We start from the raw sequence: 57,671 nt of genomic DNA on the forward strand, positions 1-57,671 counted from the left end.
GGGGCTATCCTTATCAACCCGTGTCTTGTATATAACTGGAGGGGTCGCATTAGCTATGGTGTGGGGGGCTATATTTTTTTCCCCTCCGGCTCCTATCGGGTTTCCTTTGGAATACGTTATCACTAACCGTATTCTGTCGAGTGTGGGAATTATTGTGGTAGCCCTTACGAGTAAAACTCTTATCGTCAAAAAGCGTTCGAAGAAACGGTTAGCTAACCAATTGAAAGAAACCAGTGTTGAGGTTTCGGAGCTCATCAGAAGTCTTCCCTTAATTGTTTGGACTACTGCGAATGATAATCGCATTGAGTTCTTAAATCTCGGACGGTCAGGGAACGATCAGCCTGCGTTTGCACTTACCTATCAACTCTTTATAGATGCAGCTTGCCCTGAAGAAAGGTCAGAGGTGGAAAAAAAGTGGCAAAAGGGCATGGCTAGCCAACAACGATTTAGTTTTACTATGAAAGTCCTGGATGAGGACAAAGGTACGCGTACATATTGCATTGAAGGGGTTCCTGTAAGGCCGCTCAACGGAAATGCAATGTATTGGAACGGTACTATCTTAGAGATAACTGCTCAGGCTCAACTGCAAGAAAAAAATGTCGTCACAATGCAAAAGCTGAATGCGACGCTGGCAGGGATCACAGATGCTTTCTTCATTCTCGACCAAAATATGCGCTTTATCTACGCAAATGACAAAGCGCAAATGATCTTAGGCTGTGTGACAAATGAGGTTCAGGGAAGATACCTTCATGACATAATTTCAGTGATGGATGATTGCCCTTTAATAGAAAAATGTCACCAGGCTGTAGATACTCAGCAAGTGCTCTCTACCACCGAATATTACCCACTCCATGATATGTGGGTCATGCAAAACATCTTTCCTACTGAAGCTGGGCTAACTGTTTATATTACAGACGTTTCGGAGGCATTCAAAAAAGAACGAGAACTGGTTCTGCTCCATGCCGCTGTATCAAAGCTAAACGATATTGTATTGATAGCTGAACTGGACAACAAAAACCCGGATAACACTAGGACTATTTTTGTAAATGACGCCTTCGAGCTCAAAACTGGCTATCGCAAAGCGGATATAATCGGAAACAACCCCACGCTGCTCTGTGATGGCGCCGAGGGAAAAATAGAAACTCTGAAAATCCGAGCTCAGTTAGCGCGAGGGAAAGCTGTACGCACACAGGTACTTAATTATACAAAGCAAGGGCAGGAGCTATGGCTGGATTTGGATATTGTCCCTATTACCGACGAACAAGGCGTCTATACACACTGGGTGGCTGTAGAACGTGATATCACACATCAAAAAAAGTTAGAGGCCCAGCTTAACCGTGCTCAGAGAATGGAATCGATTGGCTTTCTTACAGGTGGAATTGCCCACGATTTTAATAACCTGCTTACCGTGTATACAGGAACTACCGAATTACTGGTAGAAGCTCTGAACGATGACCCAGAGCTAAAGAATATCGCAGAAACTGCGCTTAAAGCAGCTGAACGAGGTAAAGCTCTTACTTCCAGTTTGTTAGCATTCTCGCGTAAGCAGTCACTAAATCCCACAACATTTGATGTCGGTGAAATGCTGGATAATCTGATGCCCTTAATCAGAAGTTCAGTGGGCCAAAAAGTAAATGTCACTGTCGAAAACAAAACTCGCCTTCAGGTAACTGCAGATTTAAGTCAGTTAGAAAATAGCGTAATTAACCTGTTAGTTAATGCTCGTGACGCTATGCCTTCTGGGGGGGAGGTAACAATTACAGTCGCCGATAAAATCTTAGCAATTCCCGCCATCCCATTTGTAGGCGAACCTGAACCTGGTCATTATGTGAGTATCGTTGTAGAGGACACAGGGGTGGGTATCACCGATGAATGCAAAGAGCACATGTTCGACCCGTTTTTTACAACCAAAGCAAAAGGAAAGGGTACGGGGTTAGGGTTATCTACTGTTTATGGTTTTATAAAACAGTCCAAGGGGCATATTCAAGTAGAGTCAAAAGTGGGTGTAGGCACCTCAATAGAGCTGTGTCTACCTGTTGCGGTGGAGCCTACTATTGAAGCAAAGCAATTGATGAAGTCCACCGTGCCGGTCTGTAAAGGAAAGCATATATTGGTCGTCGAGGACGACAAAGAAGTGTTGGATTATGTCTCGGCTCGGCTTAAATCCGTTGGTTACACTGTCACCGTGGCTCAAAATGCAACCGGCGCGCTGTCTTTCCTTCAGAAAAAAGAATTTGATTTGTTGTTCTCCGATATTGTTATGCCCGGGGAGCTGGATGGAGTACAGCTTGCGGAAATTAGTCAGACACGTTGGCCAGGCATGCCAATCCTGTTGACTTCTGGCTTTAATGATTACGGCACGGGGGAGCAAACGCCGGATAAGTCACGCTTTTCAGTGTTACCCAAACCCTATTTTCGCGATGAGTTACTTCAAAAATTGTATGACACTCTCACAGGGTAACAGTGTGAATACTGCAAATACGTTATTTATACTAGATGATGATTGTTTGGTCAGCCAAACATTAGAGCGATTTGGCCGTTCTAGCGGGTTTAAGACTGCACGCTTTGAACATGCTGATCCCTTTTTTAAAGCGGTAACAGCGTCCCCACCTGACGTGATTGTGCTTGACCTGTTTCTGCCTGATACCGATGGCATTGAAGCGTTGAGACACTTATCGAGCTTACAATGCCACTCGAAAATCATTGTCGTAAGTGGAGCTGAGGACAAAATTATAGCTTCTGCTGCCCGCTTGGCTTACAGCTTAGGCTTAAATCTTCTTGGGTGTTTAGCCAAGCCATTTTCTTTGTATAAATTCCGAAAAACATTAAAGGTAGCTCCAACCACTGTCCCCAATATCTCCCGAGGTCCCACACCAAAGCCGTTGCTGACTGTTGCTTTGCTCCGTCGAGCTATAGCGGAGGATAGAATAGAAGCGCACTATCAACCTAAGATGTTTACTCAGAACGGCCAATTAGCTGGCTTTGAGTTGTTATCCAGGTGGGTAGATGACAGGTTGGGGTTCATTCCGCCAGACCGTTTTATAGCATTAGCTGAGCAAAATGATCTTATCAATGCGTTGAGTCTGAACGTCATTAAACATGGTTTAAGGTGGTTCAAGTCCGTTTCTCAAACGTTTTATCATCGCTTTCCAGATCGTAAAGAGGACAAGCGGCTTTCGCTTTCTATCAATATTTCAGCAACATCTTTGACTGATAGCTCTTTTTTCGAAGAGCTAATACAACTCTGCCTGGAAGAGGCTATCCCAAGCAGTGACATAATACTCGAATTAACCGAAACCGGGGCTATGGCTGACCCAGTGGCTTCTTTAAGTCAGTTGACAAGATTGCGGATGCAAGGGTTCATCTTGTCTATCGACGACTTTGGTACTGGCTTTTCCTCTATGCAACAACTAGTAAATATGCCATTCGGCGAATTGAAGATAGACAAAAGCTTTGTATTAAATCTTGAAAAATCAAAGGAAAAGCTTAAGGTTGTCCGAGGAATTATTAATCTAGCTCACAGTTTAGAAGTATGTGTTACTGCTGAAGGGGTGGAAACACTTGCTGTTTGGTCTATCTTAGAGAAGCTAGGTTGCGATAAAGTGCAGGGCTTTTATTTCGCAAAACCTATGCCCGCCCAGGAAATGCGGAACTGGCTAATGGATACTTTACCCTCTTTCAGAAAAAACTTATAAAAGGAGTGACATGAGTCAAGCAATAGTTTATCTGATAGATGATGATGAAGACGTATTGGCTACTTATTCATTTATTGCTAAACGTTACGGGCTGATGCCTGTATGCATTCCAGATCCTAGACGCGCTCTTCATGAAGATTTTCCTGCTGAAAATGGGTGTATAGTTTTAGATTTGAACATGCCTACTATGAATGGATTAGATTTGCTGAAGGCCTTTCAAGAGCATAACAATACATTACCCGTGATTATCGCTTCAGGTCATGTCGATGTGTCTCTTGCAGTTAAATGTATGGAGCTAGGAGCTTTTACTTTAATCGAGAAACCTATTAAAAGCAGCGTGTTAATCGATAAAATTCAAAGCGCTATTCAACATACTAACACGGTTGCTAAAACGCTTAGAAAGCGTATTGAAGCACAAACGAAAATTGAGACGTTGACTAGTCGAGAAATGGAAATTGCTTACCTGCTAGCTGATGGCTTAAAAGCTAGCCGTATAGCAGAACAGCTACACATTAGCTCTCGCACTGTAGAAAGCCACCGCGAGAATCTGCTTCGTAAACTTCATCTAAACTCCCCATCTCAAATTTCAGGTATGCTCGCAGTGAGTAATGACTCAACTATTCATAGCAATAGAGCCTCAAGTAGAAAATGACATGTATAAAGAACGGTCTGTTTTCTTTAAGAAAGACCGACTTTAATTTCAAATTACTACCAGCCTAATCTGGCTGAACATGCTATAAATACTTTGTAACCGGAATTCATATAACTAATGTGTCGTTTCCACACTAATTTAATCCACCGCTGACGTGAGATTTCTCTACACTGAAAAAAGAGGAAATGATAATGCAAAAGTCAAATTGCTGTCATTGCCAGGCAAGTCTGGTTTAAGTTCATGCCGCACCTAAAAATAGGTGTCTCGGATGGTTTGTCTATGGACTGTCTACCGAATTTATTTCACGCTACGAACACCAGTATGTTTTAGTGTTTTAAACACTTTCGGGGCAGCAAGAAACCTTGGCCGTCAAGGGGGATTTTTGAAGTCGGCTTTTAGCTTTCTGGGGTAAACCAGCTAACGAGCACGAATGAATCAAAACGGCGGACTAAAGAGGATTTTTAACTTCAATACGTTACAGGCAGGCTAGCTAAGTGTTGTCACACAAATAAAGCCAACCCATGGCCTTCACCGGTTAATCACTAACCGCCTCTGCAAGTTTGCGGATGCCAGGTCCTACCCAACGTATTGAGCTAAAAAGAGTTGTAAATGCCCACTTTAGTCTAGTGGTGCTTTCTCAAAATCTTTGTTGTAATTATTGAAAATGTTTGAAGACGGTAATACATGCAAATAGGCTGGAGGGAATACCTAAAACAGAAGCTACGGTCATCTTCACAATTCTATTCTGTGGGGATTGCGGTTAGTGCCGAAACCGTTACGTTTTGTGCATTGCGGCAACAGGGTGCAGGGTACGAAGTTGTTGCAGAAGATACGGTGGCGTTCGCTGGCTGGGGCCGCCACTTTGCTTCGTGGATTGAACTGCATGGTCTGAATAATACCCGGGCTTATCTGGCATTTTCTCTTGATCTGTATCGCCAGATACAGGTTGAGCGTCCACCGGTCAAAGATGAGGAATTACACGCTGCGTTATCCTTTTCAGTTGATGAACTATTGGGCGGAGACACGCCATGGATATTCGATTTTACCGACCTGGCCGTGCCCATGGCCGAAACTAAGAAGCTCAACATTTTTGCGATTTCCCGGGATGATGTAGCTGCCGCCAGTGAAAAATCGGTCAGAGCAGGGGTTAATCTGATAAATATCAGTGTGGCAGAACTGGCTACCTGCGAATTAGTGCCCACAACGGCTGAGCCTGTGATGTTTATTGTGCAGGAGGCCGGCGAAGAAGTGTCGCTGAATATTGTCAAAGATGGCCACCTATATGTCAGCCGCCGATTAAAAGGGTTCGAGAACCTGGGCAGTTTTTCAGAGCAGGAATTACAGATGGGCCTGGTTGACTCACTCAGCGTGCAGGTTCAGCGTTCCATGGATTATTTTGAAAGCCAGCTGAGGCAACCGCCGGTGCGGAAAATTCAGTTGCGTCTGGACACCGCGCACAGCGCTCTGGTGGCAAAGCAAATTAATCAGGTGATACCGGCTGAAGTGACTGCACTTGAGCCAGATGTGATTGTGCATGCCCCCTTATCCAGGCAGCGGTTGAATTTTACTGCACTTGGGATGGCACTTTCTCCAGTGCGTCATGCCGAGCGCACCTCAATTGAAAGCAGCGTAGCGTGATGAAACACCGTATTAATTTATATCAAAATCAGTTTCAGCCCAAATTGGCGCTGGTCACACTGCAAAGCGTGGTAGGTATATGTTCAGGGCTACTGATTGTTTTAATTCTGACTTGGAGTGGAATTCATTGGTCACTGTCTCAACGTACCGATCATCTTATGGCTATCGAGGCAGAAAACCGCCAGCTGGAAGAGAATGTGCAAATGCTGGAGTCACAGTTGGTCACTCAAGAGCCTGCCGAAGCATTACAGCACCGAGTAGAACTGCTTCGAAATATTTTGGCTAAACAAGATGTTCTGCTAGCTGAACTGGCCAGCCGCGAAGTGATAAAACAGCAGGGCTTTGCCCAGTTATTATCTGATCTGGCCGCTCAGGCATCTGCCGATCTCTGGCTGAAGTCGATTGCTGCATCAGAATCCACACTGTATCTTGAAGGTCAGGTATCGCAACCCCGGGCTCTTCCCCAATGGTTGAACCGGTTGGCCCACACCCCTACATTCAGCGGCCGCACCTTTGACTCGGCTACGGTCATTCGAGAAGAAGAGGCGCTTAATTTTGCCCTTCAGACTGATCGCCAGACAGACATCAGTGAGACGCAGCAGGGAGGCGTGCAATGAGCCAGTTAACCCATACTGAAAAGTTTGCAGCCATGTCTATGCGAGAGAAGGTGATGGTCCTGGCGGCTGGTGTAGTGGTGATTTTGTTGGTGTTGTTCACCTTTTTCATTGAGCCTGCGCTGAACGCGTTAGCGACAGCCAGTCAACAATTGCAAAATGAACAGTTACGGCAACAATCGTTGTCCCAGCAGCAAGCGGCATTCAGTAAGGCCTTACAGCAGGATCCTAATGCAGAGCTAGAACGTGAGCGGGTAGCACTGGAAGCACAATACGCCAGGTTACAGCAAACCTTTTCTCGTCAGCTCGGTGAGCTGGTATTGCCACATCAAATGCCCGCACTCATCGAACAAGTGTTTTCACAAGCAAACGGTTTACAACTTATCAGCATGCGCTCGCTACCCCCGGTGAATATTGTTGCCCATCGCAACGACATGGAAGGTATCGCGGTTTACCAGCATGGATTATCTCTTACATTCTCAGGGAGCTATTTTAATGTACGTGACTTCCTGCAATCAGCAGAGCAATTAGCCACAGCGTTCTACTGGCGTTCAATGAATTACGCCGTCGATAGCTACCCGGCTGCACAAGTCACTATCGAGGTTTATACCCTAAGTAGCGAAAAGGCATTTATCGGTGTTGAATAAAATTACTTTGACTGGCGTGGCGTTAATTGTCGGGTGGGGGGCTGCGGTTCTGGCTCAGGCCACAGCATTCGCTGCAGAGCGAGATCCTACCCGACCTGGCGCGATGTCCGGGGCACTGTCTAATAATAGTGTGATGGATACAGCAGGGCTGACGTTACAGGCCATCTTTTTTACTTCCGACAACCGTCAGGCAGTGATAAACAATCAAATCGTTACCGAAGGTGACATCCTTGCGGGCAACCTCATTGAACAAATAAATACAAACACAGTGATACTGCGCTCACGTAGCGCCAGTAAACCTGTTGTGGCCGAATTGCGTCTGTCATTACCATCGTCGGTTAAGCGTAGTATCGTTGAGGAATTTTAACATGGGTACACCAGGCAGATGGTTAATTGCCATTACTGCAGCCCTTGGGCTGGGCGCGTGTCAAACGACATCAGAAAAAGCCCCGCAACGTTCCGCAGTGGAACAAGACCTTTTATCTCAGCTGGAGCAGCATCAACAGTATAAAGCATCATCACCCTCTGGTCGTGCAGTATTAACCCAGGTACCCGATGCAGTGGCAGCGACGCTGGCGGGGCCGGCATTACCTGCAGACAGCAATAGTTTGTTTGGGCCACAAAAATTTGATGTCAACGCAAAAGATGTCAGCGTGGAGGCATTTTTCTCAGGGTTGGTGCATGACACCCCATACAGCGTTGCCATTCACCCGGCAGTGAAGGGCGAGGTGAGCCTGGCACTTAAACAGGTCACCATGGAGCAAATCATGCAGCTGGTCAGCGACCTGTATGGTTATGACATTTCCCGCTCGGATACGGTTTACCGGATACGCCCGGCAGGTATGCGTACCGAGACCTTTGCGGTCAATTATCTGATGATGAAACGGGATGGAACCACCCAGACCAGTATCACGTCCGGTGGGGTGGCGCAGCAAAACGGTAATAACAGCGGCGGTAATGCCTTTAATGATATAGCTGGTGCAGATGGGGGTAATGATTTTGGCGGGCAGCTGAATAATGTCAATGGCACCAATATCAGTACCCGGACTGAGACGAATTTCTGGGGTGACTTGAAAGTTAGCCTGGAGGGCATGATCGGTGATGAGGATGGGCGCGCCGTTTTCGTAACACCTCAGGCTGGGCTGGTGACTGTCAGGGCGTTGCCGTCTGAAATTCAGGATATTAAGCACTTTTTAAATGTCTCTGAAACTAACTTACAAAAACAAGTTATTCTCGAGGCCCGGATCCTGGAAGTGGTGCTTAGCAATGATTACCAGCAGGGCATCAACTGGAATGAAATCGTGGCCAAGGGGAGTACCCGATTCAGCCTTTCAACCAGCGCAGCCCGCTTAGGCAACAGCGTTACTACTTCGTTGGGAGGCATCACCTCGTTATCATTTATGAACGAGGATTTCTCAGGCGTGTTATCGCTGCTCTCCACTCAGGGTAACGTGCAGGTATTATCCAGCCCGCGGGTAACCGCAACTAATAACCAAAAAGCGGTTATAAAAGTTGGCGACGATGAGTATTTTGTTACCGAGGTCTCCAGCCAGAGTCTGGTGACTCCCACCGCCACAGCGGTGACACCAAATGTAGAATTAACACCGTTTTTCTCTGGCATTGCACTGGATGTGACCCCGCAAATTGACGATAAAGGCAGCGTGTTGCTGCATGTGCATCCGTCGGTGATCGAGACTCAGGAACAACAAAAAATCGTTACCGTGAATGGGGAGCGCCTAGTGCTGCCGTTGGCGCAAAGCACCATACGTGAATCAGATACCATTATCCGTGCAGCCTCAGGCGAAATTGTAGTGATTGGCGGGTTGATGCAAACCACCAGAAGTGACACCGAATCGAAAACGCCGTTCCTGGGTGATATTCCAGTGGTCGGCGAGCTGTTTACCAACAAGCGCCAACAGGAAACGAAGAAAGAACTCATCATACTGCTGAAGCCTACAGTGGTTGGGGCTGGCACCTGGGCAGCGCAAATGGAACGCAGTCGGCAGACCATGGCCGACTGGTTGTATGTGGAATAGGTATGTACCTTTATCATTTTGGCATTAATGAGCTGCCGTTCACGCTCACACCCAATACCAGTTATTTTTTTGGTCTGCCCAGTCACAACGAAGCATTGCAGGTCCTGCTGTTTGCGTTAAAAACTGGCGAGGGGTTTATCAAAGTCACCGGGGAAGTAGGTACTGGGAAAACGCTGATATGTCGCAAACTGCTCAATGAATTGCCAGACCATTTTGAGACAGCCTATATCCCCAACCCGATGTTATCCCCCGACGAGTTACGTCGTTCGGTCGCCGCGGAGCTTGGCGTGACATTGGGTATAACCAGCGATCAGCAAGTATTCACTCAAAAAATTCAGGAACGACTGATTGCTATTCATCAACAGCAAAAAAGTGCGGTGCTGATCATCGATGAGGCTCAGGCGTTACCTTCTGAAAGTATCGAGGCACTACGGTTGATGACCAACCTGGAAACTGAATCGCGTAAACTCCTACAGGTGGTGCTATTTGGCCAGCCCGAACTGGATGCAAAGCTAGCTCTTGAAGAATTACGCCAGCTTAAACAGCGTATTACCTTTAGTTACGCGCTAAGCCTGATGGATGCCGATCAGGTATACCAATATGTTCAGCACCGGATGGCGGTGGCCGGTTATCGCGGTGGTGAATTGTTTTCCGCGACGATATGTCAACTGTTGTATACCGCCAGTCGTGGTACCCCGCGTATTGTCAACATCTTATGTCATAAAGCGCTGATGCTGGCCTATGGGGAAGGAAAAAACCAGGTCGAACGCAGCCACATGCTGGCCGCCATTGCTGATACAGAAGCAGCTGAACCTGTGGCCGGACAAAGCTGGCCTCCAGCCGTATTTGTTGGCATCGCTGCCCTATGTACGGGAGTAATTATGGCAGCATGGCATCTGGGAGGCCTGCAATGAGTGTAGTCAATAAAATGCTCAAAGATCTCGAGTCACGTAAGGTCGAAACCGACGCACCCAACAATTACCGCCCTTTGCTACACAAACCACCACGATTATCACGCAGGTGGGTATATTCACTGGTCACCATGGCGGTATTGGTGGTAGCAGTTGCTTTGCTAACAATGTCAGAGCGTGTGGCCGCAACTTTGGTTCAGCAAGTCGCCAAAGCCCCTAAGGTCGAGGCAGTGCCCCCAAAGCTGTCAGCAGCGCCAGAACCTGCACCGGCCGCAACCGAAAAACAACCTCTAATCATCCGGCCTATCAATGAGCTTCTGGCAAGCCCGGCTGGCAAAAAAGAGGATCTGGTGACCAGCAATCTCCCCGAAAATGCTGCTAAAGATACAGTGAGCGAAGCCGCACCGGAAAATCAGACAGCAGATAGCGACAGCGGTATGAAAAACGGTGAACTCACGGTTACTGCCAGCACTGGCAAACAAGAATTGCATAACCTGCGCGAACGAATTCGTCTGGCCCTGGCGCGTCCCGATAAACGGGAAGCCATTACCCTTATGCATGAATTAGCTGATATTCAGCCAGACAATATTGCCGTGCGTAAAAAACTGGCGGCAGTATTGTTTGCCGATGGCAAGGTTGCTCAGGCTCGTGAACAACTGACTCTTGCATTGAGCCTCTTTCCCGCTGACCACAGCCTACGTTTGATGCTGGCTCGTTTACATCAGCAGCAAGGGCAAGCTGAGCAAGCCCTGCAAGTCTTGGCAACCGCGGATGATTACCAGCCGGTCAGCACTGACCTGATTGCTTTCAGAGCTTCGCTGGCTCGAACAGAGCAGCGCTTTGCAGATGCGCTTACCAACTACCATTTACTGGTAGCCCGGGCGCCTGATGATGCCCGCTGGTGGTTGGGGGTGGCAACGAGTGCTGACCATCTTGGGCAGGCCCGCGTTGCATTGAATGCTTACCGACGGGCTATGACTCGCGGTGAACTGAATACAGAAGTGCAGCAATTTATGCGCCAGCGAACGACTGTATTAGCCGGAGAGCGTGATGAATAAGCCCCGTTTACGATTAGGCGATCTACTGGTTCAGCAACAGCTGATAACTGAAGAGCAGTTGATGCAGGCATTGACTGAACAGCGCCAGACCGGCCGAAAACTTGGTGCAACCCTTATTGCAATGGGAATGGTTACGGAACACCAATTGCTAGAGCTGCTTTCTGCTCATTTGAACGTTCCGTTGATTAACCTGGAACAGCACCGCATCGACCCTGAGGCGGTAAAGCAATTACCGGAAATTCAGGCACGAAGATATCGGGCCCTGGTCATCGAGGAACGAGACAACGGTTTGCTGGTGGGGATGACAGATCCGGCAGATCTTAATGCAGTGGATAATTTATCCAGCCTCTTAAAAAAGCCTGTTGACTTAGCAGTGGTCAGCGAGCAGCAGCTATTTGACGCTTATGAAACCTACTACCGTAAAACCGAAGAGATAGCTTCGTTTGCGCAAGAGTTGGCGGAAGAATACACCACCGAAGATGAATTTGAACTTGCCGCGGGATTAGAAGATGAGCAGGACACCGCCGTAGCACGGTTGTTGCAATCTATTTTTGAAGACGCGGTAATGGCTAAAGCGTCAGATATCCATATTGAGCCGGACGAAACCCAACTGCGCATTCGCCAACGGGTAGACGGGATGTTACAGGAAACTCTTATTCCAGAAAAAAATATAGCCGCGGCCCTGGTGTTACGTCTCAAGCTAATGGCAGGCTTAGACATTTCTGAAAAGCGGTTGCCGCAGGATGGCCGGACTCAAATACGCGTGAAAGGTCATCGGATAGATGTGCGGCTTTCTACCATGCCGGTTCACGCCGGGGAGTCGGTCGTAATGCGATTACTGGATCAATCTGCCGGCTTGCTAACGCTCGAACAAACCGGCATGCCAGCACCGATTTTAAAGCGTTTTCGTACTTTGCTCACCCGCCCACATGGCATGATTCTGGTCACCGGGCCCACCGGTTCAGGTAAAACCACCACATTATATGGCGCATTAAGCGAGCTCAACAAAGCCGAGTCTAAAATTATTACAGTCGAAGACCCAGTGGAATACCGGCTTCCCCGTATCAACCAAGTCCAGGTTAACAATAAGATCGACTTATCATTTTCACAGATACTGCGCACCACATTACGTCAGGATCCTGACATCATTATGATGGGGGAAATGCGCGATCAGGAAACGGTTGAAATTGGCCTGCGAGGCGCCCTGACCGGCCATTTGGTGTTGTCGACACTACACACCAACGATGCCGTGTCCAGCGCTATCCGGCTTATTGATATGGGGGCGCCGGGTTATCTGGTGGCCAGCTCATTACGGGGAATTGTAGCGCAGCGATTGGTACGGCGGGTATGTGATAACTGCGTTAGCGCTTATAAGCCCACGCCAGAAGAGCTGTTTTGGCTAAGCCATATTGATGACGATATTGATAAAATTACCTTTAAGCAGGGCACGGGCTGCCAAAAGTGTAACCACTCAGGCTACCGTGGTCGCGTAGGGGTTTTTGAACTGCTAGAAATGACCGAAAGTATGATGAATGCACTGAAAGCCGGGGATACCGCCGGATTCAGTGAAGCCGCATACAAAAGCCCCCATTATCGCCCGCTTTCTTATGCCGCACTCACCTATGCGAAGATGGGGCTTACCACCGTAGAAGAGGTGTTGCGGCTGGTAGAACTGGTCGCCGAGGAACCGGTAGCCGATGAGCCTGAGCAAGCGACATTAGCCGGTGGTGATACTGATGGCTAAATTTGAATACACCGGGCGTGAATTATCGGGCAATTTAAGTAATGGCGTGGTCGAAGCGGCGGATGAAAAAAGTGCCGTTCGGCTGTTAAGGGCCCGGAATATTATTCCCTTATCTATCAAATCTCAGGATAGTGTAGCCGGCAACGAGCTGGATATCAGTAACTGGTTCACGCCTGGCGTTCGTCTGGATGAATTGGTTATTTTTTGTCGCCAGATGTATTCACTGACTAAAGCGGGCATTCCAATTCTGCGTGCCGTAGGGGGATTAGCCGAATCAAGTTCATCAAAACGTCTGCGCGCCGCGTTGGAAGATGTTATCGCGCAGCTAGAGCGGGGGCGTAATTTTTCTTCAGCCTTGAATCTACACAGCGATATTTTTGGCCACATGTTTGTAAGCGTTGTGCACGTGGGCGAAAATACCGGGCGCCTTGATGAAGCATTTGCTCAATTGGCCGAATATTTGGAGCGGGAACAGGAAACGCGTAAGCAGATTAAAGCCGCTACCCGCTATCCGATTTTTGTGGTGGTCGCGGTGAGCATTGCATTTGTCATTATGAACATATTTGTCATCCCTAAATTCAGCACTATGTTCGCAAAATTTGATGCCGAACTGCCACTGATTACCCGGGCGCTGATAGGCATGTCTACATTTATGGTCAATTACTGGTGGTTGATACTGTCAGTGCTGGGGCTTTGCCTGTTTGCGCTTCATCGGTACGTGCATTCCCCGGTAGGTCGCTACCAATGGGATAAAAATAAGTTAAAGCTGCCTGTAGTAGGCTCTATTTTTCGCCGATCGTTATTGGGGCGGTATTGTCGCAGTTTTGCCATGATGTTGCGCGGTGGGGTGCCGCTGACCACTGCGCTGAATCTTACTGCAGATGCGGTAGACAATGCTTTTATGGCGGAAAAAATTATTACGATGCGTAAAAGTATCGAGAAAGGTGAGAGCTTAGCCAGGGTGAGTGTCAATAGCGGTCTATTCACTCCTATGGTAATGCAAATGATTAGGGTCGGGGAGGAAACCGGCCAGGTCGACGAATTACTCAAAGAAGTATCCGAATTCTATGAGCGTGAAGTTGATTTCGACTTAAAAAGTCTCACAGCCAAAATTGAACCCATTCTTGTAGTGATTGTTGCCGGAATGGTGTTGATTCTGGCATTGGGCATATTTACGCCGATGTGGAATATGATGGGTGCTATTAAGGGGAGCTAGCTGGTGGCTACGAAAAACGCACTGGCCGAGCATAGTCTGCGCCGGGTATACCTCAATAATACGGTGATTGTGGTAGTTGCCCTGGCTATGGTCAGTTTGCTTTTTCACTTCAACTCCGCCGAGCCTAATATTAACGCCCGAATCTTTACTCAATATAGTAAGCAGATGCAAAGCAGTGTCACCTTTGCACACTGGCAGTGGCAGGCTGAAGGGCGGCCCGAGACGATCATGATGGTGCATTATGACAGCCAGGGCAAAACGCAGAAGCGGTATCCGATACAGATGTCGCACCAGGGCGTGCCAAAGGTGGAAGCGTCCCGTGAGGGGTGCAGCAAGCTTTGGAAAATGCTACTCAACATACCGATGCAAGCGAATGGATTTCGGGTGACCGGTAACTATTTCAGTGATGAGTTAAATGGTGGTGAGCCGTACAACGCTCGCTGTCGCTTTCGATTAGGCCAGGGTCGATATATTGATTACCACCTAGATCGCGGCGAGGTGTCACTGAATGCAACCCAATGAGTATTGGCAAGGCATACCAGATTATCGTGCAGGGTGGGGAGCTACCACCTTGCACAGTGCTATTGAGCAGGAGAAGGCTGTGAAATTTACGAAAAAAACGATGACGGGCCCGGCCGGTGTGCAAGGTTTTACTCTTATCGAACTGGTAATTGTTGTGGTATTGCTGGGGCTATTAGCCGCTGTGGCAATCCCTCGCTTTTTGGATATGACAGAAGATGCCGAAGATGCCACTGTCGAGGGTGTCGCTGGTGGTTATGCTACCGGTGTTGGGCTGGTACGAGCGCAATGGGAATTACAGGGGCGCCCGCAGAATAATCAGACAACCAACCAGACCTTTGTGGTTTTAGATGGCGTTACGGTCGGAATCGATCAGGATACGGGCTATCCCACCGGCCAACTGAATAACGACGGTAGTACTGAAGACATCAGCATAACGGTTCAGGACTGTAAGAGCATTTTCAATGTAATTCTACAAAGTGCGCCTACCATTACCTCAGATTTTTCGTTACAGCCTTTTGAAGGCTTTCGTTACTTCACCTCAGTGGGTGCCGGGGGCGGCGTGGCAGGCAACGATATATGCTATTACTACCTAAGTCAGACAATTAAAAGCCGTTCTGCAGCGCCCACGGATAACACCGTTGGCAACGGCTTTATTTACGACCCGCGAATTGGCCAGGTAGTTACATTCACACGCAACTAAGTATAAGAAAATAGACTAAAGTTGGCTTCTTCAATAACCGGTCATGTGCAACATTTGAATAAGATTGGTAGGAGTATTATAAAATGAATAACCGTGGTTTCACCTTAATCGAATTAATTGTAGTAATAGTTATCTTAGGCATTTTGGCAGTGACTGCTGCCCCCCGATTTGTTGACTTTCAAAGCGATGCCCGGGCGTCTACGCTGGGCGGGTTGAAAGCTGCAGTGCAGGGGGGGGCACAGTTAGTTTATGCAAAATCTGCATTAGCCGGTGAAAACCGCAATGCGAATGCAGGCAATTCCTCCTCTGAAGTGACATTAGATAACGGTGACGTGCCGACAGACTTTGGCTACCCAAATGCCGAGAGCATGCTGACTATGAGTTGGGTAGATAATTGGGTAGAAATTAGCAGTGACGACTGGGATGTTACAGTGGGTACAGCTGATGCTACAACCCCGTCGGTGGGCCAATTTGCTATTACTCCTAATGGAATTGCATACTCAGCTACCAGTTCTGAACAATGCCAGTTAGTCTACACAGAGCCGAGCGCTGCGGGAAGAACCCCTTCCTATGAAATTCAAGATAGAGGCTGCTAATTAAGAGCAATCGTCGCAGTGCAGCCCAACATTGGGGTTTCTCGCCAGTGTAAGTCCGGCCAGCAGACCGGGTTTACACTCATCGAGTTAGTGGTAACCCTCCTTGTCATCTCTGTCATAGCGGTGACAGCCACGGTGAGGTTTCAAGACAACACGGGTTACACCGAATATACTCTACAGCAACGCTTAATTTCCGCATTGCGTCATATCCAATACCGGGCGATGCAGGATGATAGAGCAGGATTTTGCTACCAGATAGTATTTCAACACGGTAGCAACCCGGCATTTGGTCCTTCAACCAGCAGTTACGATACTGGGCAGCAAGCCACATCCTGCACCACTGTGATTGCGGCGGGCGCGCCCGACTATCTACAAGCCTCCCCAACTGAAATCAACGGCGAAAACGTTACCATGTCTACAAGGGAAGGCCACGGTCAAATTTCTTTTATCGGGTTCTCAAACTTTGGCCGCCCATTAACTACCAGCCTTCACTGCCAAAGTGGCTGTGAGATAACCTTTACCGGTACTGAAGCTGCGTCGGTATGTGTAGAGCAGGAAGGCTTCATTTATGCGTGCTAATAAGGGCTTCACCCTCATTGAGGTAGTCGCCGGCATGGTCGTGTTCAGTATTGTTATGGTCATTGTGGTTAATCTGGTAATGGGGCAGGCAACCCGCAGCGTTGATCCCATCGTACAGTCGCGGGCCAGTCATTTAGCCCAATCCTTGCTAAACGAAATCATGCGCACGCGGTTTGATGAAAACTCAGGCGCCAGTACACCAGGTTCTCGGTGTAACGAAGCTACCCCCTGCACCACCGGTAGCGGACTGGGGCCAGACAGCGGAGAAACCAGGAATACATTTGACGATGTCGACGATTTTAATGGCCTAAATGTAAGCGGTAGCCACTTTCGGGATAGTCGCGGCCAAGTAATAACGGCAGCCGGAAGTGCGGCGTTCACTGGCTTTACGGTAGCGGTACAGGTCTTTTATGACGATAATCTTGATGGCGTCCGGGATGGCGGCGGCGCGTATACGGGCAATGTTAAACTGATAAGTGTGACTGTGACCACGCCGCTTGATGAGCCGCTCACATTTACAGCCCACATGTGGAATCACTGATGGGACGAAAACATAGCGGATTTACGCTGGTGGAGCTGGTTGCCGTAATTCTTATATTAGGGATTATCGGTGCAGGTATTGGAAGTTTTGTGGCTAGTTCGATGCAGGTTTATATCGATGTAGTGACCCGCGATAAACTGCTCACATCATCTCGGTTTGCTATTGAGAGAATGGCGCGAGAGCTGCAAACAGCTGTGCCGGGCAGTGTGCGGATAAGCGGCAATACAAGCCAGCATTGCCTTGAATTTGTTCCAACGCTGTACACAACCTATTATACCAATCTCCCACTTCAACCCAGTACTGATACCGTGATTGATGCGGTGTTTCCGGTTGATGCCCGGGGCAATATTCATGTGGTACAACCTGGCAGCGCGATTATAGTCAACCCTGAAACAAACGCTGATGTGTATAACGCATCCAATAACAAAATTCAGCAAATCACTCATTGTCAGGATGACGGTGATGGAGATTGCGCAACCCGTGATGACAGCGACGAGATAATTCAGATTACAGTGAACAATGCGTTTGCCGAGGGATCGCCTGGTGCAAAGCTTTACTTTGTAAATGGCTCAGTGAATTACTGCGTGCTTGATACCACGCTGGTTCGCTTTGAAAATGGCATAACAGCGGTACAAGCCAGTGGCACATTGGGTCATCCCAGGCTAGCTACTCACGTAGTCAATTTGTTATCGTCAAATCCCGCCCTGGGTGCATCAGCCAATGATCCATTTGTTTATATTCCGGCGACCACCGAGCGTGATGCTGCGGTGCAATTGCGTTTGCAGCTTCAGCAAGACCAGGAGACACTCAACTGGCACCGGGAGGTTCGTCTTGGCTATCGCCGCTAATTTTAACCCTCTGCACAGGCAGACAGGCAGTATGCTTGTGATGTCCCTTTTTATGATCATCGTACTGTCACTGCTTGGCATTACATTGGTCACAATGATTTCATCTGGCTCACAGTCAGTGGTCCATGATGTCATCGGCACACGTGCGCATATGGCGGCGCGCAGTGGCCTCAGTCACATTACGGCCACTGCACTGCCGATTGGCGCGTCACCTGCTTCCTGCAATAGCGCCATTAATAGCCCGGCCAGTTTAACGGCTATACCCGGCATGCGATCATGCAATTATACTGCACGATGTAGTACTACCGTGGTGGACAACGGTGGAGTGAACTATCACCTATACCGGTTTGAGAGTACCGGCCGGTGTCAGGAGGGGAACGGCTGGATGAGCCATACTGTTACTGACAGCAATTTTATTCCTCAGTAGCCGAATATTCTGCTTCTCTAGTGCAGGGGTTAGCCTGCCGCTACAAAACTACCACAAAAGCTGGCCGCCAAAACAACCTAGCGAAATAACCTTGCTGCCGAAATTTCACGGCTGAACCGGCTTTTTTCAAGCTGTAAGTAAGTGCCCCAGTGAGTTTACCAACGACATTATTGACTTGTTAAATGATTGACCACTACTTGAAATCAACATTTATTCCACCAAAAAACTTTGCAAATAAATTAAAAACTATCGCTTGAAGGATTCCCAAACCAAACCCCACGATCCAAAAAACGACAGGCATGCCCAGTAGAGCACCTAAGGCAAGGACTGTACCGAAACCTATGCCTTGCATACCCGTGGAAGTAATTATTTTGGCACTCACTAGTATATCTATAACGAGTCCGCCAAAAGAATATACGATTCCGGAAACAAATCCCAAAAGAGCTAATAAAACAGCCTGGAATTTTGCGAATGACAAAACATCTAGATTCTTACATTTAGCCAATATACGGATACCTTCTCGAACACCTATCACTAAGCTTTAGGGCGCATACCCGGGGCCATAATCGCGAAGCGGCCCCGTGTATGCGTCCCAGTGACCGAAGGGAGCGGCAACAGCGTATTGTTAGGCATGTTTTAAACACTCCTCTAGCTTTTCAATTAAAGCATTCGAACGCAATAAAATTAGCTCTGCTTCTTCAGAATTTATTTCACGTCCATGAGCTGCAGCGTTTCCCAATTTAACAATTTCAAGAAGGGCCTCTGACAAAGGGCGAGTAATAACCTCATCGTTAGCTAGGGTTTGCAGCCGTAGTGAGAGTGAGTGTTTAGTTTTTCCCATATCGGGTTGATATTTACGGATTGTTTTCTCGATTTCTACTCGCAAGGCTACAAAGGCAAGTGATGTGTCGACTCCCTGATATTCGGCGGCACTTTCTTTTACAATTGCTCCAGAGGTAACTTTTTCTACTTTCTGCAAAGCATCTTTAAGTTCAAGTTTTAAGCCGCCGGGTAACTCTAGCGACTTCAAATACGGAAAGACCCAAGGTAATGCGGCAAGCACAACCAAAAGGACGGTGATTGAATCAATTGTTACGGCATCCACAAATTGGTGTGTAAATGCTAATGCTAGAAATACAAAAGAAACAAAAAAACCGAGAACATTCAAAATTCCTCCTTGAATGCCTAACGCCCCAAGCAGGGGCAATAACACGTAGGCTATAATACTGAGCGAAGCGAAGGGAGCCTACGTATTTTTGTCCCAGCGAGCCCGCGAGCGAGTTTATGCGATTGTTAGGTTTCATTGTGATTCAACGAAGAAAGAACTGATTTCAATTGCGGAATAGCATATTGAACAGAGCCCATACCTTCTAGTGAAACCATTAACACGCCTTTATTAATACCGAGACACGCAGCAACTAAATGCCCTTCTTCATTTGGCCCTGAATAAGCAACTAATTCCCAAGGAGCACTCGTTTGAACATCTAAAGGGGCAAGTTGAGAATATAATTCCATTTTAGGAAGTTGTTCATTGAGGTTTGATAAGTAGCTTTTCATTTCAGCTAATATCTCAGCTCCCTTTTCTACGGATGGCACAATGTAAACTGAAAGAATGATTACCTGTTCTGATTCTTCATTTGCTGCAACAGTTGTAATTTTGTTTGTATTTACAACGGACCATCCATTTCCAAGAGTTAAAGAAAAGCCATTGGATTGGATTTCTTGAGACACAGAACTAAACGCTGTAACTAATAAAATCAGACCGAAAAAAATCACTTTCATTTAATCAGTTCCTTTGAAACCTAACGCCCGAATAACGGGCAATAACACGTAGGCTAAAATTGGAGCGAAGCGACTGAGCCTGCGTGTTATTGTCCCAGCGAGCTTGCGAGCGAGTTTATGCGTTTGTTAGAGCCGTTAGCTAAAGAAATCCTGCTGTGAATCTTTAAGAGCTTTCGTATGGCGATATCTAATGCCCTGTTTAGTTTTGTGCACATCATCACCTGCAATAACTTCTACTACAGTTGTAACGGCATAGCCCGTCACCTTAACCTCACCAATTTCGTCTATTTCTCTGGATTTTATCAGTACACATCTGATACATGAACCATGTTTGAATGCAATATTTTCAAGTAGAACATCTTCTTTAAAATCTGCGTCATTCATATCGAATGAAATCACAGCTTCCTCGTAGACTCCCTTCCATTTAAACCGGCCTTCTTTAAGTACTGGAGAGATAATTTCAATGACTGCATTTTCATCAACTTCTGCACGAAGTGTATCGGAGCGTATAATGAACTTAGTGAAATTTTCTCTCAATATCTGCCGCTCATCACTAAATAAATCACCGCTATCTGAATCTGAGAGTGTAAACCCCACCTTGTCGATCGTATGTTCGTTTGAAAGTAAGCTGTAAAGATTTGACCTTCTTTTCACTACTTTGAGATTTTTATCTATTACCTTTGCAGCTTTATTTATTATATTTTTATCTACTTCTGAAACTGCCTTTTCTTCGAGTTCAAGTTTAAGCTTTTCTATGTTTAACTTTTTCTCTTCAATCGTAAGTTTTTTTATCTCTTTTTCTAAAGCTTCCATCTCTGGATCTGTTGTAGGGACCCGAGAAAGAACTATCGTGGTGATTACTAGTAAGATTGTGATCTGGTTATTATTTTTACCCATGGCTTTCCAAAAGTCCCTAAATCCGCCTTCGCTGGGGATGCTAGAATATAAGGAAACATCAATGGATAAAATTGAGGCGGCTTCATTGAGGATTGCTAATATTTCACCTTCACACCTATTTCGCAATGATGCATCGATTAAGTGTGAATCGTTATTGAAGTAATAATGGAGCTCGAATAAATCTGCTGTACTACTCATTGAAATTCCTTTTTCATGATTGAAATAGCCTAAACCAAGTACAAAAACTTCTCAAGGCTCTAACTTTTGAATAAGGGGCGCAGACGTGTGGGCTAAAATCCGAACGAAGTGAGCAGCCCACACGTTTGCATCCCAGCCCGCGTAGCGGGCGTACTTAATTTTTTTGTTAGGTGACATGCTAAATACTACCTTGAATAAACATTGCTAACACACCCAACGAAAAGCAAATGATTGGCAACAAATCCCAGTGGCCGTAATTACCATAAATTTTGTAACTACGGACTGATTGCCAAACCGACAATGTAAATACTACTAAATATGATGCTGCAATAGCGACAACTTTAATGCTAGAAACTGTCGGCTCATCAGTGAAGCCAACTCCAAAAGCAAGAGACATTAAGCATATAAACAAGGTTAGCGGCAACAGGATGATGCCCCCGATTAATAAATTAAAATTCCTTGTAAGCCATGAGAACACTTTGGCACCTAACGCCCGCCAGCAGAGGCGCAGCTTAACTGCGTCCTACTACTGGCTTTGTTAGCCAAACAACTACCATTGTGGCACACGAGGCTGCTTACCTCTCGAGATGGATACTCTGTTAATTACTGATGTATACTCATCTTTGAAACTTTGAGTTTGAAGCAATGCAATAGCGTGATTCTTCATTTCTTCAAATGTATTTATTGGAATTTTTGCAATCAGCTCGATTACGTCCTTTATATAACCATAAATGGCTTCGCTGGCCGTACTAGGCTGTTCGCTCAACTCATAAAAATCCTTTCCCTCATGAACCAGCTTGTTTCTTACATCAGTATATAGTCGATCATATTCTTCTAGTTTCCGACCAAATAAATTAGCATCACCATTGGAAAGTAGTGATGCGATATAAGTTCTATGCTTCCAACCTGTCCACTCAGGGTCAGTCAATCCATCTAGCACGAAGATCAAGTTTAAGAATTGAGATTCATCGCCTATAGAGTAAAAGGATTGACGACAAGATCTTAATGCAGAAATTACAGCTTTTGCCATTTCATTTTCAATGTCATTGCTATATACAAAAGACAGATAATCAATTCCAGGCACAAAAAAATCATCAACTTGTGGGCCTAGCCAGTTATTACTAACTGAGAAAGGCTTAGATATACCTCCTAGTTCTAGAGGTTTTAGATGAGTCTTACCCAAGGGGATAATATTTACAGAATAAAATCCATTATCCATCTGCCCTGCCGGGTTTGGTGTGAACTCTCGTTTTACAAAAGAGCTGTGAGCGAATCTCACAATATCCATGGCATGTTCTGCAAGCGACAAGCACTTATTTATAACGTGGTCGTTATGGTCTATGCTCTGGTTGAGCTTTAGCAGATCTCTGTAGTTTAGGCTCACTTCAAATTGGAGATATTCTCCCTCAAAATTAGCTAACCTTTCATAGGGTTCTTCATCAAAATCTTTTCTACAGTAAAAAGTATATTTCCCCAGCACTAGAGTCTTTTGAATAAATATTTTTTCAAGAGGAATAATGACTATGCAATCTAACATTCTGTCATCATCCTCCAATTCAGCTAATTCTAGGTTGGAATCTTTTGATTTCGACTTTTCAATGTAAACCCAATCAAAGGCTGCTCGAAAGTCGTCGAGCATTTCTTTGTTGCTTTTTGTAATGGCTTCATCATAGATATTAAATGTTATACCATCCCCTTCAGGGAAGGGGCTTACCCAATAACCTATCTCTCTTAGTTTCCCTAAAGAGATTTCAATTCTCGTTTTTACATCACTAAATTCGCTTTTATTCCAAAGCAAATTGCCCGAGTAGTTCTCTCTTGGAGGCAAAAACCTTGCTTTCATTCATCATCCTCTGACGGCTAACGCAAAGCTAAGGGGCGCGAACGTGCGGCGAAAATGGCGAAGCCGCCGCGCGTTTGCGTCCCAGCGAACGAAGTGAGCGACTTGAGCGTTTTGTTAGGTGCGTGGCTTTTCATAACGAACAATCCAATTTTTAAAGCACTTGGTAGTAGGTTTCCGGAACTTGGTTTTCCAAATAGTTCGTCGAGCAACCCGTGTATAAATTCTGGAGGTTGTATCTACCGTTTCAATATTCTTAACTTCACCGCGCTCGGTAACGATGAACTTTAAAGTTACTGCTTCTGAAATATGCTCTGGCTCAAAACCACCAGAAGGTGCACCTGGCCAAAGTAACTTTAGAGGAGCCAATGGCTTTATATCTTCTGAGCATTCTTCGATACTCGTTTGAGCCTTGATTGCAAAAGTTAAACTGCTCAAGAAAATTGTTAACAGAAACCTATTCATTAAGCACCTAACAATTTACTAGATCCCACAACGGGGTAAATTCCCTGTCCGTTTCGGGGTATTTGTGTTTTTGATAAACACCAGAATACGGCATAAGTGCCCGGTGTCAAAGTGAAAAGCTGGGGTGGGGCTTTTTGCTCATGCACAAGAAGAGACAAAACGGCTTAGATTAAACGGTTTGCTAAACCAGGGGGCGCGTTACCTATTTCTTCGTATAATTATCTCATTTACGTTACCGGAATTTGCGATGTTCACAGCTCCAAAACGGCCTACATCTTTTGGTCAGCGTATTGCGCCGTATGTGCGCAAAGAGTTGGCGTGTGCCCGGCGAAATATGTTGCGTGGTAAGCCGGATGGGGCATTTGCGCATTTGGAGCGGGCACATATTCTGGGGCAGCGTTCGACCTACTGGCATGTGGTGGCCCATGTGCATATGCTGCGCTGGGCGGTGGGGTGTCATCAACTCAAAGAGCTGGCGGGTCAGCTGTTGCGCATTGTGGGCGCGGCCAGTAAAACCGCTATAGGCCTGGTACCGGAAGGCAACCCTGGGGGGAGTAATATCAGCCCGTTTGCGCGCCGGCCGGTGCCACCTGACTTACAGGCGATATTGCATCGCGTATCTTCTTGATATCTTTCCTTTCTGTCTTTGGGATCCTACCTGTTTGGCGCGTAAAAGCGCTGGGTGTTTAGTTCAGGTGCCGGTATAGTAGCTTCTATAAGTTTCTGATTTTATTGCTGAGCGGTGGATAAGCTTTGCTTGGCTTTCGTTGGTGGTGCCGGGTGTACAAGGAGTGAAAATGGTGTTGTATGTGTTTCCCAGCTTGTTGATTGTGGCGGTGTTGTTTACCGCGATTGTATTAACCAATGAGGTGGGCTTTCGGTTGGGGCGTTTTGTGCAGCGCCACACCGATGAAGAAGTAAAATCTTACACCGGGTCGATTCAGGCCAGTATATTAGGCTTATTGGCGCTATTGCTGGGTTTTACCTTTAGCATGTCGATGCAGCGCTTTGATGCGCGCAGCATGGCGCTGATTGATGAGGCCAATGCTATCGGCACAGTACAGCTGCGGGTGGTGCTATTACCCGATGCCTTGCAGTCCAAAGCCGCTGGCTTGCTAGATGAGTATATCGACCTGCGCCTGGCGGTGGCTGAACTGCCGATGAACCGGCAAGCTGAGCAGCAGGCATTATTGACCCAGACCGCCCAGTTGCAGCAGGCGTTATGGCAGTTGGTTAGCCAGGCAGCGGAGCAGGATCCGCGCCCGGTCACCACCGGGATGATGATCACCGCGCTCAATGCCATGATTGATGCACAAGGCAAACGCAATGCGATATTGCACATGCAGGTGCCGCAAATAGTACTGCTGGTGTTGTTTGCTGTATTTAGCATTGCCGGTGGCATGATGGGCTATTCAGCCGGGTTAAGCGGCCACCGGGTGTTTATGCCCATTGTGCTGGTGGCCCTGATCATCACCCTGATTGTGTTTTTAATCATTGATTTAGACCGGCCCCGTCAGGGCATCATTCAGGTAGACCAGCAGGCCATGACCGCGCTGCCAAGATTATCCGGCTAAACTGGCGTTTGTGGCAATCATCAGCTGTACTTAGCAGTGCCGGGCGTGCATGGGGCGCGCCCTTTTTTTGCTGACCGGAGCATGCCATGGAATATATCGATGGCTTTGTGGCTGCTGTACCTACTGCCAATAAAGAACAATATTTAGACCACGCCCGTAATGCCGCCGCTTGTTTTAAAGATCACGGCGCCAGCCGGCTGATTGAATGCTGGGGCGAGGATGTGCCTGATGGCGATCTCACCTCATTTATCAAAGCCGTGCAGTGCCAGGCCGATGAGACGGTGGTGTTTTCCTGGATTGTGTGGCCCTCTAAAGCAGTGCGCGATAAAGGCATGGAAGGGGCCATGAGCGATGAGCGCCTGCACCCGAACAATAATCCCATGCCGCTTGATGGCAAGCGGATGATATTTGGTGGGTTTGAAAAGCTGCTGGATGAATAGCAACCTCAACAAAAAAGCCAGTTCGAGATGAACTGGCTTATGCTGGTAAGAGCCGAGCGAATGGTTATTTGAGTACTGAGACCAGCGCCCTGGCCAGGGTATCCACATTTTGCTGGTTGATACCGGCGATGTTCACCCGGCTGGATTCTACAAAATACACACTGTGCTTATCGCGCATCTCACGAACCTGTTCTGGCGTGATACACAAAAACGAGAACATGCCTTTTTGCTGGTTAATAAAGCTGAAATCCTGCGGCGCGCCGTTTTCTTCCAGTTTGTCCACCAGCATGCTGCGCAGGCTTTGCATACGATTACGCATGCTGTTGACTTCACTCACCCATTCTTTGTTCAGGGCGGTATCAGACAAAATAATGTCGACCAGCGCGCCACCGTAGCTGGGTGGCATAGAATAAATCCCACGAGCGACAGACTGGATCTGGCCCTGTACATTGCTGCGGATTTTACTATCCGGGGTCACGATGGCGGCTAAGCCCACACGCTCACGGTACAGGCCAAAATTTTTGCTGCACGAGGCGGCGATGACCACTTCCGGCAGGTTTTCCGCCAGCAGGCGGATGCCGTAGGCATCATCTTCCAGGCCGTCGCCAAAGCCTAAGTAGGCCACATCCAAGAATGGAATAAACCCACGTTCCTGGGCCAGCTCCAGTACCGCATCCCACTGGTCGCGGGTTAGATCGGCACCGGTTGGGTTATGACAGCAGCCATGTAATAACACCACATCGCCCTTACCGGCGGTTTTTAAGGTGTCCATCATGCCATCAAAGTTGATGCCGGCTTTGTCTTTATCAAAGTACGGATAGGTTTCCAGCTGCAGGCCTGCAGAGCCAATCAGTGGAATATGGTTGGCCCAGGTAGGATCACTCACAAAAACCCGCGCTTCATCATTACTGCGGGCAATCAGCTCGGCCAGAATACGCAGTGCGCCACAGCCACCGGGCGCTTGCACAGCAGCAATCCGGTCGGCCAGCAATACTTTGCTGCCTTCGCCCAGTAGCAGCTTAAGCATGTTGTCCACATAGCCCTGGTGGCCCTGTGGGGTGATATAGCTTTTGGTGGTTTCACGCTCAAGCAGAATTTTTTGTGCTTTGGCCACCGAGGTCAGGATGGGCGTATTGCCTTTTTCATCTTTATATACACCAACACCCAGGTCGATTTTGGCGTCGTTTTTATCATCGTTATAGGCCGCAGACAGGCCCAGGATGGGATCCGGTTCAAGATGGGGTAATACTTCAAACACAATAATTCCTCACATGGCGTGACTAGTAAGCAAGCACCGCATTATGCCACCGATAAGCTAAATTACGAGTGCTGGGGCAAAATTAATTCACCGCCTCAGGAAAACTGAAAGTGAGCGTTGGTGTGGGTCATCTGTTCGCCGCTGGCGGCATAGGTGCGCTCTACCCAGGTGGCCGAGCCGTCTTTTTTAACCAGCAGCAGGGTTGAGGCGCGGGTACCGTAATCCTCTGAGCGGATAAAAATGGGGGATAAGCGTTTTTCCCACTCAAACGGCACCCCGGTTTGCGGCAAGGCTTCATCCGGTGCTTCGGTGGTGTCCTGCAACAACTCAAACAAGCCGTCTTCGGTAAGCCGGTCGGCCTGGCTGCAATAGTAGGCCAGCGCATCCACCCCGCGAGACAGCTTGGGCCAGGGCGCGTTGAGCCGGGCATTGGAGAGGCCGTGTACGCCACTGTCGACCGGGCTGACCTCGCCGGTGGCATTATTAAATACCTGCAGATTACGCCAGGTACCGTACAACAAATTAAAGCCATTGTAATCAGCCTGATGATGGCGCAGGCGGCTGGCAAACGCACTGTCATCCTGCTTCCAGGTTAAATAGTCCACCACCAGTTCGCCACGGCTTTTGGCATCTTTGCGGTCTTTGCCCGGCTGGCGAATGTTAGTCAGCGCACCGATGCGCCCGCCACGGGTGACGCCCATCCAGGTGCCGCCAGCCTGTAAATCTTTGCCGGCAAAAATAGGCGGGTGGGAACACCAGATATGCGAGGACTGGGTAGGACGCTGATGAAACTCATCGCGGTTAGCGGCAATGACAAGAGGGTAGTCTTTTCGTTGATCCCTGGCGATAAATAAAATACACATATCGGCGTTACTTCTCCTCTTAGCCACATTGCGTGGTTCTTATATATATACAAATTGGCGTTAGATCAGTTCGAAGCCCAACAAAAGTATGAGTAAAGCCACCTGGCAGCGTCCACAGGGCAATTAAAATGTGCTACCGTGCAAACCAGGCTGTTTTGATTTTATGCAGGGAGACCATTTGTGAGAAAACCAGGCTTTACCACCGCCCAGGTGCATGCCGATCGCCGGTTAAACACCCCCGAGCACGGCGCGGTCCATACCGCCTCCACCAATTCGGTGCTGTTTGAATACCAGGATGCCCAGGGCATTGTGGATGTGTTTCAGGGCAAGCAGGCCGGACATGTGTATTCACGGTCTTCATCGGCCTCGGCCACTGCACTGGCCAATCAAATCAATGCGCTGGAAGAGGGCGTGGGGGCGGTATGTTTTGCCACCGGTATGGCAGCCATCAGCGGGGTGTTTTTATCACTGTTTAAGCACGGCGATCACATCATTGTCAGCCAGTACTTGTTTGGCAATACTCGCAGCCTGATGGACACGCTGGCCGACTTTGGCATGCAGATCAGCTTTGTGGATGTGACCTGTTTAGAAAGCGTGCGCGAAGCCTACCAGCCCAACACCCGCGCGGTGTTTGCCGAAACGGTGGCCAACCCGGTTACCCAGGTTGCGGATATGGCGGCCATTGGCCGTTATTGTCAGGAGCGTAATATTCTTCTCATGGTGGATAACACCATGACCCCGCCACCGCTGTTTAGCGCCAAGGCAATCGGCGCTGGCTTAGTGGTCTGCTCGCTGACCAAATATTTAGGCGGCCATGGCAATGTACTGGGCGGTGCGGTGATTGACACCGGGGTGTATGACTGGCAGCAGTTTGAAGGTATTCGCCCGGCCTATCAAGTGGCCGATACCATGCAGTGGGGTTTAACCCAAATTCGCAAAAAAGGCCTGCGCGACATGGGTGGCACCCTGCCGCCGGATTCGGCCCACAAACTGGCAGTAGGCATGGAAACCTTAGGCCTGCGGATGCCGCGTTGCTGTGACAATGCCAAACATCTGGCTACCTTCTTAGACAACCACCCAGCTGTTAAGGCTGTGTATTACCCAGGGCTGGCCGACCACCCGCAACACTTTTTGGCCCGCGAACTGTTAACCGAAGGCTACGGCGCGGTGCTCAGCCTGGATCTGGTCGATGGCATTGACCCCATCCGCTTTTTAAATGCGCTGCAACTGGTGATCTGTGCTACCCACTTAGGCGATACCCGCACCCTGGCGTTGCCGGTAGCGCCCACCATCTTTTTTGAAGCCGGTGTGCAGGAACGGGCCCGCATGGGGATCTCGGAAACCATGATCCGGGTGTCGGTAGGCATCGAAGATATCGATGACTTGGTGGAAGATTTCAGCCAGGCGCTGGACGCCGTAGCGCCAGCGTAAAAACTCGCCACTTTACTGTTGTTAATCGGCCGCCTGTGCGGCCGTTTTCTTATCCTCGTCCGGATCATCATAGGACTTTTCGAAGCGCAGTAACCGGTGCTGCGGATCCACTTTTACCTGTGCATTTTTAGGTACCGCCAACCGATGGCTTTGCAGCATGTCAATGGTGTGCAGTTTTCCGTTAACCGTCACCTCCACCGGCATCGGGAAAGGCCGTTTTCCCGGCACCTGCCAGTTAAGCACCAAATGGGTGTCGGTACGCGTTACTTCCAATACGGGCAGCTCTGGCTGATACAGATACACATCAAAAAACCAATGCAGTGTGCGGCCGCTGTGTTTGTTCACCAGGCGAATAAAGTCGTTGGTGGTACGGTGCAGCGGTTCAATCTGGTCGGGGTTTGGCTCGGGCGTGCCGTACACAAGCTCGCGCACCGCGGCAAAAAAGGCTTTATCACCAATCAGGTGGCGCAGCGAATGCAGCATCCAGGCGCCTTTATAATACACATCCAGCCCCGGGCCCAGCTTGTCGTTGGCCACCTCGTGCTCAGCGCGGCTGTTACCCGATACCAGTGCAAAACGGTTATTCAGCTTGCTGCGCAGTTTGTCCATGTACGCACGATAAGCTGCCGGGCCATCCAAGTGGCCAGCATATAATGGCTGCATATAGGTACCCAGGCTTTCGTGCAGCCATAAATGGTCCCAGTCGGTGCCGGTCATCTGGTTGCCAAACCACTCATGGGCCAGCTCATGCTGCAATAACCAATCAAAACTGTTGTCGTCCTGTTTATAGTTGTTGCCGTAGGCATTGATGGTCTGGTGTTCCATGCCCAGATACGGGGTCTGCACCAAGCCAATCTTATCCTGGCTAAACGGGTAGGGGCCGATGGTGCGCTCCATAAAACGCAGCATGGGCGGTAGTTGTTCAAACAACAAGCGGGCCTGGCGGGTTTCCACATTGCCGGGCAGATAATAGTAGACCATGGGCACAGTCTCACCGGCGCGGCTTTGGTAGCTGCCTTCCATTGCCTCAAACGGGCCGATGTTCAGCGCAATGCCATAGGTGTTGATAGGCGTGGTGGAGCGCCAGTGATAGGTTTTGGCATTGGCCTGGCTGGTCACCCGCAGCAGGGTGCCATTGCTGGCGGCTGTCAGATGCGGCGGCACCGTGATATGAATATCGGCGCGTTGCGGTTCGGCAAACGGTTGGTCAATGCATGGCCAGAATAAATCACAGCCCTGGCCCTGCACGGCAGTGGTCACCCAGGGCAGGCCGCTGGGTGTGGTTTGCCATAGTACCCCGCCATCCCATGGCGCATCGGGCGGCTTGCGTGGCTGGCCATAGTATTGGATTTTCAGTTTGAGCGGAAATGTCACCGCCAGCGGCGGGGTGATCAGCAACTGGCCATCGGGGTTTCTCACATTGCCCGGCGGCACCTCGGTGCCATTGATCCACACTTTTTCAACCTTAAACCGGGTGTCCAGGTCCACCGACAAGGTACGCCGGGGCCGTTCGCTTTCCAGGCTTAAAGTGGTAGTGCCGTAAAGCACCTTACGGCGAAAATCAAAATTAAACCACAAGTCAGCATGGGCAACGGTGATCCCCTGTTGCAACGGGGCCACCTGGCCACCGGATTTCAGTGTGTAGGGGGTTGAAAGTTCACGCGATGGGGTGCCTTTGATCACCGGCTTGCGGGTTGCGCAGGCAGTGGTGAAAAGTAACGCCATCAGGCAAACAGCAATCAATCGCATAGGGTGTCCATAAACAACAGGTTATTGAGAATTGACCCTCGCCAGGCGGGTTTGGTTTCGGTTGCCGCACCGGTAAAACAGGCCTTTATGACGATTGGTATTTTATCTAACTGATCAGCAAAACAAAATATCCGGCTCGGCCAAGCTTACAAGGGCTGAGATAAAGCCACAGACTGTGCGCGCATATTATTAATATTCTATAAAAAAGAATGAGTGTGAATATTTAATGCAATATAAATTCGAAAATATAGGCCTATACTGATGCGCATCAATCGAACAGAAGGGGATGACCTATGAAAACTATCTTGATTATCAATTCCAGCTTACAACCTACCGGCGGCAACTCCGGGGCATTAACCGACGCCTACGCCCAGGCGGCTGCCACCAATCCGGCAGTGCGGGTGATCACACGCAATCTGACTCAAACCGGCCCGGGGCACTTAAGCGCCGAAGAAATGGTCGCCTGGATGACGCCAGCCCACGAGCGTAACACTGAACAAGCCGAACTGGCGGCGATATCCGATACGCTGGTGGAAGAAGTGAAACAAGCCGATGAGATTGTGCTGGGTGTCCCCATGTACAACTTTGGCGTGCCTTCAGTGCTTAAAGCCTGGATCGATCGTATTGCCCGAGCCGGGGTTACCTTTAAGTACACCGAGACCGGCCCGGTAGGTTTGCTGGCTGATAAAACGGTGACTGTCCTGGCCGCCCGTGGTGGCCAGTACGTCGGTACGCCCATGGATACTCAGACTGATTATCTAACCCACTTTTTTGCCTTTATTGGGTTGACCGATATCCGCTTTATTTACGCCGAAGGCCTGGCCATGGGCGAGGAAAATGCCAGTGCACAAATGACTGCTGCTAAGCAAAAAATAAATGAACTTTTGCCTCAGGCTGTGGACTAACTTAATGCAGTTAGCCAGAACGTTAGCATTTACAGCTGCTGAGCGTTTTTAAGCTAAAGTGTGTTCCAAGTTGAGTGTGCTTGATTGCCCCGCAGGATTGCGGGGCTTTTTTTTGCCTGCGGCAAAATCGCCCCAGGTTTTGGACGACCCGCCCAACATTGTCGATGAAGCTTGACCATCCTTGATTCAGCCTGCTTATAATGGGCTTACGAATAACAATCAATAAGATAAATCCATGAGCAAATTTTCTTCGCTGCTGATTGCTGCGGCTGTCACCAGTGCGTTAAGCGCCTGTAGCGCCACTTCTTCTGCGCCCGCTGAGGCCACAACCAACACCGCCGAACAGCGTGATGTGCCGGCTACAGTGACCCCGGATGTGGCGGCCCCGGTGAGCGGTGATACCATCACCTTAGAACAAATCATGGCCGATCCGCAGTGGCTGGGCCGCCAGCCGCAAAATGCCGGCTTTTCGGTGGATGGCAGCCACATTGTGTACGAGCGCGAAAAAATGGACAGTCACCTTAATCAGGTGTTTGCCGCGCCGCTGGCCAACCCGGACAATGCCAGTGAGGTGGCATTGGATAACCTGCATCATTACCAGTTTGATGAAAAGGTGGTAAGCGCGGATGGCAATACCATCGCCTACCGGTTTAAAGACAGCGTATTTGTGCGCTTTGGTGATGGCGACACCGTACAGCTGACCCGCGGCGGCGCTGCCCTTACCCAGTTAAGCTTTATGACCGACGGCCGCCTGATGGCCAAAAGCGGCAATAAAGTGATTGCCATCAACCTGCAAACCGGCCAGCGCGAACAGTTGTTGTCCTGGTTTTTTGCCGAAGAGCCGCAAGCCGTGGAAGAGCCGGTCGATCATGTGGCCCGAGAACAGATTGGCCTGATTGAGTATATCGCGCTGCAGCGCAAACAACGCCAGGATGAAGCTGACCAAGATGAGGCGCTGGCGGCGGCCAATCAGGGTGTGGCACGCAAGCCGGTGTATTTTGAACCGGGTCATCGCCTGGTCGGGGTGTCTATGTCGCCGGCCGGCGATAAAGCCATTGTGGCGACCACCGAAGATAAGCCGTGGCGCGATGACTCCGACATCATGCCACACTATATTCAGGAAGACGGCCGCATTGCCGCCAAAGAAGTGCGCCGCCGAGTAGCCGATGCCGAGCCGGAAAACCACACCCTGTGGCTGGTGGATGTGAACACCGGTGATAAGCAGGAGCTTGCCTACACCGCGCTGCCCGGCTACAACGAAGATGTGCTGGCCGAGGTGAAAGCCGAAAATGCAAAGGCGCGCGGTGAAAGCTATCAGGTCAACCGCCTACCGCGGGAAATCACCCTGCTGCAAAGCTGGTACTGGTCTGGTCCGGCGGTGCGCTGGCACAACAATGGTCAGCAGGTGGCCGTGATGCTTGAAGCCTGGGACAACAAAGACCGCTGGATTGCGACGGTGGATTTGGACAGCGCTCAGTTGAAAAGCCAGTCACGCCTGCACGACGATGCCTGGGTTAACTACCGTTTTAACCAGTTTGGCTGGCTTAACAACAGTGAAACCTTGTATTACCAGTCAGAAGAATCCGGCTATGCGCATCTGTACACCCAGGTGCCTGGTGAGGCACCACGCGCGCTGACCCAGGGCCAGTTTATCACTGACAATCCAACCCTGACCCGAGATGACAGCTACATTTATTACCAGGCTAACCAGGAGCATCCGGGTATTTATGAAATTTACCGGGTGAATGTACAAACCGGTGAATCACAGGTGATGACCGACTTAAACGGCATGACCGATTACACCTTAAGCCCGGATGAGCAAACCCTGTTGCTGACTCACAGCAAGGTAACCCGTCCGGAGGAGCTGTATATCAAACCGGTGACCAGCACCGCAACCGCACGCCAGATCACCGACACCGTGAGTGATGAATTTAAAGCCATGCCGTGGGCACGCCCGCAGGTAGTGGCCATTGAATCGTCGCACACTGCCCAGCCGATTTATGCGCGGGTGTACCTGCCAGAAAATTACGACAGCGGCGAGCCGCGCCGGGCTGTGGTGTTTAACCATGGGGCCGGGTATCTGCAAAATGCGCACTTAGGCTGGTCAGGCTATTTCCGCGAATACATGTTCCATAGCATGCTGGTGCAGCAAGGCTATGTGGTGCTGGATATGGATTATCGCGCCTCGGCCGGCTATGGCCGTGACTGGCGCACCGCCATCTATCGCAATATGGGTGAGCCGGAAGTGCAGGATCTGACCGACGGTGTTAATTGGCTGGTGGAAAATGCTAATGTGGATCGTCAGCGTATCGGAACCTATGGCGGCTCCTACGGCGGCTTTTTAACCTTTATGTCGATGTTCACCGCGCCGGAGTTGTTCCAGGCGGGGGCGGCGCTGCGCCCGGTCACCGACTGGGCCCACTACAACACCCCATACACAGCAAACATCTTAAATACGCCGGATGTGGACCCCATCGCCTATGAGCGCAGCTCGCCGATCTACTATGCTGACGGCCTGCAAAAACCGCTACTGATCAACGCGCCGATGGTGGACGACAATGTGTTTTTTGTCGACACCGTGCGCCTGGTGCAGCGTTTGATTGAGCTGGAAAAAGAAGATTTTGAAACTGCTATCTACCCGGTAGAGCCTCATGGCTTTGTGCAGCCCAGTTCCTGGCTGGACGAGTACCGCCGGATTTATAAGTTGTTTGAAGAAAATCTGTAAAGAATACAAAAGGCGCCTTAGGCGCCTTTTTTTATGGTTATTGTTTTAGGCTTACTCTGCCACGCGGCGCTGACGCCAGCTGCGCCCGGCCCACATCAGTGCGCTAAGCAGCAAGCCACTGGCCGCGCCATACAGATGGGCATCAATGGCCACATTGGCTTCAATGAGCCTGGCTACCGACGCGCTGCTGCCCGCAAACTGTTCGTAGACCACTTTTGCCGCCACCCCGGCCAGCAATAACCAGCCAGACAGCATGCGCTGGCGAATATCCAGGCACGCTCCCCACACAAACATGCCATGCAGCGCACCGGATAAGCCCACATACCAGATCAGCTGGGGCGACAACCAGTAAATGCCCAGCGTGGTGCCCACACAGCACCAGATAAACATTTTCACAAAGCGCAGCGGCTGATAATACTCGGCATGCAAAAGATAAAGCAGGGCCAGCCCGGCCAGGTTGAGCAGTAAGTGGTAGCCATTGGTGTGCAGCAGGTTGCCAGTGATTATCCGCCAGGTTTCCCAGCCCTGCAGCGCATAGCGGTCGTAGGCCAGCAATTCATTGATACCGGGGGCAAACCAGAACAGAATTACAGCAGTACTACCTACCAGCAGCGGCCCAAGACTGTGCTTAGATAAAAAAGGCAGTGATAACATCATTGTAAGTGATTTTTATTTTACGTCAGGCTGGTTATCATACCGAAAAACCCGGCCCAGTGGACGCTAGTTTACAAAAAAGCCATAGGTCGCTAGTTTACAAAAAAGGATATACCCATGAGCAATGTAATTGTTGAACAGGAAAACGGGCTGTTAACCCTGACCATGGATCGCGCCGACAAAAAAAATGCGCTGACCCGGCAAATGTATCAGCGCATGGCCGATGCGCTGGTGGAAGCCAACACTGACGAGTCTGTCAAAGTAGTCAAACTTGCGGCTCACGGCGATTGTTTTACGGCCGGTAATGACATTGCTGATTTTGCCCATCAGGACGATGGCCATCATGTCAGTGAAGTGTCGGATTTTATGCGGGCATTGATCAACTGCGCTCATCCGGTGGTGGCCCAGGTGCATGGGATGGCCGTAGGCATTGGCACCACCATGCTGTTGCATTGTGATTTGGTGTATTGTGAGCCGCAGGCGCGGTTTGTGATGCCGTTTATCAATTTAGGCCTGGTGCCGGAATTTGCCTCCAGCTACATCCTGCCGCGCATGGCCGGGCACCGAAAAGCCAGTGAATGGCTATTACTGGGTAACCCGTTCGATGCCGCCGAAGCGATGCAATTTGGCCTGGTCAATGAAGTGGTGGATGCAGACACCCTCGCAGCCAAAGTACACGAGGTCTGTACGGCGCTGGCGGCTAAACCGGCGTACGCGCTGCGCCAGTCCAAGGTGCTGCTGACCACCGATAAAGAAGCCATTGAACAGCACATGATTGAAGAGATGGATGTCTTCTTAAAAGCCATGGATACCGAGGCTGCCCAGGAAGCCTTTGAGGCCTTTTTGCACAAACGCCCGATTAATCCGGCCAAATTCAAATAAAGGAGACACGTTATTTTCACGCTCAACTTTTCCTGCCGAGCACTGTTATTGGCCGCCGGGCTGACTGTCAGTGCGGGCTGCTCGGCCCAGCAAGCTGCTAACATCGAAACCCGTGAGCCGGAAGCCGATACCGGTTTTACCCAAAAACAAGCGGTAACTACCGACGACTATATGGTGGTGGCCGCCAACCCGCATGCATCTAAAGCCGGCCAAGCCATCATTGAACGCGGCGGCAGTGCCATCGATGCGGCTATCGCAGTGCAGGCGATGCTGACCCTGGTGGAGCCGCAGTCATCAGGTATCGGTGGCGGGGCGTTTATTTTGTACTGGGACAATGCCGAGCAAAAACTGTACACCATCGATGCGCGGGAAACCGCGCCGGCGGCGGTGGATGCCAACTGGTTTATGCAGGATGGCCAGCCGATGCCGTGGTTAAAAGCGCTGGTGGGCGGTAAGTCAGTGGGCGTGCCCGGGGTACTGCGCGGGCTGGAATTAGCCCATGAGCGATTTGGTAAACTGGAATGGTCGGCGTTATTTGATGAGACCATCACCACTGCCACCCAGGGCTTTGAAGTCTCGCCGCGACTGGCCAAGCTGGTGGCACTGGACTATCACCCTGGCTTGCCCAAGTTCGACAACAGCAGCGACTATTTTTTCCCGGATGGCAAGCCTATCCAGGCCGGTACCTTAAGAAAAAACCCGGCCTTGGCCGATACCCTGTCTAAGGTGGCCAGTGAAGGCGCAGATTATCTGTATACCGGTGGACTGGCCGAGCAAATTGTGGAGACAGTTAACCAGGCCCCGATTAATCCGGGTAATCTGAGCACCAAAGATATGGCCGGCTATGAAGCCAAAATGCGTGAGCCGGTGTGCGGCCCGTATCACGGCAAAACAGTGTGTGGCATGGCACCGCCCAGCTCAGGTGGGGTGAATGTCTATCAGATCCTAAAACTACTGGAAGGTAAAAACCTGGCCGCGCTGGAACCCGGCAGTGCCCAGTTTGCCCACCTGTTCACCCAGGCCAGTGCATTAAGCTTTGCTGACCGCCAACGCTATGTGGCCGACACCGACTTTACCAATACGCCAGTGACTCCACTGATTGATGCTGACTACCTGGCTAAACGCGCCCAGCTGATTGGCCTGGACAAAACCTGGCAGCCTGCACAGGCTGGCCAGCCGTATGCAGCTGATGGGCTGATTAGTGGGGATTCGATAGAGCAGCCCAATACAAGCCATGTGTCGATTGTGGATAAGCAAGGCAATGCGGTGTCGATGACCACCAGTATCGAATTTATGTTTGGCTCGGGCCTGATGGTGGGCGGCTTTATGCTTAACAACCAACTAACTGACTTTTCCTTTGACCCTAATGACAGTCATGGGTTAGTGGCCAACCGGGTGGAGCCGGGCAAGCGGCCGCGCAGCTCGATGAGCCCGTCGATGGTATTTGATGAAGACGGCAAGTTATCCCTGATTGTGGGCTCGCCGGGTGGCAGTCGTATCATCGATTATGTGGCGCAAACCTTAATTGGCGTGCTGGATTTTAAATTAAACATTCAGCAGGCCATCAACCAGCCTAAAATCACCAATCGCAATGATTATACCGCGCTGGAAAAAGGCACCACAGCCGCAGCGCTGCAGGCACCGCTGGAAAAGCTCGGTCATGAGGTAAAGGTAATTGATTTAAACAGTGGCCTACACGGGATACAACTGGATAAGGGCAAACTGATTGGCGGGGCAGACCCGCGCCGGGAAGGACTGGCAGTGGGCCGTTAAGGGCCCGCTAAAATTCTTACCAGTAATCGTCGGTAATGCGGTCGACTTTCCACAGGCCGCCTTGCCGTAACAGCTTTACACTGCGTAAATCTTCAATCCGGTCGTCATCATAGGTACCACTGAAAAACAGTGTCACAGTGGCCTCTTCAGAAAATTCTGTACGCCCGATGCGGTTACCGCCGTCAGGCTTGATTACCACCGTGTCGTATTTCAGATTTAATACATGGCGCTGGATATTGCGGTTGGTGCGATAGTTATTCAGGATCCGGCGCATACGCTGGGTACTTAAGCCCAGCGCGATGTCGATATTGTCATCCTGATAAATACTCTCGGCAAATTGGACGGCGGCAAATTCTGGCGAGTTTTCATTGCCGGTTGACCCGGTTTCACGGCTTTGGCGGTCACAGCCAGTCACTAACAGCAATAAGCTAAGCAGGCCGGTGCCTGTCCACAGGCGGATCGAGCGAAATGTTTGTTCCATGTTTTATAACCACGTTTTTTATGACACAACAGCGAATGTGTTAGTCCATAGTATAACCGGGCATGGGCATTTGCCTACTCTTCCAGGCACAAAAAAAGGGCCGTCAGACGGCCCCGTTTGTTACTGAACATGTCAGTGCGGGTTTATTGGACTTCTTCGCTTTCGTCAAACGCGCCAGCGAACAGCGGGCTGCTCAGATAACGTTCGGTGGCACTGGCCAGCAGAACCACAACCAGTTTATCTATGTTTTCCGGACGCTCGGCAAAGCGTTTTGCTGCGACCACTGCGGCACCCGAAGAAATGCCGGCCAAAATACCTTCTTCTTTCATCAAGCGATGGCACATTTCCATGCATTCTTCGTTGGTGATTTGTTCCACCTCATCCACCATGTCCAGGTCCAGGTTGCCGGGAATAAAGCCAGCACCGATTCCCTGAATTTTGTGTGGACCCGGGGTAAGTTCTTCACCATTTTTTGCCTGGGTGATAACCGGTGAATCTGTTGGCTCTACTGCCACAGAAATGATCTGCTTACCTTTGGTTTTTTTGATGTAACGGCTAACCCCGGTGATGGTTCCGCCGGTACCCACACCGGCAATAAAGGCATCAATTTTACCATCGGTATCTTCCCAGATTTCCGGGCCGGTGGTTTTTTCATGAATTTCCGGGTTGGCCGGGTTATCAAACTGCTGCAGCATGATGTATTTGCCCGGATCTGAATCAACAATTTCCTGCGCGGCAGCAACTGCGCCTTTCATGCCTTTGGGCGCTTCGGTTAGCACCAGATTCGCGCCTAATGCTTTAAGTAATTTACGACGCTCCAGGCTCATGCTGCTAGGCATGGTCAGGGTAAGCTTATACCCACGCGAAGCCGCCACAAATGCCAGCGCAATACCGGTGTTGCCGGAGGTAGGCTCGACAATCTCTTTGCCATCGGCCAGTAAGCCGCGTTTCTCGGCATCCCAAATCATGTTTGCGCCGATACGGCATTTAACACTGAAGCTGGGGTTGCGCGATTCCATCTTGGCGTACACATTGCCGCCAGTAACGCGATTAAGTTTAACCAGGGGCGTGTTGCCGATAGCCAGTGAGTTATCGTCTAATACTCTCATTGCTCATCCTTTATTCTCATGGAATACGTTGCTGCTGTGAATGATCTTTATTACGCTGGAAAACGTCTGATTTTGCAACCGCAAACGTATGATTTAGTTATACCCTTTTATCATTGGTGCCAATAGAAAAAAAGCAAAGTGCTTTTTCGCTATATGATATGGTTAATCGTAGCAAGCAGGCCGTGAATGCGCGGCTGATCACCGGATTGTTTTAAGGAGTCACAATGGCATTTTCCGGAACCCAGAATTATATCGCCAGCGATGAATTGCAACTGGCTGTAAATGCAGCTATCACGCTGGAAAAACCGCTGTTAATCAAAGGCGAGCCGGGCACCGGCAAAACCATGCTGGCCGAAGAGCTGGCTGGCGCACTGGATACTCAGCTTATCCAGTGGCACATCAAATCCACGACCAAGGCTCAGCAGGGCCTGTACGAATATGATGCGGTGTCGCGGCTTCGTGATTCACAGCTTGGCGATGACCGGGTGCATGATATCAGCAACTACATTGTTAAAGGTAAGCTGTGGCAGGCGTTTGAAGCCGAGCAGCGGCCAGTGTTACTGATTGATGAAATCGACAAAGCGGATATCGAGTTTCCCAACGACTTACTGCTGGAACTCGATAAGATGGAATTTTTTGTGTATGAGACCCAGCAGCAGGTGAAAGCCCGCCAACGGCCAATTGTGATCATCACTTCTAATAACGAAAAAGAGCTGCCGGATGCCTTTTTGCGCCGTTGCTTTTTTCATTATATTCAATTCCCCACGCCCGAGCAGATGCAAGAGATTGTGGCGGTACACTTTCCCAAGCTTAAGCAGAATTTACTCGATGAAGCCATGCAGGCTTTTTTCAAATTACGCGAGATGCCGGGCCTGAAGAAAAAACCGTCGACCTCAGAGCTTATCGACTGGCTCAAATTGCTGGTGGCCGAGGATATTTCGCCGGATGTGTTACACAGCAAAGATGGCAAAGCCGCCATCCCACCGTTATATGGCGCGTTGCTGAAAAATGAGCAGGACATCCACCTGTTTGAAAAACTGGCGTTTATGGCGCGTCGCTGATGCTGGTTTCGTTTTTTTTCACGCTGCGCAAATACCGGGTTAAAACCAGTTTGCGCGAATTACTGGATTTACTAGGCGCGCTGAAACAGCAGGTAGTGATGGCCGATATGGAAGGGTTTTACTACCTGGCGCGCACGGTGCTGGTAAAAGATGAAACCCAGTTTGACCGGTTTGACCAGGCATTTGCCGATTATTTTGACGGTGTGCAGCAGATTGATTTGATGGGCGAGGAGATCCCCGAAGACTGGTTGCGTAAAGAGCTGGAAAAGCACTTAAGCGACGAAGAAAAAGCTCAAGTTAAAGCGCTGGGCGGTCTGGATAAGCTGATGGAAACCCTACAGGAGCGCCTTAAAGAGCAGCAGTCACGCCATCAGGGCGGCAACAAATGGATTGGTACCGGGGGGACTTCACCCTTTGGCGCGTTTGGCTATAACCCTGAAGGGGTACGCATTGGCCAGCATAAAAACCGTAACTTTTCGGCGGCCAAGGTATGGGACAAGCGCGAGTTTAAAAATTTATCCAGTGATGTGGAGCTGGGCACCCGCAATATCAAAATGGCGCTACGTAAATTGCGCAAGTTTGCCCGAACCGGCGCCAGCATGGAACTGGACGTGGGCCATACCATTGCCGAAACCGCCCGCAAGGGCGGTTTGCTGGACATTCACATGCAGCCGGAGCGGCACAATGCGGTCAAGGTGCTGTTGTTTTTTGATGTGGGTGGGTCGATGGACCCCTACATTCAGCAAACTCAGGAATTGTTTTCGGCAGTACACAGTGAGTTCAAATACTTAGAGTATTTTTATTTTCACAATTGTGTGTATGAAGAGGTATGGCAGGATAATCAGCGCCGCCGCGACCAGCGGATCCCAGTTTGGGATATCATTCACCGGTTTGGCAGTGACTACAAAGTGATTTTTGTGGGTGATGCCACTATGGGCCCGTATGAGATTGCCTATCCGGGGGGCAGTGTGGAGCACTGGAACGAAGAAGCCGGGGCGGTGTGGATGGAGCGGCTGCTCAATCATTTTTCCAGCGCGGTATGGCTTAACCCACAGCCTCAGGCGTACTGGCCGTATTATCAGTCGGTGGGGTTGATGCAGCAAATTATGCAGGACCGCATGTACAGCCTGACCCTTGATGGACTGACCGAAGCGATTGCCCGGCTCAGCCGGCCGGGCAAATTGTGAACCATCATCCGCTGCATATACTGCAGCAGTGGCTACCGCAGCAACACGAAACTAACTGGCTGCTGGCCACGGTGATTGCCACCGAGCGCTCGTCATACCGTAAGCCTGGCGCGATGATGCTGTTCAGTGAACGCGGTGACCAGCTAGGCGTAGTCAGCGGCGGATGTCTGGAAAGCGATGTGTTTCATCAGGCTCGCCGCTGCTGGCTGACCGGTAAGAGCAAAATAGTGACCTATGACATGCAGGATGAAGGCGATGTCGCCTGGCAGTTAGGCATTGGCTGCGGTGGTGCAGTCACATTGCTGCTGCAACCGCTCACCGCCGACAATCATTACCTGCACCTTGCTGAATTCGCCCGCCTGCTGTTGGACAGGCACTCTGTAACCCTCAACCATAGCCTGTCACCCGGCCTGCCGCTCTGCACGCTGGGGCCTTTGGATAGGGAGTTGGGCACTCACCTAACACAGGACAGTCATTCAAATAAAAGGGCTAGGGAAAGGTCAGGACAGGCATCTGCAGGAATACCATTGAACAGTCATTTGAGCAGGCCAGGTACAGCTTCAAAAGCAATAGACAGTGGATGGTTCAGCCACACGGTCACCCCGCCACCAGCATTGCTGATATTGGGGGGAGGCGTGGATGCACGCCCTTTAGTTAGCCTGGCTGCGCGCATAGGCTGGATCGTTAGTGTGGCTGACCCCCGCGCCCGTTACGCCCGCAGCGACGACTTTGACGAAGCACACTTCTGTTTAACACAATCGCCCGGCCAGCTCGCTGAACATTGTGAAGTAGGTCAGGCCAACGCGATTGTAATCATGCATCATCATATCGGGCTGGACGCCGAGGCTTTGCAGCTAGTTCATAAAATCCAGCATGCACAAAGACAGTCATTAGAAAGAAGAGAAAGAAGTGGACAGTCACACCTTCGCTATGTGGCTCTGCTAGGCCCGGGCCATCGCACCCAGCGAGTGCTCGATGAAGCAGGACTGACGCAGCAAGACTTCATGTTAGCGCTTAATTCGCCAGCCGGCTTAGATATTGGTGGTGAGCTGCCTGAATCGATAGCGCTGTCTATACTGAGTCAAGCCCACGCCGTTCTTCATGGCCGCCAGCTAAACGGAGCGCATAGTCATGGCATTTGATCTCAGTATTGTTATTCTGGCCGGTGGTGCGGCTCGCCGATACGGCAAAAATAAGCTGTCTGTTCGCTTACCGAATGGTCAGAGCTTACTAGAACGCGCCGTGAGCGAATGTCTACAGCTTGGCGACTTACCGGTTTATGTCGTAAGCGGAGCTTATCACCATGACCTCTCTGAAAATATAGGGCGCAAGATTATTGAGGTTGAAAATCCAGCATGGGAAAGCGGGATCAGTACGAGTATCAGAGCTGGCCTTCATGCAGTCGAACAGCAACAGCCTGCTTGCACGCATCTGTTGATTTGCCTGGCAGATTTACCCAAAGTGTCTTATGTTGGCCTGCAGCAACTAATTGAGGTTGGCCGTATCAAGCCAGAGATGCAGGTTGCCAGCTATTGGGCTGAGCATTGCAGCGCACCGGCGTTGTTTCCCCGAAAATTTTGGCCTTCGTTGCATCAGTTGACGGGTGATAGAGGCGCTGGACGTTTGCTTCAAGCCGGTTTGTTCCAGGAGCCTGCCACTACCTTCCCCGTACCTCATATTGAAGCCGCCTGGGATATAGACACGCCTGATGCGCTAAAAGAGCTGTAAGGTCTAGAGGTAGTTAGTTTTTCATCCAAATCCGCATAGCCGGGGAGGGGACTGTTGTCGGAATAGCTTTTCTAAACTGACTGTGATCCCAAACAGCTTTTCTATTCCCAAAAGCATGCGGCTCCACTCGGCGGGGCTCAGCCCTGTGTGTCGCAAAATACGATTGTGCTTTGTTTTTGCCGGCGCGACAGTTGGTGTGCGGAAATGATGGGAAGAGGATCTGACCAGACTAAAATAATCTTTTAATCGAAACGGCAAGCACTGGCTCCGGTTGGTATTTACAGTACCGGAAAAGTTGAGTAAAGCGCGCGGTTGGCGGCCAGATTTTGCGGCGTTCAGGCGCTTCAGAATGCTTGTATGGGCGGATGTTTCTGGCGAGTCAGCCATTTGTGCCCTTACCGGATTAAGATCAACATAGGCCATACAGGCTACCAGAGCTGCTTCGTCCATCAGGGCCTGCGATTTGAATCTGCCTTCCCAAAAATGCCCAGTACAGTCATCCTCTTTATTAGCCCGCCTGGCGATATATTCGTTAAGCAACCGCATAAACCAGCTAATGCTGCAAAGGCGCTGCCGATATTCTTCGGCGCTGTGTTCAACACTGGCAATTTGGGCTGCGGACATATCGGCACGTTCTGTCGGGCTCAGATAGCGATGCTCCATTAACTTGCCATTGCTCAGCTTATGCCATCGACAAAGTATTTGCCGGATGGATAAATCATCAGCTTTTGATTGGTTAATGCGTAGGACAGTGTGCGTATGGTTACTCATTACCGCATAAGCACAAACATCGACACAAAAAAATTTTGCTAAATATAAAATGCGATCTTCAACCCACTGGCGGCGATGCTCATAGCTCCTGCCTGTTAGCTCATCCTTGCCACACAAGAAGGCCCGACGCACGCAACGTGAAATGCAGTGATAGTATGGGGTTTCTTCAGGATTTATCAGCGATTTACGCGGCCTGGGCATCATAATTACTCTCTGGAGAGGTATGCTAATATTCTGCCGAAGCCAACTCAAATACCAACTGTACCCAAGACCGGTTTGACCGTGTCGGACTGTGCCTGGAGTAAGGAAAACGTAAAAATAAAAAACAATGACAGTCATAGTGAGGAGAAAAAAAGAGCAAAGGAGACAGTCACCACATCGATATGACTGTCTTACAAACAGCAACACCATGACTGTCCAAATCGCTTTTCTTCAAAAGCGCTTGCTCAGGCTGAGCCAGGCCGCTCAGGTAACTGCAGAGCGCTGTTGATATTGCTCATCTTCATACAGTTTGTCTTGCATAATATGGGCAAGGATTTCGATAGCAGCGGCCACATCGGCATAGCGTAAGTACAGCGGCGTAAAGCCAAAGCGAACAATATCCGGGGCACGAAAATCCGGCACCACACCATGGGCAATCAATGCCTGACATATACCGTAGGCATCTGGGTGTGAAAATGATAACTGGCTGCCGCGCTCGTCTGGGTGGGCGGGAGATGCCAGCGTCAGCGCATCCAGATGGCGGTGCTGTTGTTTCAAGGATAAAAACAATTCTGTGAGCTGGGTGGATTTGTCTCGGAGATCTATCATATCCACATCGTCAAACACACTTAGCGCCGCATCCAAGGCGGCAGTTGCCAAAATAGAAGGGGTCCCGGCTAGAAACTGTTTTATGCCCGCAGCAGGGGTGTAAGACTCCTCAAAAGCAAAGGGCGCAGCATGCCCCATCCAGCCACTTAACGGCTGGCGTATCCGGTCGTGATGCTTGTGAGCAGCATATACAAACGCCGGTGCACCTGGCCCGCCGTTTAAATATTTATAACCACAGCCTACCGCAAAATCCACCGCGCAATCATCCAGTGCCAGTGGCACCGCACCGGCACTGTGCGCCAGGTCCCAGATCACCAGGATGCCTTTTTCATGCGCCAGCCGTGTGAGCCGCTGCATGTCATGAATTTTGCCGGAGCGAAAATTGATGTGGGTGAGCATTAGTACCGCCACATCTTCGGTTAATGCATTTTCCACCTGAGAGGGGGCCACGCTGTGCAGCATGCAGCGATTTTCGCCTAACAGGTTTTGCACGCCCTGGACCATATACAGGTCGGTAGGAAAATTGCCCTGTTCGGATACCACAGTTGTCCGCCCCGGTTGCATGGATAACGCTGTCACCAGTAGTTTGTACAAATTGACCGAGATCGAATCACATACAATCACCTGGCCAGGCTTGGCACCTAATAAGGGGGCGATCTTTTCACCGGTCTGTTCGGCCAAGTCTATCCAGCCGTGTTTATTCCACGAGCTGATAAGATCCTGCCCCCACTCACGGGATACCACATTGGAGACACGCTGTGCAGTTGCTTTGGGCAACGCGCCCAGTGAGTTCCCATCAAGATAAATGGTATTGTCAGGCAGTTCAAATAACGCCCGTTTTGAAGCTAACGGATCATGCTTATCGAGCTTGCTTATATTATGTGTCATACATTCACTTTGTTTGTAGTAATTCAACCAGGCGTACAAAAGCAGGGGTGCCGGGGTGAACCCAGTCAAAATGTCCGGCAGCCGGTTCCTGATAAAAAGAGGCTGTGGGCAGTGGATTTTCCGGCAAGGGCACGATTTTGTCCATGCCCCCGGTTAAAATAGCAACCTTACCGTCAAAGCGCGTATTCACCAGGGTCGCATCGGCATATTCGGCCGGGCGCTGCTGCGGGGTCCCACCTAAAAAGGCGTGAGTCGCGCGTTGGCAGCTATTGTCACCGTGAGAATAGGCGACCACATCAATGATAGGTGCCAGGCCGATGGTCTGGTCAACCGGCTGCTGGATGCGTTGAGAGGCGTGGAATGCCAGATGGCCGCCGGCAGAGTGCCCGACCAGCGCAACTTGGCTCCAGGCTTGTCTGGCCTGAATAAAGTTAATGGCCTGGACCACGTCGTTGACGCTTCCAGGCCAGCCACCGCCCGGATCGCCGGTGCGGCGATATTCTACCGTCCATACCGCAAAGCCGGCGTCATTAAGCGCACTGGCCAGGGCAAAACTGTGGGTCAAATCATAGGCCGACAACCAGCATCCGCCATGCACAAAGATCACCAACGGGGGCGGTGATGACAGTGTTTTAGGCAGCCAGAGTTTGCCAAACTGTAAGGGATCGTCGCCATAATACAGTGTGGTCTGGGCGGGCGAATACTTAAGAGCTTTTACCTGGGCAAAGCTGACATTCTCACCGGCAGGATGAGGGGCCTCTTGATATGTGGTCAGATTTTGGCAACCGACAACAAACAGTACCAGTACAAGAATGAGGCGTGCGCGCATGGATGTCTCTAAGTAACAATGAGCTGTTAATAGGACCAGTGTTTGCCGTGCAATTCAAGGTTTTGAAGAAAAGAGTAAAGATTTTTTACGCCTGATATTGCGAATTGGGGCGATAAATCGCAGAAGCATAAGAAAGTAATAGTCGATTAACTGCAGGGCACAGCAAAGAATAAATCTGGAATAGATGTAAGAAAAGAAAAATGGTGGAGCGGGCAGGATTCGAACCTGCGAAGGCTGAGCCGGCAGATTTACAGTCTGCTCCCGTTGACCGCTTGGGTACCACTCCACATAATCTGACAAAAGGATATGCTACAGTTTTTTCTGTTGGCTGTTCGTCAGATGCGGGGCGCATGGTAGACGTGAAAAGCAGATGGGTCAAGCTTTTATCTCAAAAAAGGTGCAGAAAAATCATAAGGTTAGTTTTTGACCAGCTGGATGAAGCAGCATAAATCTCCAGCGGCGATACCTTTCTGAACAGGTTTTACTTTGCGAAACAGACAATTGCAGGCATTTTTTCCCCAAATTGATTGCTTCCTTCAATTGATTTTGTCTGAACCGTCCCCCACATCTGATCTATGCACCCTTCGAACAAGCGTTATTCTTTGCAACAGTCTATTTTTCGCACCACGCTCGCGGTAGCGCTACTATGGGTGATCCAATCCGCCGGTGTGTTGTTTGGCTGGCCGTTAGGGTATCTGGGCATCGTGCCGCTAGAGCCGGTCAGGCTATACGGAATTCTCACTGCGCCGCTGGTGCATTCTGGCTATGAGCACTTGTTTAACAATACACTGCCGTTGCTCGTGTTAGGCAGCGCCCTGATGTATGGCTATCCACGCACCCGCTTTTATGTGCTGACAGCGGCCTGGCTGACCAGTGGTATCGGTGTGTGGTTGCTGGGCCGGGATGCCACGCACTTAGGGGCCAGTGGCGTCGCCCACGGGTTATTCTTTTACCTGTTTGTGGTGGCGATTTTGCGCCGCGACGGGCGCTCGGTGGGGCTGATGATGATTGCCTTTTTTATGTATGGCACCATGATTTTGACAATATTTCCCACCGAGCCGCAAATTTCTTTTGAGGCTCATCTTTTTGGTGCGTTGGGCGGCGCAGCCTGTGCTTTTGCCGGTTGGCGCCACGATCCAAAACCGCGGCGCAAAAAATACGCTTGGGAGAACCCCGATGAGCCGGACGATCCCGCCTTGCATGAAAAACTGCGTCGACGGGATGATCAGTCCACCTCGAACTGGCAGCCACCCGAACCGCCACCCTAAGCAGCGGCGTGCAATAATGCAGGTTGGCGATGGCGTTTCTGCAATACATAGACTCGGGCACCTAACATCACAGCGGCGGCACTCAATCCGATAATAATCCCAATCCAGAAACCCGCTGCTTCCATCGGCGCGTCGGTAAGCCAGTCGGTCCGGCCCAATATGATCCCGCTGGGCAGGCCCAGCAACCAGTAAGCGCAAAAGGTGATCATGAACATGGCCGTCGTATCTTTATATCCGCGTAGGGTGTTGGCCGATATCACCTGAATAGCATCAGAAAATTGAAACAGCGCTGCATAAATTAGCAAGGCGTTGGCCAGGCTGATTACCGCTTCGTCCGTGGTGTAAAGACGGATAATCATGTCCTTGGCCAGCACGGTAAAGGTAGCGGTGCAGGCAGCGACGCCCAGACCGATGGTTAATGCGCTTTTCACCGCAGTGGCAGCCTGGCGGTAATTATCCTGGCCTACCCGGTAGCCCACCCGGATTGAGACCGCCATCCCCATACTGAGGGGGAACATAAACATCAGCGAGGAAAAGTTAAGCGCAATTTGGTGGGCGGCCACTGTCGCTGCCCCAAACGGGGCTAACAATAAAGCGACCACGGCAAACAGGGTTACCTCAAACAGTAAGGTCATGGCGACCGGGAAGCCCAGCTTGAATGTGCGCAGCATCATTCTCACGTCGGGTTTATGCCAGATACCAAATAACGCGTAGATGTGTAGCCGGCGCGATCTGTGGGTATAGATCAGGGTGCTGATAAACATCACAGTGATTACGATGGCGGTGGCAATACCACAACCCGCCCCGCCAAAAGCCGGGATAGGGCCTACACCGTAAATAAAGCAGTAGTTAGCAACAATATTAAAGGCTAAGCCGATTACGGTGATGAGCATGGTGGGTTTGGTATTGCCCAGGCCTTCACAGTAGTTACGCAGCCATTGATAGAGTGCAAACGCCGGCATCGCAAAGAGGACATAACGGATATAATCCAGAGTAATATCAAACAACCCGGCTTCCATCGGGAATAAACGCAACAATGCCGGCAGGGCGGGATACAACAGCATGATCAGTATTCCGATCAACAGCAGAAGATACCCTGCCTGTTGTGCAGCAAACGCCACTTCACCTTCCTGGCGACTGCCCTGATAGCGCGAAATGATGGGGGGTAACGCCAGCGCAATCCCCTGTAAAAAGCACATGAGGGGAATGGTGATGCTAAAGCCCAAAGCAACTGCAGCCATATCCAGTGCATCATAGTGACCGGCCATAATGGTATCGGCCACTCCCATTAACATTTGGGTGAGCTGGGCAATTAGTAGTGGCCAGGTTAGTTGCACTAAGCGCTTACTTTCCAGCGCAAAACGCGGTGATATCAGAGACACTCGAAGCTCCTTACCGGCGCGGTGGGTATGGCAAAAGGCTGGACAGTCACTTGCTGGCCAGCGGCCAATTTTGCGCAGTCGGTGTCCACAACCACATAACAATTGGCCTGGGTGACGGTGGTCATAACCCCTGAGCTTTGCCGCGGCAAGATGCTGACATGGGCCTGGCCCGCGCTATTTTGCGAATAGCACGCCCGAACAAATTCCTTGCGACCGGGTCGGCGCGACCAGTCATGCGTCAAATGCGCTGTAAGCGTTAGCCGGGGCGCGGGTGTCTGATATTGCAGGTGCTCAATCAGCGGAATAACCAGCTGCTCCGTGGTAACATAACTGGAGACCGGGTTGCCTGGCAGGCCGCAAAACAGACAGTTTCTCAGTTTGCCAAAAGCAAATGGTTTGCCGGGTTTTATTGCGACTTTCCAAAAGGCGATCTGGCCAAGGTCGGCCAGAATGTCAGTCAAATAATCGGCTTCACCCACCGAGACCCCGCCAGAGGTAATCAGCAAATCATAATGCTCGGTAGCTTGCGTTAATAATGCGCGCAATTGCTGTGGGTCGTCAGGGCAAATGCCCAGATCAGTGAGAGCAATTTCAAATGGCGCCAGTAATGCGGCAATACCAACGCTGTTACTGTTATAGATCTGCCCACTGCGCAACGGCTGCCCGGGAGCCACCACTTCATCACCGGTGGCAGCCACCGCCACTTTCAGCTTACGGTATACCTCACAGCCGGTCAGCCCAAGAGAGGCCAGTAGCATAATATGGCAGGCCTGAAGACGGGTGTTTTGCGGGATAACCAGATCGCTCTGGGCAATATCATTACCCTTGGGGCGAATATTCTCGCCTGCCTCAGGTGGTGTGGCGACCCTCACTCCTTGCTCACAGGGTGTGGTATTTTCCTGCATCACCACCGCCGTGACCCCATCGGGTATGGGCGCGCCTGTCATTATGCGCACAGCTTGCCCCGGCGCTACCGATAAATTGCTGACATCAGCACCCGCCAATACGGTTTCTACCACTGGCCAGGGACCTTTTGGCAATGCGTGTGTTAATGCCAGACCGTAACCATCCATGGCCGATACAGCCATCGGTGGTACCGCTACAGGAGCATGTATATCGATGGCCGCGACCCGCCCGCGCAACTGCTCCAACGTACAAAATTCGCTGGTCGGGGCAGGGCGTGGGCTACCTATTAGCTGTGACAGCGCCGTTTCAAGGCTCTGCCAGAATTGTGCAGACATCGACAAACTCCCTGATTTGCCAAACTAAAACCATGATTATCCATTAAATTTAGTGAGGCGGCTAGCGCAAGTGGTACGAAGAGACGCAGAACTACGGTGAATAAGCAGACGCTTTGCTATGTGGTGGACAGTCGCTTATAGCAAATGGACAGTCATACATTCGGACAGACGCTGTAGGGAAGTTAATTAAAAGTCATTAATAGGGACAGTCACAAAAAATGGTTATTAATAGCTAGTGGACAGTCATTAATAGCGAAAGGATAGCTAATAGACAGTCAATCAGAAAAATGGACAGTCACTTCAGTGGTCAGTCTGGGGCCTAGTCAATATGCGGCTCGAAGGAGAGGAGGCGCTTGGGCAGCCGGTGAAAGTTATCTGTGTGGACAGTCAAGCAAGCAAACTGGACAGTCACTCCATTGCCTGTCCAACACACTGCTTGTCCAACACACTGCTGGCGGATTAAGGATCGAGGTTGCTGATCCACACCGTTTGATAGGGTTTTAGCTGCAGATAATTCTCATCATTGTGCACTTCCTCGCGGGTGATAAGATCGATCCAGTTGTCGGTACCAAACAGGTTGATGTCTGATAACAACACAGCCTGTTCTTCATTGCTGATATTGCTGATGCAAAACAGGCTTTGCTGACGATCCAAACTTTGTCGCCAGAATCCGAACACCTGGTGGCCCAACTGTAAGGTGAACTGCGTGGCATTAGGGTGCAGCGCAGGCTGCGCTTTACGGATGCGGATCAGCTGGGATAAGCGGGTAAGCACTTTGTGATGCTGCGAGTAGGGGGAGTCCAGTAAGGCCTGCAGTTCGCTAAAGTCCCAGCGTTTGCGATTAATCGAGCGATTATGCCCGGTATTAGCGACCTTTTCATAGTCGTTGGAGGTGCCGAGCAGACTATGAATATAAATACCCGGGATCCCCTCCATGGCCAGCATAATAGCATGAGCGCATACAAAGCGTTCCACCTGCCAGCGGTCCGGCCCTTCAATGGTTCCCTGCAGGGCATCAAACAAGGTGATATTGATCTCATAAGGCTTTTGCTGGCCGTGGGCCGAGGCACGCCAGGAGACCTTGCCGCCAAAATGCTGCATAGCATGGACCAGCGCTGAAATCTCTTCATCATCCAGCAAGCCTTCGGCCGGACGCAGGCCAATACCGTCATGCGAGGCAATAAAATTAAAATAGGTAGTGCCGCTTTGGGCCGGCGGCATGCTCATCATCCAACTTTTTAAATAGCGGCAATCACCGGTCACCAGGGTGTTGACCAACAGTGGCGGCAGCGAAAAATTGTAAATCGCATGGGCTTCGTTAGCGTTACCAAAATAGGTCAGATTTTCGCGGTTGGGGATATTGGTTTCGGTGATGATGATGATGCCCGGATCCACATGCTCAATGAGCGTGCGCATCAGCCGGATAATTTCATGGGTCTGGTCTAAATTGATGCAGGTGGTGCCGACAATTTTCCATAAAAATGCTACTGCATCCAGACGGAAAATCTTGGCGCCCTTGTCAATGTACAGCCGCACGATATCCATAAAAGCCAGCAGAACTTTTGGATTGGTAAAATCAAAATCCACCTGGTCGTGGCTAAAGGTACACCAGACATATTTGGTGCCTTCGCTGGTCTGGGTCTCACGCAACAGCGGCGACACCCGCGGCCGGGTCACCATGGATAAATCATCATCGGGGCTGGCGGTGAAGAAAAAATCACTGCCGGGGCCTTCGCCTTTAATAAAGTTTTCAAACCATGCACTGCGGGCAGAACAATGATTAACCACCAGATCCGCCATTAGGCCGTATTCCTCAGCCAGCCGGCTGATATCGTCCCAGTCGCCCAGCGCCTCATTGACGCTGGAATAATCTATCACCGAAAAGCCATCATCCGAGCTGTAGGGAAAAAACGGCAAAATATGCACATTGTTGATGGTGTTCACACAATAAGTCTGCATAAACCGGTGCAGTGTCACCAAGGGTTTTTCGTGGCCGTCGGTAACACTGTCACCATAGGTGATCATCACAATGTCGCTTTCATCCCAGTAGTTTGCATGGGCCTGAGGCGTCACAATGCCGTCATCCTGAGTGAGCCGCATGGTTTGCATTAACGCGGTGGCCAGCTCGCCCACCGGCTGGTCCAGCACCACATCGGCATAAATGGTTTGCAGATGGTGTGACACTTTTTCGTGTAACGCATTCCAGGGTGTCGTCATGGCTTACTCCAAAAATTCAGATGTATCTGCCTCAACGGCCTCCAACAGCCGGTCAAGAATATCGGGAACAGCACTGGTCACCCGGTTCCAGCTCGGGATAAACGGGGTTTCCATGGGGCTTTCTAAAAAGCTCTGGCCGGCTTTCATAATATTGCTGGCAAACATTTCCACGGCTTTTTCTTCACGGTGAATGTCCAGGCTCAGGCCATTCATGATGGCATCATTGTGATAGGTTTCGACAAAATCCAACGCAATGCGGTAATAGGTGGCTTTAATTGACCGGAACATTTCGTTGCTGAAGGTAAATCCCTGGGTGGCCAGCTTGCGAAAGACCGCTTTGGTAATGTCGATAGACATCTTGGACAAGCCGCCCTGATCATTATTGAGCGACAAATCCTGATGCTTGTGATCATAGGTTTCGGCAATATCCGCCTGACACAAGCGATTGTGCGAATAATTGCGGTGCATCTCAGAAAGCACCCCGATCTCCAGACCCCAATCGCTGGGGATACGGATATCGTTAAGCACATCGCGGCGGAAGGAAAATTCACCGGCCAACGGGTAGCGGAAACTGTCCATGAATTCTAAATATTCATGGTCGCCCAAGGTGCGTTTGAGTGCCCGCAATAGTGGGGTAACCAGCAACCGAGATACGCGGCCGTTGATTTTGCCGTGGGCCACCCGGGCATAATAGCCCTTACAGAATTCGTAATTGAACATGGGGTTGGCCACCGGGTAAATCAGCCGGGCCAGCAAATCGCGGTTATAGGTCAGAATGTCACAATCATGCAGCGCCACCGACTCGGCGCGGTTAGACGCCAGTACATAGCCCATGCAATACCAGACATTGCGGCCTTTACCCAGCTCTTTAGGTGCCAGGCCCAGCTCGGTCAGCTCTTCATCCAGCGCTTTTAAGCGCGGGCCATCATTCCATAACACGCGATGATGCTGCGGCAACTGGCCAAAAAATTTCAGCGCATGTTTGTACTGGTCTTTATCCGCGCGGTCCAGACCAATCACAATCTCAGACAAATACGGCACATTGGTCAGTTCATTTAAAATATGCGGTAGGGCTTTGCCTTCCAGTTCTGAATACAGCGAGGGCAAAATCAACGCCATCGGACGCTTTTGCGAAAAGCGTAGTAACTCGGCTTCCAAATCCTCGGTGGGTCGGTTTGCCAGGTTATGTAATGTGGTAATCACACCGTTTTGATAAAAATCGGCCATGTGTTCTCCTAATCCTCAAGTGAAAGCAGTGTTGTTAGCATTTCTGTCCAGCCTTCCGGGCCGAGTTGGGTACTGGTGTAAACCTGTTCTGTTTTTGTTATCTGGGGGGGAGGATGACTGGGTGAGGCTATGCGAACCGCTACATCTGCCGCGTCCAACATCGCGGTGTCATTGTTGCCATCGCCCAGCGCAATGGAATGAACCGGGCTTTCCTGATAGCGTTGGTATTCCTGGGTCAGCCACTGCAGGGCGCGGCCTTTGTCACAATCCCCGCTGATATGCACAAACCGGCCGCCTTCCAAAGGGGTCGCACCGCGGGCACGTACTGCCTGCATAAAAGCCTGTTTGCGCTCCTCATCGCCTTGCCATAGCACCGGCTCACCGAACTGACGCTGCGCTGCCCGCGCGGCTTCAGCTTCACCCAGACCGGTGGCCGCCTGAATATCGGCAATACTCATCTGGCTGAAATGGGTGAATTCACCGGCAAAATCGCCTTTCACCGCTTCAAGCAATTTTAGCCAGTGGCTTTTGCCGGAGGTAAAGGCTTTGCACCAAAATCCATCCTGCCATATCGCGCCAGCGGGCTTTTGAGCCAGGCAGCCGTGGGGCAGGTACACTGCTGCACCGTTTTCAACAATAAACGGACCGTCCAGGCCAATCCGTTCACGCAGTTCTACCATCTCGGCAAAGGTCTTGCTGGTACACGGGATGACCGGGATAGCACGTTGTTTAAGCGTCGCCAGCGTTGGCTTGGCGGCGTCAAAACTATAGGTGTGATGGTCCAGCAAGGTGCCGTCCATATCCGTAAAAACCAGTATTGCGTGTGCGCTCATCGGCTACCTTTTTGTTCACTAATGATGGTTCTGTCAGCCGCCAGCTCAAACACCTGATCGCAACGCGCAGGCATATGCGCCAGCGCATGTTCGGTGAGCCGCTGATAATGCTGAATAAACCGATGTATCTGTTCGTCCGACATCACGCCGGCTCCGCCAGCTTGTTTGGCGGCCAGCTTATGCTCTTGTTCACAACGCCAGCGATAGACATGCTCAAATGATGGTGCTTTGAGCATGATCCAGTATTGCATGGTGGCAAACAGCTGCTGGTATGAGCCGGCCAGTTGGGTATTCACAAAATGCCGCCATAACCCTTGCGGATCGTCGGCCTGTTCCAGTTCGTTCACCGGCTCTGCCAGTTCGGCTTCTGCCTGGGCCGGGATCCCCCAGCACCAGCCTTCAATAAAAACGATATCTACCGGATTATTGATCACCGGCCAGTCTGATTGAGGGTGTGGGTTATCTGTGGCTTTATTAAAGCGCGGCAAAATGGTTTGCTGATGATTACGTAGTGCTTCAATGGTGGCTTTGGCCAGCTCTGTATTATGGGTACCCGGTACGCCGCGTGTTTGCAGTAACGGGTGAACAGTGCGGGCCAGCAACTGGCGCTGTTGTTGCGGCAGATAAAAATCGTCGATGGATAAAACAGCCACCTCCAGCTTGTGGTGGTGAGTAAGATAAAAAGCCAGATAATCACACAAGGTGGATTTGCCGGAGCCCTGGCAACCATTTACCCCCACAAACAGAGGCTGATGTGCACCACGATGGCGCGCTGCAAGGGTGTCGGCGACCGGGTTGAACCATTTTTGTGCAGCTTGCGCATAATCAGCGGGCAGCTGGTGGGTGTCTAAGAATGACGCGATATCCATGGAATTCCCTGCCTGTCAGCATAAATGCAATTAAACACTGGCAATACAGGTATCAACATCTGTGCCACATCCTGTGGCACAGGCCGGGCAGGGTTATTTACGGGTAGCTGTGAGTACCGCACGCTTGGGGGCGGGATATCCTTCTATGGTTTGTGAAAGATCTTCAGGGTGTAGAAAGTCTTGCAGCGACTGGCCGGTCATCCAGTCGGTGGCACGCTGTTCATCCAAACTGGTCACATTCACATCTACTGCCTGGATATCCACAAAACCTAAGCGTTCCAGCCAGCGAGTCAGAGCGGCCACACTGGGCAAAAACCATACATTACGCATCTGTGCATATCGCTCACCGGGCATAAATACGGTATTCTCATCGCCATCGACAACGAGGGTTTCCAGCACCAACTCGCCGCCACGACGTAACTGGCTTTTCAGCTGCTCGAGAAATTGTACCGGATCTTTACGGTGGTACAGCACACCCATGGAAAATACAGTGTCAAAAGCCTCCAGCGGCTGCATGTGCTCGATACCTAACGGCAAAAAGTGCACATTATGCTCACCGATAAAATGCCGGATAGCCTGAAACTGAATTAAAAATAGCTGGGTGGGGTCGATGCCGTATACACCACGGGCGCCGGCACCGGCCATGCGCCACATATGGTAGCCACTGCCACAGCCCACATCCAGCACATAGCGGTCAGTCAGATCGCTGATATGCGGGGCGACCCGGTCCCATTTAAAATCGGAACGCCATTCGGTATCGATCTCCACCCCATGGATGAAAAACGGACCCTTGCGCCAGGGCATAAACTGGCGCAATAAGCCTTCAATCTGCTTTTGCGTGTAAGCTTCTACCGGCTCAGACGACGAAACCGCTACGCGCTGTGCCAGCTCCACCGTGCCAGGCTCGATAGTGGGTAATTTGTCCAGCAGGCGACACCATTTATCAAATTCGCCATGCTGTTGCCAGGTAGCAAGCTGGCCTGGCAGGGTTTCCAGCCAGCGACTTAACGGGGTGCCTAACAAAGAGGCATAGGCGTGCTCAAACCACTGGCTTGCCATGTTATTCATCTGCTGCAGTGTCCTTTGCTTTGATTGCTACCAGCGACATAAAGTTATAGCACTTGTACCACATCACCACATCACTGAAACCGGCGGCGCGCAGGCGTTGCTCGTGGGTATCGAAGGTGTCGGTGCGCATTACATTTTCCAGCGCAGCGCGTTTTTGTGACACTTCCAGCTCGCTATAGCCATTATCGCGCTTAAACTGATGATGCAAATCAATCAGCAGCTCGTTGCCTTGCAGGGTGGGGTGGCTGATTTTTTCAGACAACACCAGGATACCGCCAGGATTCAACCCAGCATAAATTTGTTTAAGTAGACCCAGGCGCTGATCCGGCTCGATAAATTGTAAGGTAAAATTCATTACCACCATGGAGGCGTTAGTAATCTGCGTATCCTGAGCCAGCTGACACTGCACATGCACCGGATTGGGCAGCGAAAAGGACCGCACCATGCGCGCGCACCGCTCCACCATGGCCGGCGAACTGTCGATGGCAAAAATATCGCAAGGTGTGTCCATCGTATTGCGGGCAATGGCCAGGCTGGCTGCACCTAGCGAACATCCGAGGTCATACACCTGCGAGGCGGAGCGGACATAGCGCGTGGCAAGTTCACCGATGGTGTGTACAATGGTCTGATAACCGGGCACTGAACGTTGGATCATGTCCGGAAAGACATCTGCCACGGCTTCGTCAAAGGTAAAATCGTCTACCGATGCCATGGGATTGGCATAGATGCTGTCGTGTTTTTGCACAGTGCTGGCCTTTTTTGTCACAGAAAATCACAATAATCGCTAATTTTACTCTTTTATGTGCATTTTTTAAATTGGCGCAGGGCAGATTGCAGAATAA

General features: G+C 50.2%; 54 protein-coding genes and 1 tRNA gene (1 of these 55 cut by a window edge). 31 read left to right on the forward strand and 24 right to left on the reverse strand.

What is annotated here, in order from left to right; all coding sequences use genetic code 11:
- The 18 genes from ACTUJZ_RS01880 to ACTUJZ_RS01965 form a co-directional block, all read left to right on the forward strand.
- Window positions 1-2,461, forward strand: the 3' portion of a protein-coding gene (locus ACTUJZ_RS01880) for a hybrid sensor histidine kinase/response regulator (RefSeq protein ID WP_463634565.1). Its footprint begins 134 nt before the window's first position; 2,461 of the gene's 2,595 nt are visible here — the last part of the coding sequence; the start codon falls outside the window, past its left edge; the stop codon is at window positions 2,459-2,461.
- Between the two features lie 4 nt (window positions 2,462-2,465).
- On the forward strand, window positions 2,466-3,695 hold the full coding sequence (locus tag ACTUJZ_RS01885; RefSeq protein ID WP_463634566.1) for an EAL domain-containing response regulator: 1,230 nt from the start codon (window positions 2,466-2,468) through the stop codon (window positions 3,693-3,695).
- 10 nt (window positions 3,696-3,705) lie between these two features.
- The gene (locus ACTUJZ_RS01890) at window positions 3,706-4,347 is read left to right on the forward strand and encodes a response regulator transcription factor (RefSeq protein ID WP_463634567.1); all 642 of its coding nucleotides are present in this window, start codon (window positions 3,706-3,708) and stop codon (window positions 4,345-4,347) included.
- Between the two features lie 834 nt (window positions 4,348-5,181).
- Complete coding sequence (locus ACTUJZ_RS01895) at window positions 5,182-5,985, forward strand: type IV pilus biogenesis protein PilM (protein WP_463634568.1); 804 nt, start codon at window positions 5,182-5,184, stop codon at window positions 5,983-5,985.
- A 158-nt stretch (window positions 5,986-6,143) separates the two neighbouring features.
- A complete protein-coding gene (locus ACTUJZ_RS01900; protein WP_463634569.1) occupies window positions 6,144-6,602 on the forward strand; it encodes a PilN domain-containing protein in 459 nt (152 codons plus the stop codon).
- On the forward strand, window positions 6,599-7,246 hold the full coding sequence (gene gspM, locus ACTUJZ_RS01905) for a type II secretion system protein GspM (protein ID WP_463634570.1): 648 nt from the start codon (window positions 6,599-6,601) through the stop codon (window positions 7,244-7,246). Before ACTUJZ_RS01900 ends, gspM begins: the two co-directional genes overlap by 4 nt.
- Window positions 7,236-7,613 (forward strand): hypothetical protein, encoded by a 378-nt coding sequence (locus ACTUJZ_RS01910; protein WP_463634571.1) that lies wholly within the window; start codon window positions 7,236-7,238, stop codon window positions 7,611-7,613. Before gspM ends, ACTUJZ_RS01910 begins: the two co-directional genes overlap by 11 nt.
- A gap of 1 nt (window position 7,614) precedes the next feature.
- Window positions 7,615-9,282 carry a pilus (MSHA type) biogenesis protein MshL gene (gene mshL / locus ACTUJZ_RS01915; RefSeq protein WP_463634572.1) on the forward strand — a complete coding sequence of 556 codons (1,668 nt, stop codon included), beginning with the start codon at window positions 7,615-7,617 and terminating at the stop codon, window positions 9,280-9,282.
- Window positions 9,283-9,284: 2 nt separating this feature from the next.
- Window positions 9,285-10,196, forward strand: coding sequence for an ExeA family protein (locus ACTUJZ_RS01920; protein ID WP_463634573.1), 912 nt, complete (start codon window positions 9,285-9,287; stop codon window positions 10,194-10,196).
- Window positions 10,193-11,251 (forward strand): tetratricopeptide repeat protein, encoded by a 1,059-nt coding sequence (locus ACTUJZ_RS01925; protein ID WP_463634574.1) that lies wholly within the window; start codon window positions 10,193-10,195, stop codon window positions 11,249-11,251. The genes ACTUJZ_RS01920 and ACTUJZ_RS01925 overlap by 4 nt, the downstream gene beginning before the upstream one ends.
- Window positions 11,244-12,995 carry a GspE/PulE family protein gene (locus ACTUJZ_RS01930; RefSeq protein ID WP_463634575.1) on the forward strand — a complete coding sequence of 584 codons (1,752 nt, stop codon included), beginning with the start codon at window positions 11,244-11,246 and terminating at the stop codon, window positions 12,993-12,995. The genes ACTUJZ_RS01925 and ACTUJZ_RS01930 overlap by 8 nt, the downstream gene beginning before the upstream one ends.
- Window positions 12,988-14,211, forward strand: coding sequence for a type II secretion system F family protein (locus ACTUJZ_RS01935; RefSeq protein ID WP_463634576.1), 1,224 nt, complete (start codon window positions 12,988-12,990; stop codon window positions 14,209-14,211). Before ACTUJZ_RS01930 ends, ACTUJZ_RS01935 begins: the two co-directional genes overlap by 8 nt.
- A gap of 3 nt (window positions 14,212-14,214) precedes the next feature.
- A complete protein-coding gene (locus tag ACTUJZ_RS01940; protein WP_463634577.1) occupies window positions 14,215-14,733 on the forward strand; it encodes a hypothetical protein in 519 nt (172 codons plus the stop codon).
- A 100-nt stretch (window positions 14,734-14,833) separates the two neighbouring features.
- Window positions 14,834-15,433: a prepilin-type N-terminal cleavage/methylation domain-containing protein gene (locus ACTUJZ_RS01945; protein WP_463635223.1), complete on the forward strand. Its 600-nt coding sequence runs from the start codon at window positions 14,834-14,836 to the stop codon at window positions 15,431-15,433.
- Between the two features lie 83 nt (window positions 15,434-15,516).
- Window positions 15,517-16,029 carry a type II secretion system protein gene (locus tag ACTUJZ_RS01950; protein WP_463634578.1) on the forward strand — a complete coding sequence of 171 codons (513 nt, stop codon included), beginning with the start codon at window positions 15,517-15,519 and terminating at the stop codon, window positions 16,027-16,029.
- Window positions 16,030-16,047: 18 nt separating this feature from the next.
- A complete protein-coding gene (locus ACTUJZ_RS01955) occupies window positions 16,048-16,608 on the forward strand; it encodes a prepilin-type N-terminal cleavage/methylation domain-containing protein (RefSeq protein WP_463634579.1) in 561 nt (186 codons plus the stop codon).
- Window positions 16,598-17,149, forward strand: coding sequence for a prepilin-type N-terminal cleavage/methylation domain-containing protein (locus ACTUJZ_RS01960; RefSeq protein WP_463634580.1), 552 nt, complete (start codon window positions 16,598-16,600; stop codon window positions 17,147-17,149). The genes ACTUJZ_RS01955 and ACTUJZ_RS01960 overlap by 11 nt, the downstream gene beginning before the upstream one ends.
- Window positions 17,149-17,997 (forward strand): prepilin-type N-terminal cleavage/methylation domain-containing protein, encoded by an 849-nt coding sequence (locus tag ACTUJZ_RS01965; RefSeq protein WP_463634581.1) that lies wholly within the window; start codon window positions 17,149-17,151, stop codon window positions 17,995-17,997. Before ACTUJZ_RS01960 ends, ACTUJZ_RS01965 begins: the two co-directional genes overlap by 1 nt.
- Window positions 17,998-18,617: 620 nt before the next feature.
- Here ACTUJZ_RS01965 and ACTUJZ_RS01970 read toward each other — a convergent pair.
- From ACTUJZ_RS01970 to ACTUJZ_RS01995, 6 genes are all read right to left on the reverse strand, one after another.
- On the reverse strand, window positions 18,618-18,929 hold the full coding sequence (locus ACTUJZ_RS01970; protein ID WP_463634582.1) for a hypothetical protein: 312 nt from the start codon (window positions 18,927-18,929) through the stop codon (window positions 18,618-18,620).
- 120 nt (window positions 18,930-19,049) lie between these two features.
- Window positions 19,050-19,637 (reverse strand): DUF4145 domain-containing protein, encoded by a 588-nt coding sequence (locus ACTUJZ_RS01975; protein ID WP_463634583.1) that lies wholly within the window; start codon window positions 19,635-19,637, stop codon window positions 19,050-19,052.
- 80 nt (window positions 19,638-19,717) lie between these two features.
- Window positions 19,718-20,206, reverse strand: a complete 489-nt coding sequence (locus tag ACTUJZ_RS01980) for a hypothetical protein (RefSeq protein WP_463634584.1) — start codon at window positions 20,204-20,206, stop codon at window positions 19,718-19,720.
- A gap of 135 nt (window positions 20,207-20,341) precedes the next feature.
- The gene (locus ACTUJZ_RS01985; RefSeq protein ID WP_463634585.1) at window positions 20,342-21,301 is read right to left on the reverse strand and encodes a hypothetical protein; all 960 of its coding nucleotides are present in this window, start codon (window positions 21,299-21,301) and stop codon (window positions 20,342-20,344) included.
- 550 nt (window positions 21,302-21,851) lie between these two features.
- A complete protein-coding gene (locus ACTUJZ_RS01990; protein ID WP_463634586.1) occupies window positions 21,852-23,144 on the reverse strand; it encodes a hypothetical protein in 1,293 nt (430 codons plus the stop codon).
- Window positions 23,145-23,258: 114 nt separating this feature from the next.
- On the reverse strand, window positions 23,259-23,606 hold the full coding sequence (locus ACTUJZ_RS01995; protein WP_463634587.1) for a hypothetical protein: 348 nt from the start codon (window positions 23,604-23,606) through the stop codon (window positions 23,259-23,261).
- 247 nt (window positions 23,607-23,853) lie between these two features.
- On the opposite strand from ACTUJZ_RS01995, the gene ACTUJZ_RS02000 reads away from it, so the two are divergent.
- The 3 genes from ACTUJZ_RS02000 to ACTUJZ_RS02010 all read left to right on the forward strand — a co-directional run bounded on the left by ACTUJZ_RS02000 (window position 23,854) and on the right by ACTUJZ_RS02010 (window position 25,620).
- Window positions 23,854-24,234: a DUF3703 domain-containing protein gene (locus ACTUJZ_RS02000; RefSeq protein WP_463634588.1), complete on the forward strand. Its 381-nt coding sequence runs from the start codon at window positions 23,854-23,856 to the stop codon at window positions 24,232-24,234.
- Between the two features lie 169 nt (window positions 24,235-24,403).
- Window positions 24,404-25,180: a bestrophin-like domain gene (locus tag ACTUJZ_RS02005; protein ID WP_463634589.1), complete on the forward strand. Its 777-nt coding sequence runs from the start codon at window positions 24,404-24,406 to the stop codon at window positions 25,178-25,180.
- Between the two features lie 86 nt (window positions 25,181-25,266).
- Window positions 25,267-25,620, forward strand: a complete 354-nt coding sequence (locus tag ACTUJZ_RS02010) for a DUF1428 domain-containing protein (RefSeq protein WP_463634590.1) — start codon at window positions 25,267-25,269, stop codon at window positions 25,618-25,620.
- A 64-nt stretch (window positions 25,621-25,684) separates the two neighbouring features.
- On the opposite strand, the gene ACTUJZ_RS02015 is transcribed toward ACTUJZ_RS02010, so the two are convergent.
- Window positions 25,685-26,878 carry an amino acid aminotransferase gene (locus ACTUJZ_RS02015; protein ID WP_463634591.1) on the reverse strand — a complete coding sequence of 398 codons (1,194 nt, stop codon included), beginning with the start codon at window positions 26,876-26,878 and terminating at the stop codon, window positions 25,685-25,687.
- Window positions 26,879-26,973: 95 nt separating this feature from the next.
- A complete protein-coding gene (locus ACTUJZ_RS02020) occupies window positions 26,974-27,741 on the reverse strand; it encodes an NRDE family protein (RefSeq protein WP_463634592.1) in 768 nt (255 codons plus the stop codon).
- A 180-nt stretch (window positions 27,742-27,921) separates the two neighbouring features.
- Between ACTUJZ_RS02020 and ACTUJZ_RS02025 the strand changes: the two genes are divergently transcribed.
- A complete protein-coding gene (locus ACTUJZ_RS02025) occupies window positions 27,922-29,172 on the forward strand; it encodes a cystathionine gamma-synthase family protein (RefSeq protein WP_463634593.1) in 1,251 nt (416 codons plus the stop codon).
- Between the two features lie 21 nt (window positions 29,173-29,193).
- Here ACTUJZ_RS02025 and ACTUJZ_RS02030 read toward each other — a convergent pair whose 3' ends face one another.
- Window positions 29,194-30,921 (reverse strand): M1 family metallopeptidase, encoded by a 1,728-nt coding sequence (locus ACTUJZ_RS02030; RefSeq protein ID WP_463634594.1) that lies wholly within the window; start codon window positions 30,919-30,921, stop codon window positions 29,194-29,196.
- Window positions 30,922-31,214: 293 nt separating this feature from the next.
- Between ACTUJZ_RS02030 and ACTUJZ_RS02035 the strand changes: the two genes are divergently transcribed.
- Window positions 31,215-31,826, forward strand: coding sequence for an FMN-dependent NADH-azoreductase (locus ACTUJZ_RS02035; protein ID WP_463634595.1), 612 nt, complete (start codon window positions 31,215-31,217; stop codon window positions 31,824-31,826).
- 235 nt (window positions 31,827-32,061) lie between these two features.
- Window positions 32,062-34,551: a S9 family peptidase gene (locus ACTUJZ_RS02040; RefSeq protein ID WP_463634596.1), complete on the forward strand. Its 2,490-nt coding sequence runs from the start codon at window positions 32,062-32,064 to the stop codon at window positions 34,549-34,551.
- A 51-nt stretch (window positions 34,552-34,602) separates the two neighbouring features.
- Here the strand turns inward: ACTUJZ_RS02040 and rrtA are convergent, their stop codons facing one another.
- The gene (gene rrtA, locus ACTUJZ_RS02045; RefSeq protein ID WP_463635224.1) at window positions 34,603-35,205 is read right to left on the reverse strand and encodes a rhombosortase; all 603 of its coding nucleotides are present in this window, start codon (window positions 35,203-35,205) and stop codon (window positions 34,603-34,605) included.
- 117 nt (window positions 35,206-35,322) lie between these two features.
- Here rrtA and ACTUJZ_RS02050 point away from each other — a divergent pair, with 117 nt between their 5' ends.
- Both ACTUJZ_RS02050 and ggt read left to right on the forward strand, forming a co-directional pair.
- The gene (locus ACTUJZ_RS02050; protein ID WP_463634597.1) at window positions 35,323-36,087 is read left to right on the forward strand and encodes an enoyl-CoA hydratase; all 765 of its coding nucleotides are present in this window, start codon (window positions 35,323-35,325) and stop codon (window positions 36,085-36,087) included.
- Window positions 36,088-36,135: 48 nt separating this feature from the next.
- Complete coding sequence (gene ggt / locus ACTUJZ_RS02055; RefSeq protein WP_463634598.1) at window positions 36,136-37,860, forward strand: gamma-glutamyltransferase; 1,725 nt, start codon at window positions 36,136-36,138, stop codon at window positions 37,858-37,860.
- A 16-nt stretch (window positions 37,861-37,876) separates the two neighbouring features.
- On the opposite strand, the gene ACTUJZ_RS02060 is transcribed toward ggt, so the two are convergent.
- Together ACTUJZ_RS02060 and cysK are read right to left on the reverse strand one after the other, a co-directional pair.
- On the reverse strand, window positions 37,877-38,341 hold the full coding sequence (locus ACTUJZ_RS02060) for a hypothetical protein (protein ID WP_463634599.1): 465 nt from the start codon (window positions 38,339-38,341) through the stop codon (window positions 37,877-37,879).
- Between the two features lie 143 nt (window positions 38,342-38,484).
- A complete protein-coding gene (gene cysK, locus ACTUJZ_RS02065) occupies window positions 38,485-39,450 on the reverse strand; it encodes a cysteine synthase A (RefSeq protein WP_463634600.1) in 966 nt (321 codons plus the stop codon).
- Window positions 39,451-39,674: 224 nt separating this feature from the next.
- On the opposite strand from cysK, the gene ACTUJZ_RS02070 reads away from it, so the two are divergent.
- The 4 genes from ACTUJZ_RS02070 to ACTUJZ_RS02085 are packed head-to-tail and all read left to right on the forward strand — an operon-like array spanning window position 39,675 to window position 43,426.
- Window positions 39,675-40,511 (forward strand): AAA family ATPase, encoded by an 837-nt coding sequence (locus tag ACTUJZ_RS02070; protein WP_463634601.1) that lies wholly within the window; start codon window positions 39,675-39,677, stop codon window positions 40,509-40,511.
- Complete coding sequence (locus ACTUJZ_RS02075; protein ID WP_463634602.1) at window positions 40,511-41,698, forward strand: vWA domain-containing protein; 1,188 nt, start codon at window positions 40,511-40,513, stop codon at window positions 41,696-41,698. The genes ACTUJZ_RS02070 and ACTUJZ_RS02075 overlap by 1 nt, the downstream gene beginning before the upstream one ends.
- A complete protein-coding gene (locus ACTUJZ_RS02080; RefSeq protein WP_463634603.1) occupies window positions 41,695-42,840 on the forward strand; it encodes an XdhC family protein in 1,146 nt (381 codons plus the stop codon). The genes ACTUJZ_RS02075 and ACTUJZ_RS02080 overlap by 4 nt, the downstream gene beginning before the upstream one ends.
- A complete protein-coding gene (locus ACTUJZ_RS02085) occupies window positions 42,830-43,426 on the forward strand; it encodes a nucleotidyltransferase family protein (RefSeq protein ID WP_463634604.1) in 597 nt (198 codons plus the stop codon). The genes ACTUJZ_RS02080 and ACTUJZ_RS02085 overlap by 11 nt, the downstream gene beginning before the upstream one ends.
- A gap of 21 nt (window positions 43,427-43,447) precedes the next feature.
- On the opposite strand, the gene ACTUJZ_RS02090 is transcribed toward ACTUJZ_RS02085, so the two are convergent.
- From ACTUJZ_RS02090 to ACTUJZ_RS02105, 4 genes are all read right to left on the reverse strand, one after another.
- Window positions 43,448-44,401, reverse strand: coding sequence for a transposase (locus tag ACTUJZ_RS02090; RefSeq protein WP_463634605.1), 954 nt, complete (start codon window positions 44,399-44,401; stop codon window positions 43,448-43,450).
- Window positions 44,402-44,662: 261 nt separating this feature from the next.
- Complete coding sequence (kynU, locus tag ACTUJZ_RS02095) at window positions 44,663-45,895, reverse strand: kynureninase (protein WP_463634606.1); 1,233 nt, start codon at window positions 45,893-45,895, stop codon at window positions 44,663-44,665.
- 4 nt (window positions 45,896-45,899) lie between these two features.
- Complete coding sequence (locus ACTUJZ_RS02100; RefSeq protein ID WP_463634607.1) at window positions 45,900-46,724, reverse strand: alpha/beta hydrolase; 825 nt, start codon at window positions 46,722-46,724, stop codon at window positions 45,900-45,902.
- A 201-nt stretch (window positions 46,725-46,925) separates the two neighbouring features.
- A tRNA-Tyr gene (locus ACTUJZ_RS02105) sits at window positions 46,926-47,010 on the reverse strand.
- A 316-nt stretch (window positions 47,011-47,326) separates the two neighbouring features.
- Here ACTUJZ_RS02105 and ACTUJZ_RS02110 point away from each other — a divergent pair.
- On the forward strand, window positions 47,327-47,992 hold the full coding sequence (locus tag ACTUJZ_RS02110; protein ID WP_463634608.1) for a rhomboid family intramembrane serine protease: 666 nt from the start codon (window positions 47,327-47,329) through the stop codon (window positions 47,990-47,992).
- Here the strand turns inward: ACTUJZ_RS02110 and ACTUJZ_RS02115 are convergent.
- The 8 genes from ACTUJZ_RS02115 to cmoA all read right to left on the reverse strand — a co-directional run bounded on the left by ACTUJZ_RS02115 (window position 47,989) and on the right by cmoA (window position 57,574).
- Window positions 47,989-49,374 (reverse strand): MATE family efflux transporter, encoded by a 1,386-nt coding sequence (locus tag ACTUJZ_RS02115; RefSeq protein WP_463634609.1) that lies wholly within the window; start codon window positions 49,372-49,374, stop codon window positions 47,989-47,991. The two genes, ACTUJZ_RS02110 and ACTUJZ_RS02115, sit on opposite strands and share 4 nt — an antisense overlap.
- Window positions 49,365-50,615 (reverse strand): molybdopterin molybdotransferase MoeA, encoded by a 1,251-nt coding sequence (gene moeA / locus ACTUJZ_RS02120; RefSeq protein ID WP_463634610.1) that lies wholly within the window; start codon window positions 50,613-50,615, stop codon window positions 49,365-49,367. The genes ACTUJZ_RS02115 and moeA overlap by 10 nt, the downstream gene beginning before the upstream one ends.
- Window positions 50,616-51,074: 459 nt before the next feature.
- Window positions 51,075-52,832 carry a sugar phosphorylase gene (locus ACTUJZ_RS02125; RefSeq protein ID WP_463634611.1) on the reverse strand — a complete coding sequence of 586 codons (1,758 nt, stop codon included), beginning with the start codon at window positions 52,830-52,832 and terminating at the stop codon, window positions 51,075-51,077.
- Between the two features lie 3 nt (window positions 52,833-52,835).
- A complete protein-coding gene (locus ACTUJZ_RS02130) occupies window positions 52,836-54,059 on the reverse strand; it encodes a glycosyltransferase family protein (protein WP_463634612.1) in 1,224 nt (407 codons plus the stop codon).
- Window positions 54,060-54,067: 8 nt separating this feature from the next.
- Window positions 54,068-54,892: an HAD-IIB family hydrolase gene (locus tag ACTUJZ_RS02135; RefSeq protein ID WP_463634613.1), complete on the reverse strand. Its 825-nt coding sequence runs from the start codon at window positions 54,890-54,892 to the stop codon at window positions 54,068-54,070.
- On the reverse strand, window positions 54,889-55,761 hold the full coding sequence (locus tag ACTUJZ_RS02140) for a kinase (RefSeq protein ID WP_463634614.1): 873 nt from the start codon (window positions 55,759-55,761) through the stop codon (window positions 54,889-54,891). The genes ACTUJZ_RS02135 and ACTUJZ_RS02140 overlap by 4 nt, the downstream gene beginning before the upstream one ends.
- Before the next feature lie 93 nt (window positions 55,762-55,854).
- Window positions 55,855-56,820, reverse strand: coding sequence for a tRNA 5-methoxyuridine(34)/uridine 5-oxyacetic acid(34) synthase CmoB (gene cmoB / locus ACTUJZ_RS02145; protein WP_463635225.1), 966 nt, complete (start codon window positions 56,818-56,820; stop codon window positions 55,855-55,857).
- Window position 56,821: 1 nt separating this feature from the next.
- Window positions 56,822-57,574, reverse strand: coding sequence for a carboxy-S-adenosyl-L-methionine synthase CmoA (gene cmoA / locus ACTUJZ_RS02150; protein WP_463634615.1), 753 nt, complete (start codon window positions 57,572-57,574; stop codon window positions 56,822-56,824).
- Between the last annotated feature and the right edge of the window lie 97 nt (window positions 57,575-57,671).

The organism is Alteromonas sp. WD8-37 (assembly GCF_055326825.1).

Excerpts from the sequence above, each read along its gene's own strand:
- ACTUJZ_RS01925 (WP_463634574.1), top strand. The coding sequence starts at position 10,193 with ATGAGTGTAGTCAATAAAATGCTCAAAGATCTCGAGTCACGTAAGGTC.
- ACTUJZ_RS01950 (WP_463634578.1), top strand. The coding sequence starts at position 15,517 with ATGAATAACCGTGGTTTCACCTTAATCGAATTAATTGTAGTAATAGTT.
- ACTUJZ_RS01935 (WP_463634576.1), top strand. The coding sequence starts at position 12,988 with ATGGCTAAATTTGAATACACCGGGCGTGAATTATCGGGCAATTTAAGT.
- ACTUJZ_RS02125 (WP_463634611.1), bottom strand. The coding sequence starts at position 52,832 with ATGACGACACCCTGGAATGCGTTACACGAAAAAGTGTCACACCATCTG.
- ACTUJZ_RS01900 (WP_463634569.1), top strand. The coding sequence starts at position 6,144 with ATGGCTATCGAGGCAGAAAACCGCCAGCTGGAAGAGAATGTGCAAATG.
- ACTUJZ_RS02030 (WP_463634594.1), bottom strand. The coding sequence starts at position 30,921 with ATGCGATTGATTGCTGTTTGCCTGATGGCGTTACTTTTCACCACTGCC.
- gspM (WP_463634570.1), top strand. The coding sequence starts at position 6,599 with ATGAGCCAGTTAACCCATACTGAAAAGTTTGCAGCCATGTCTATGCGA.
- ACTUJZ_RS02130 (WP_463634612.1), bottom strand. The coding sequence starts at position 54,059 with ATGGCCGATTTTTATCAAAACGGTGTGATTACCACATTACATAACCTG.
- ACTUJZ_RS02035 (WP_463634595.1), top strand. The coding sequence starts at position 31,215 with ATGAAAACTATCTTGATTATCAATTCCAGCTTACAACCTACCGGCGGC.
- mshL (WP_463634572.1), top strand. The coding sequence starts at position 7,615 with ATGGGTACACCAGGCAGATGGTTAATTGCCATTACTGCAGCCCTTGGG.
- ACTUJZ_RS02005 (WP_463634589.1), top strand. The coding sequence starts at position 24,404 with ATGGTGTTGTATGTGTTTCCCAGCTTGTTGATTGTGGCGGTGTTGTTT.
- moeA (WP_463634610.1), bottom strand. The coding sequence starts at position 50,615 with ATGTCTGCACAATTCTGGCAGAGCCTTGAAACGGCGCTGTCACAGCTA.
- ACTUJZ_RS01990 (WP_463634586.1), bottom strand. The coding sequence starts at position 23,144 with ATGAAAGCAAGGTTTTTGCCTCCAAGAGAGAACTACTCGGGCAATTTG.
- ACTUJZ_RS02070 (WP_463634601.1), top strand. The coding sequence starts at position 39,675 with ATGGCATTTTCCGGAACCCAGAATTATATCGCCAGCGATGAATTGCAA.
- ACTUJZ_RS01980 (WP_463634584.1), bottom strand. The coding sequence starts at position 20,206 with ATGAAAGTGATTTTTTTCGGTCTGATTTTATTAGTTACAGCGTTTAGT.
- ACTUJZ_RS02100 (WP_463634607.1), bottom strand. The coding sequence starts at position 46,724 with ATGCGCGCACGCCTCATTCTTGTACTGGTACTGTTTGTTGTCGGTTGC.
- ACTUJZ_RS02020 (WP_463634592.1), bottom strand. The coding sequence starts at position 27,741 with ATGTGTATTTTATTTATCGCCAGGGATCAACGAAAAGACTACCCTCTT.
- ACTUJZ_RS01890 (WP_463634567.1), top strand. The coding sequence starts at position 3,706 with ATGAGTCAAGCAATAGTTTATCTGATAGATGATGATGAAGACGTATTG.
- ACTUJZ_RS01960 (WP_463634580.1), top strand. The coding sequence starts at position 16,598 with ATGCGTGCTAATAAGGGCTTCACCCTCATTGAGGTAGTCGCCGGCATG.
- ACTUJZ_RS02140 (WP_463634614.1), bottom strand. The coding sequence starts at position 55,761 with ATGGATATCGCGTCATTCTTAGACACCCACCAGCTGCCCGCTGATTAT.
- ACTUJZ_RS01985 (WP_463634585.1), bottom strand. The coding sequence starts at position 21,301 with ATGAGTAGTACAGCAGATTTATTCGAGCTCCATTATTACTTCAATAAC.
- cysK (WP_463634600.1), bottom strand. The coding sequence starts at position 39,450 with ATGAGAGTATTAGACGATAACTCACTGGCTATCGGCAACACGCCCCTG.
- ACTUJZ_RS01965 (WP_463634581.1), top strand. The coding sequence starts at position 17,149 with ATGGGACGAAAACATAGCGGATTTACGCTGGTGGAGCTGGTTGCCGTA.
- cmoB (WP_463635225.1), bottom strand. The coding sequence starts at position 56,820 with ATGGCAAGCCAGTGGTTTGAGCACGCCTATGCCTCTTTGTTAGGCACC.
- ACTUJZ_RS02085 (WP_463634604.1), top strand. The coding sequence starts at position 42,830 with ATGGCATTTGATCTCAGTATTGTTATTCTGGCCGGTGGTGCGGCTCGC.
- ACTUJZ_RS02060 (WP_463634599.1), bottom strand. The coding sequence starts at position 38,341 with ATGGAACAAACATTTCGCTCGATCCGCCTGTGGACAGGCACCGGCCTG.
- ACTUJZ_RS02135 (WP_463634613.1), bottom strand. The coding sequence starts at position 54,892 with ATGAGCGCACACGCAATACTGGTTTTTACGGATATGGACGGCACCTTG.
- ACTUJZ_RS01995 (WP_463634587.1), bottom strand. The coding sequence starts at position 23,606 with ATGAATAGGTTTCTGTTAACAATTTTCTTGAGCAGTTTAACTTTTGCA.
- ACTUJZ_RS02000 (WP_463634588.1), top strand. The coding sequence starts at position 23,854 with ATGTTCACAGCTCCAAAACGGCCTACATCTTTTGGTCAGCGTATTGCG.
- ACTUJZ_RS02010 (WP_463634590.1), top strand. The coding sequence starts at position 25,267 with ATGGAATATATCGATGGCTTTGTGGCTGCTGTACCTACTGCCAATAAA.
- rrtA (WP_463635224.1), bottom strand. The coding sequence starts at position 35,205 with ATGTTATCACTGCCTTTTTTATCTAAGCACAGTCTTGGGCCGCTGCTG.
- ACTUJZ_RS02050 (WP_463634597.1), top strand. The coding sequence starts at position 35,323 with ATGAGCAATGTAATTGTTGAACAGGAAAACGGGCTGTTAACCCTGACC.
- ACTUJZ_RS01930 (WP_463634575.1), top strand. The coding sequence starts at position 11,244 with ATGAATAAGCCCCGTTTACGATTAGGCGATCTACTGGTTCAGCAACAG.
- kynU (WP_463634606.1), bottom strand. The coding sequence starts at position 45,895 with ATGACACATAATATAAGCAAGCTCGATAAGCATGATCCGTTAGCTTCA.
- ACTUJZ_RS01945 (WP_463635223.1), top strand. The coding sequence starts at position 14,834 with ATGACGGGCCCGGCCGGTGTGCAAGGTTTTACTCTTATCGAACTGGTA.
- ACTUJZ_RS02040 (WP_463634596.1), top strand. The coding sequence starts at position 32,062 with ATGAGCAAATTTTCTTCGCTGCTGATTGCTGCGGCTGTCACCAGTGCG.
- ACTUJZ_RS01920 (WP_463634573.1), top strand. The coding sequence starts at position 9,285 with ATGTACCTTTATCATTTTGGCATTAATGAGCTGCCGTTCACGCTCACA.
- ACTUJZ_RS02090 (WP_463634605.1), bottom strand. The coding sequence starts at position 44,401 with ATGATGCCCAGGCCGCGTAAATCGCTGATAAATCCTGAAGAAACCCCA.
- ACTUJZ_RS02075 (WP_463634602.1), top strand. The coding sequence starts at position 40,511 with ATGCTGGTTTCGTTTTTTTTCACGCTGCGCAAATACCGGGTTAAAACC.